Consider the following 57,671-nt stretch of genomic DNA (forward strand, 5'->3'; position numbering starts at 1 on the left):
GTGGCGTGCTCTGGGTTGATGGCTGGTAATCGTGACATCGGGTAATCCTTTCTGTTGATCTTTAAAACCAATTTTCATTCCACTGTTTCGTGGTATTACAATGAACATGCCAAACAACGAAAAATCGTAAGCTGTTGTTTTTGTACTAAATTTAATATTTAATTCATTCCTACTTACCACGAATTTTCGTGTCTAACGAAAAATCATTGCGTATACACGAAATTTCGTTTACCGTTTCGCCTATGGACTCAACGATTACGACCACACCCGAGTGCCACGAACCCACAACCCTGGATTCTCTCAAATGCCTGTTGCTGGACATTGCCCAGCAACGTTCATTGAATGACCTCTTGTGGCTGATTGTGCGACGGCTGGCGGATCGACCCACAGTGGTCCTGGCCCGAATCTGGCTGATCCGGCCAGGCGATATCTGCTCCACCTGCCGGTTGAGGGAGGAATGCCCGGATCAGACAAGGTGCCTCCATCTGGTGGCCAGTGCGGGTCGTTCAGGCGTGGGGGATAAAATGGAATGGATGAACACTGACGGCTACTTTGCCCGATTTCCGCTTGGCGTCTGTAAGGTAGGGCGGATCGGAAAGACCGGCGAGCAGCTCGTCATCAATGAAATGGACAATAATCTGGCCTGGATCGCGCGGCCCGACTGGGCCAGACAGGAAGGCATCCAGGGCTTTCACGGTCAGCCCATCATCTATAAGGGAGAGACTTTGGGCGTCCTGGCGGTGTTCGAACGAGAACCCGTCACCAATGAAGCCACGGTCTGGTTCCGCATGATTGCCGATCATGTAGCCGTGGCGATCGCCAATGCCCGGGCCTTTGAAGAAATCGAACGTCTCAAAGCCCAACTGGAACTGGAAAACACCTTCTTAAAAGAAGAAGTCCTGGAAGCGCAGAACTTTGGCGAAATTGTGGGTCGGAGTCCGGCCATCGCCAACCTGGTACAGCAGATCGAACTGGTCGCACCCACCGATGCCACGGCGCTCATTTCCGGAGAGTCGGGAACAGGAAAAGAACTGGTCGCCCGCGAAATACATCGCCGCAGTCAACGGAAAGACCATCCGCTCGTGCGCGTGAACTGTGCGTCCATTCCCAGAGAACTCTATGAAAGTGAATTTTTCGGGCACGCCAAAGGCGCCTTCACCGGTGCCTTAAAAGATCGGGCCGGGCGGTTTCAAGCGGCCGATGGCGGCACGTTGTTTCTGGATGAAGTGGGAGAAATCCCCTTGGAGATGCAAAGCAAATTGTTACGCGTCCTACAGGAAGGGGAATATGAACGGGTGGGAGAGGAAACCACGAGAAAGGTCAATGTCCGCATCATCGCGGCCACCAACCGGAAGCTCGCCCAGGAGGTTGAAGCTAAGCGGTTCCGGCAGGATCTCTATTACCGCCTGAATGTATTTCCCATCGAAGTGGCGCCCCTTCGCAACCGCAAAGAAGACATCCCGCTGCTGGCGGCCAGGTTCATGGCCCACGTCCGCAAAAAGCTGAACTGCACCGGAAGGGAATTGACCCAGGCGGAAGTGGTGAAATTGCAAAACTACCATTGGCCGGGCAACGTGCGGGAATTACAAAATATTATTGAACGGGCCGTGATTTCTTCTCGATGCGGATCGGTCAAATTCGACCTGCCGGTTCCACAAGCCAACGGGGCGACGCTCAAAACCCACATCAAGAAAAACGGAGATAACCCGGGCGAGATTCTGACCGAAGAGGACATGCGCCTCCGCGAAAAAGCCAATATCGAATCGGCCTTACAACAGACCGACTGGAAAATCTATGGTGCCGGCGGGGCCGCCGAACTCCTGGGCCTCAAACCGACCACCCTCCTCTCCCGCATCAAAAAAATAGGGATTAAGAAGACCCATTAGAGAGGTAACCGTTTGCGGTATTTGCCTTGAAGGGAAGCAAGAAAATCATTTTGCGCAGAACAATCACTATGGCAGGGAATGCCACAAACTCACTACCACCTCTCCGAAGCCGATTTTCGTGCTTGGGAGCCAGGCAATCTCTACCTTTTAAAAGAAGATGAACGAATACCATGAATGATTTTATTCCCGGCCAACGCTGGGTGAGTGACAACGATGCCGCACTCGGATTGGGCATCGTCCAATCTGTCGCCTTTCGCACGGTTCAAATGGAATTTCCTGCCGTCGCCGAAACACGCACATATGCGAAAAAAACTGCCCTGCTGACGCGTGTTGAATTTGATGTCGGTGATTCAATTAAAAGTATCGATGGTTGGTACCTGTCGATCACCAAAATAGAACAGGTCAGCGGCACAGTGCGCTACCACGGCATTCGAGACAGTGGCGAAACTACCACCATGCACGAATGTGAACTGTCTGCTGAAATCAACTTCAATTTACCCCAAGACAAACTGTTTGCGGGGAAAATTGACGGAAACAAATGGTTTGAACTGCGCGCGGCAACGCTCCGACACCTTTCCACACAACAAACATCAGCAAGCTTTGGCTTACACGGACCACGCGTCAGCCTGATTCCTCATCAAATGTATATTGCCAATGAAGTCTCAAAGAGATCAAACCCGCGTGTTCTGCTCGCCGATGAAGTGGGCCTCGGCAAAACCATTGAAGCGGGTTTAATTCTGCACCGCCTCATACTGACTGGGAAAATACACCGTGCATTAATTATCGTACCCGAACCACTACTGCATCAGTGGCTGGTGGAATTGCTCAGGCGCTTTAATTTACGTTTCACCTTAATCGATGAGCAGTATTTTTCAATTACCGACGGGGCAGTCGATGATCCTGAAGAGTCGGTACCTCTTGAAAACTATTTTGATCAATTTCCCCTCGTGTTATGCGGATTGCAGTTTGCCTGCCGCGATGATATCGCCCCGTTAATTGCCATGTGCGATTGGGATATATTGGTCGTCGATGAGGCGCACCATCTTGAGTGGACACCGAGCGAGAGCAGCCGGGAGTATCGGCAAATCGAAACGTTAGCGAATCAGTCAGCTTCAGTCTTGTTATTAACAGCCACACCGGAGCAATTTGGCACGGCCGGGCATTTTGCCCGCTTGCGACTGCTCGACCCGGCGCGGTTCCACTCGCTCGACAGCTATTTAGCCGAGGAGAAACAACATGCCGCGACTGCCGGGCTGGTGAATCTCCTACTCGATCATCAGACCATGACTGAAGATGATCTAGCGCATGTACGTTCGCTCATCGATGATAGCGATGCCATCGACATCACAGACATCAATGCCACTCATGACGATGCCCGCACACTTCGACGACACCTCATCGATCGTTTGATTGATCAACATGGCACTGGCCGCATGTTGTTCAGGAACACGCGTGAGACGATCAGCGGGTTTCCCCGGCGTCGTTTCATTCCTGCTGTACTCGACGACGACAGAAACGAAACCCGTATCAACTGGCTTTCCGATAAACTAAGAGAATTATCGCCGCACAAAGTCCTACTGATTTGCGCGACCGCCGAGACCGCGGTTTCAATATCAACAATACTGCTGCAAAAGCATGGCCTGCAAGCCGGCATTTTTCACGAACACATGAGTCTCCTGGAACGAGACCGCGCTGCCGCCTGGTTTGCCGAGGCAGAAAACGGTGCGCAAATATTGATTTGTTCGGAGATTGGCGGCGAAGGTCGAAATTTTCAATTTCTCCACAATATCGTTTTGTTCGACTTACCCGATAACCCCGATTTACTGGAACAGCGTATTGGCCGCCTGGATAGAATCGGGCAGCAGCACGATATCAATATTCACGTGCCTGTCGCGGCAGGTTCAAGAGACGCACGGCTGAGCCGCTGGTACCATGATGCACTCAATTCGTTTGAGCAGAGTTGCGTAACCGGCCAACACATCAAGACCGAGGTGGAAGAACAATTTGCCGCTTACGTTGTCGGCGAACACCTCGATGAAGACAGGTTTGTCAGCGAGTGCAGGCAACTGCACGAACAAAAGACGCGGCAACTCAATCTCGGTCGAAACCGGTTGCTCGAACTCAGTGGGTGTCGTCAGGAAATTGCTTCGCCCTTGATTAAAGAAATCATACACAATGAGCAGGAGAACATCTTAATACGTTACCTTGAACATGCATTTGATTGTTTTGGTGTTGAAATTGAAGATCATTCGCTGAACAGTTGGATCGTACGACCGGGTGCTCATTTACAGGTGGAGCAATTTCCTGAGTTACCCGAAGACGGCATTACCGTGACGACCAATCGCGAGACCGCCCTTGCGCGAGAAGACATGCATTTTCTAAGTTGGGAGCACCCGTTAGTGCGTGCGACCATCGACCTGATTTTGAACGGAGAAAAAGGCAGGGCCAGCATCTGCGCCTTACACATGCCACAACTTCCACCTCGCAGTATTTTAATCGAAGCCATATTCGAATCGAACTGCCCTGCACCCGACGGGTTAGACATTGGCCGCTATCTTCCTTGCCACGCATTGCGCTTGCTGGTCAACCAGGAGGGGGAAAATTATGCCCAACAACTTCCACCTGACAGCTACGAAACTCTAATGGAAAAGATCGACCAAGAAGTCGCACGGCAAATGATCGAGAAGACACGTGCGACATTAAAAAAACAAATGCAACACATTGAGGAAATGGCCGCGCAACAGCTTCCCGTGCTTCGCAATGCTGCCATCGCCTCGATGCATGAAGAATTAGATAACGAGTTACAGCGTCTGCTTACCCTGCAAAAGCGCAACCCGACAATTCGCGATGAAGAAGTGCAATTACTGCGCAGGAAAATTTCGGATGTAGAAAAGCGTTTGGAAACCAGTACTCTCAAGCTATCCGCCCTGCGTGTCATGTATACGGTTTAAGCCCTCGAATACAAACCCTCGAGGATATATTCCCCGTTGCGTGTGGTGTAAATCACTCAAGGGAGCAAGTACAATCATGAGGGGAGTATGTGAAACAAAGAATTATGGGTCACGTCTGTAGTTGCATTTCAGTTAGGTAGGTATTCCTTATGGCGCACCGCAGTCCTTGGTTTGCAGGAAGTCTAAACTAGATAACAACAGATATGATCCGTATTTACTTCCAACGCCAAACTACAAAATGGAAATTATTGACATGCATGAGAGCCGCCGGGTCTCGGCCCGGCAGCCGAGGTCCTTTTGTTTCGGCAAAAGGACCCAAAACCAGTGACGCCCCGTCCGGCCTCATTAAAAGGGGATGGACGCCAACTTTAGGAAGGTGGCCCAACTCGCCGGGCTCAAACAAGGTCCACTAGATAATAAGAGCGCCCACCCATGGGTCCGGGCGGCAGGCGTCTTTCTGCGATGGGGAAACTGTTTAGACAGAACGATTTTGAAATTATTTTGAATGACATTAATAGGCCCATCAAGAAAAATAGAGATATCTCCAGCGAAATCCCCAACGAAAACGACATGCGCCGGCGCAACAGGCCGAATATCGAATCGGCCTTACACACACCGACTGGAAAATCTACGGGACCGACGAAGCCGCCGAAATCCTCGGCATCAAACTCACCCCCCCCCACTCCTGTTTGCCCCAAATGAATATTGGAAGAATGGACTATAACGGTTAATTTAAAACAAACTAGGACTCAGATAAAAAATGGAACAAATCGCTTTTCCAAATCAGTGTCAGAATCAAATTGAATGTTATAGGTCCACTCTTGCTCTCTATAAGAGGGTAGAATCTTCACTCCCTGATAAAATTATCTTTGATTGTGGAAATGTAGGATTTTTTCGACCAATGGGATTGAATTTATTAGCGTGCTTTATCTCTGAAATCTTATCTAAAAAGGATCATCCTGCAATTTACTTCACCCCGCCTAAAAACCATAGCGTCTTTGAATACATAAAAACCCAGGGATTTTTTGATTGCTTTCAATTTGAGTCCGAAAAACTCCTGGAAAGAATTGAGTCGCGGATACAACATGAAACTTTCCATTCAACGGAGTCCTTTTAAAAAAATTAGAGGCCCTTAACTATTCATATATTGCTAGGGTTGCGGGGTGGTTAAGCGATAATTGCTCCATGGACTCAGATACTGCTTTTTCAATTTTTAATGCAACTTTGGTTGAGGTAATTAATAATGTAGTACAGCATAGCCACTCTCCTATCGGATGTTTTGTCTGTGCCCAGGGGTATCCCAAAGAGGATCGATTAATTCTGTCCATTATGGACTTTGGTAAAGGTTTTCTGGCAAGTCTTTCTCAAAGTTACCCACAACTTCGCTCAAATTCAGAAGCAGTGGAGTTAGCCATTCAAGAGGGTATAACTAGTAAGGGAATGAAAAATGCTGGCAGAGGGCTTTGGATTTTAAGTGATTTCCTTAAAGAATGCTCCGGAACAATGAATATTGTGTCTGGAAACGGCTTTCTTTCCCAAAATGTTAAAGGGAAGATCACAACTAAGAATCTTGACTTTGACTTATGTGGTTCATGTATTAATATTAACAATCTTAGTGGATTGGCTAGTAGGTTTTGAGAATGCAAATTTTAGTTAAAGAAATCACAGGCCCTTATTGCGGAGAGTATTCTGATGGTGAAAAGGTCTATGAAGTAGTCTCTGACCATTTAAAGAAAGGGGATTTTTTAACGCTAGATTTTTCTGGAATTGATATCCTATCTTCTTCATTTTTTAATGGGTCAATTGCAAAGTTATTCCTTGATTTTCCATCAGATTTTCTTCTTAAACATCTTTCGATTGTTGGGATGAAACGAATTGATCGGTATGTTTTAAACCGAGCAGTTAGCGACGCAAAAAACATAAAAGAAAACTTTGTGGCCTTTTAAATCTTTGCTTAATTATCCTTTTCTTCTTCAAACGCACCTTTTTAAGACTGTGGATTCTCGAGCCCGGGTTGCAATAAGATCTATTTCATTTCGGTGTCGTTTACACCAGCAGGCATATCCTGCATCTCTGGACTGTTAGGCCGTTTCACATCATGCCTTCCCTGCCCCTACTGCGATTAGGCTTTGCATGTGAATTTTCTCAATGATTTCTTTGAGTGTGCCACCAGCCACTTCATTGGCGACCTGACAGGTTCCCGCATTCCGATGCCCGCCACCGCCATACGACAAACATAACTCGCCGATATTGACCGTTGAACTCCGATTGACGATCGAACTGCCAATTGCGAACACCGTGTTTTGCTGTTTCAACCCCCACATGACATGGATGGACAGATTGCAGTCAGGATACAGGGCATAAATCATAAACCGGTTGACGGCATAGATGGTCTCCTCGCCCCGAAGATCCAGCACCACCAAATTTTCATGGACGGTCGAGCACCGCTTGATCTGTTCTTTTGCCAAATCGGCGTGTTGCTGGAAGAGCTGCACCCGCTCTTGCACGTCCGGCAGGGCGATGATTTCATCGATACTGAGACTGATACATTTTTCGATGAGTTCCATCATCAACTGGTAATTGGAGATACGGAATTCCTTAAAGCGCCCAAGTCCGGTACGGGCATCCATAATGAAATTCATCAAGGCCCATCCTTTAGGATTAAGAATTTCGTCGATCCCGTATTGAGCTGAATCGCCTTTATCGACGGCGTCCATCATCTCATTCCATGCGGCAGGAAATGTCCTTTCACCACCATAATACCGATAGACCACCCGCGCAGCAGAAGGAGCCGTCGGATCGATGATATGATCACTTCGCTCGCCCTTATTACGAATGGTCTCACTTAGATGATGGTCAAACGCGAGATGAACCCCCTCAACATACGGAAGATTGGTGGTGATATCCTTGGCCGAGATGGCCACTTTGCCGTCCTGCATATCTTTTGGATGGACAAATTTGATGTCCTCAATAATCCCCATTTTTTTCAGCAGAACCGCACAGACCAGTCCGTCAAAATCACTGCGGGTCACCAATCGAAATTTTTCAGTAGCCATAAGATTTGGTCCTCAAATGCGAGCGAGGTTGATAAGAATATGCCGCGAGCTTGCTCATGATTGACGAGGTTTGTAGCGTCATGTCCGTAGCCCGGACGGTCAGAACTTTCTCATATTTTCGGCCATGAGGTTCAGATCTTAAGTATAGAAGACTTTCGCGTTTTACCTCTTAATCAGAAAAAGGAAGCCCGTAACTCTTTTTCACGCTTTTAGAGGAGTCGATGCCCTTGCCTCAAATCCAATTCATGTCCCAGGGTAAAACAGGTTCGCGAGCACCATTTATCCTGATATCCTGGCGATAAAAAACGCGGAAACCGGCATCCTCCCCGATCTCATTCATTTCCTTGAAGAATGCCTGAATGAACCTACCTGGACGTTGTCCATTGTTCTCAGGGTCCAATCAAGGTCCATTTTTTACCCACAAAATTCAGTACAAAAGAGTTCTGGATGACACCGGTCCCATGGGACTTTATCCTGATACGGTCCGGCTGCTATAGGTGAAGAGCACCACTATCGTCAGACACTTATATCCACCGGACACGACAAACCAGCAGATGCGAGGTCCTCTCAATCCGGTCATCCGAGAGATGGGTGTAACATCAAAAAGCTTGACCGATCGGAAGCAGCGGAAGACGGAGAACGATTAGACCATGATATCGATTGCCTGGTGGCTGCTCAGAATCACGTTGGTGGTCTGCTCAATAAGGCCCACTCCTGCCCTTGCAGGGGAACCGGTGAGACTGGCCCAGAACGAGGAACCTTCACAGGATCTATCGGCCCAGACACAGAAACCCCAGTCGCCTCAATGGCATTACGGCGGATTTGTGGATCTTGGCTACTCACAGGACTTTAATTACCCTGACAATCACCTCTTTCGCAATCGGGGCACCACACCCAGAGTCAACGAACTCGAACTCAACATGGGCGGTGCCTATATTATGAAGAGTGCGACCGAACAGTCCCGATGGGGTGCAGAGCTATTGGGGCAGGGCGGACAGGATTCCAAAGAATTCGGTTTCGGTACCAATCTCCCTCATGTTCCTGGATCCGATGTCTGGCGTCACTTCGGTCGCGCGAATCTCTCCTACCTGGCTCCGGTCGGCAACGGCTTGACGATTCAGGCCGGACTCTTTAACAGCTTCATTGGGTATGAATCCCTCTACGCCAAGGATAATTTCAACTATACGCGGTCCTGGGTGGCCGACTACTCACCGTACCTCATGTTCGGAGCGAATGCGGTCTATCCGGTCAACGACCGTTGGACCGGTGCCGTCTTTATCATCAATGAATATTTCCATCTTCAAGACGCCAATAGTCTGCCGAGTTATGGGGCACAGACCATCTACAAACCGGGTGAGCCCTGGACGATAAAGGAAACCGTCTATTACGGACCTGATCAGTCGAACACCTCACTGGAATTCTGGCGATTCTTTTCCGACACCATCGTTGAATGGAAGAGCAAAGAGGTCACGATTGCCGGCCAGTATCAGGTAGGAACTCAGAAGAATGCCACGGTGCCCGGCAACCCCAGATTAATGTATATGGGAGCGGCCCTTCATATGCGCTGGCACCTTAAAAAATCCTGGTTTCTCGCACTCCGACCGGAATTGTATTCCGACCCGAATGGTCTCATTACCGGCTCTGAGCAATTCGTCTGGGCGGTTACCGCCACTGCGGAATACAGGCTTCCATACGAGTGGACTAATTCCATCTTCCGGCTGGAATACCGCCATGACAACTCAACGGGTCCCGGTGGCGGGTTCTTTAAAGGCGCGGAAAATCGTTTAACCCCCTCGCAGAACTTACTGATTTTTTCCGTCATTTGGACATTCGACTCACAATGCTCGAACACACCGTGCTGAGATCACTGAGAGAAGAGGCGCATTAACTTGGGAAGAAGCCTGCTCACAAAATTCGAGAAAGCTGTTGTGAAAAAATTTCTGTATCCACCCAGCGGAAAATTATTCATACGTTCCGCGGATCGGATAGTCATTCTCCTGAATCCACCTCAGCGTATCGACTAATTCATCGGGATCGGATCGGTTGAACGGGGTGTTGGAAATATCGATCAACTGGACTTTGCCTTCCGGATTCACCGCAAACATTCCAGGTTCGGGGAACGGTTGGTCCGTTTCCTTCGGAGAGCGTGGATGAGAGATATACAGCCCGAGTTCCTTCATCTGTTCAATGGAGAGCCCGTAGGCCACCGGGAACGTCACACCTGCCGTTTCCGCCATCTCCCTGGCTTTGCTTTCGGAATCTCCTGAGACTGCCACGATTTCCGTCTTCGTGGCCGGAAACTTATCTTTCAAGGATTCAAGCTTCGTCAGGTATTTTTTGCATATCGGGCAATGCAGACCTCGATAGATAAACACGACTTGCCAGTTCCCCTTCTTTTCCGGCTGACCCAATGTGACCTCCCCGCCACCCACCAGCGGGAGGGTGAATGCAGGCAGTCGGCTGCCTGACGAAAGTTTTGTTGTGCTCATCCATCTCTCCTTCTCTGAGGATTCATTTTCCTCAGGAATTTTCCTTTAAATCGATAACTGGAACGCCTCATTTGGCGACCCTGAAAAGATTCCGTTGATTTCACATTAACAAGCCCGACCTATCGGGGAATCTCTTCTGTTTGGATAAAAGTTCATTTTTTGATGGAACTTTGTCTAACAACATGGGAATATTCGTGATTCAATCCTGAATGAAAAGCATCCCGAATTGGCCTGTTGATAAAACGTGTACTAAAGAAGACATCCAGACATTGCTCGACCCATCCCCATATTCCCGTTTTTCTCCCAAGCGTCTGACCGTTTCATTCTGGGTCAAAGTGGCAGCGTTGATGACCTTGTCGGTGGCGATCTACGTGGTCATGCAGACCATCAACATCGGTGAGGTATTCAATCCCGACCGGATCACCCAATGGCTTTCAGAGGCTGGTCCTTTGGCCCCTTTCCTGTTCATGGGATTGATGGCTCTCGCCGTGATCATCAGCCCGATTCCAAGCTTGCCCTTAGACATTGCCGCGGGTGCGGTGTTCGGGCCATTACTTGGTGCCATGTATGCCGTCATCGGAGCTGAAGTCGGTGCAATCACGAGTTTTTACATTGGGCGAGCCGTGGGCCGGGAAGTGCTGACCCGACTGCTCCATATCAATATCGCCTTTTGTGAGAAATGCTCGGACCGTCATCTGGCAATTTTTGTTTTTCTATCCCGTCTGATCCCGATCTTTTCGTTCGATCTGATCAGCTACGGTGCCGGGCTGACTAACATGTCGATTCGTGTCTTTGCTCTCGTGACGTTCCTGGGAATGATCCCTCCGACCCTTGCTCTCACTTACGCCGGGAGCTATGTGGGCTCAGGAACTTGGCTCACCGTCGTTTTGGGACTTGCGATGGTAGCATTACTCCTTCTCATTCCCTCAATCGTCCTTCGATACCCCACCTCCCGATTCGTGAAACTTTTGCGAGGGGAGACCTCAGGATCAACTCCAGCCCCTGGCCCACTCCAACAACCCATTGCGACCTTCGACCAATCTCAACCACGCTGCGACTCATGTCACGGAAAGATGGAATGAGACCCTCGATTTTTGTGGGATACGTCCCCTCTAGCTCACGAGGGAGGTCGGGTCAAAGCGGCAGGGACTGAAAATTCCACCGTCGTTGAAGGAGTTCATCCAGGGCTTTTTTCATGTCGCGATGAGGAAGGTGGATACGTTCGCCATGCCCGGGCAGGACCCACTCAAAGGAAAGGGGGAGCAATTTCTCGACCGATCGTTCCAAATACGCGTCATCCCATACCAGCCGTTCCGGAGTCCCGAGTTGTTGGAGTTTTGGATTCCACCACAGATGATCGCCTGAGAACAAAAAACGATTCTTATATAGCAAAGCCATGCTTCCTGGGGTATGGCCGGGAACAGGAATGCAGACAAACTCCGGAGCAACGTGTACGGAATTCTCACCATCAATAACGTGCTCTGCGCCGGGCATGGCAGAAGCGTCCGCACGATGAATGATCCGGATGGCATCAAAATGCTTTGCATAACGAGCCGCCTCCGCCACATCATCCTCGTGACTGAGGAAGATGTACCGAATCCCGCCTTTCTCTTCAAATGCCTGAACCAGATGTTTGAGGAAACGGGGAGAATCGACTAACCAGTTTCCTTGGGAATGGTGGATGAAATAGCTATTGGCTCCAAACGATTTTTCCGAGTTGAATCCCACGTAGTCCACTCCGCCTTCTATATGTAGTGGAAATGAAGCTTGAGCCTCCAAGAATACCTTGCGATCCTTCTTCTCCGTGCCGATTGATCCCACCGGACAGGCGATCAGGGCTTGGTACGCAGCAAATTCCTCCTTTGCCGTTTCCGGTTGACGGAAGACGGTTGAATAATCACCGTCTTCAATAAACGTGAGTGGAGCTAATTGCCGACAGGTATCACAATCGATACAGGTGGAGTCCACAAAAAAGTTTCCCTCGATATTTGTCTGTAATCGCTTGGAGAGGTTTGCCATAATTCGATGCTCTTACTGGTTCAGTATACCGGGCAGAAAAACGTCCATGCCATATTAAGAAAAGAGGTTGTATGGCCCTGTGTTCCAAGATACGCTAACATTCAGATTAATATGAATGACCAAAACCGACCCTTACAGGACATAGAAAACCAAACGTTACTGTACCAATCATAAACGACGGAGGGATTTATGCAAAAGATCGCAGCCATGGTACTGACAGCGGCCTTATTCACCGGATTCAGCGGATGCAGTTATGTATTCTATCCGCGTGCGGATGACTATGCGGCGAAAGCGAAGGGGAGCACCAGCGTCGAAACCGTGCTGAATCTCACCACCATGATGGAAGCGAGTGCCGAAGCGGCAAAAGGCGGAACAGGGAACGATCAATCAATGGACGACCTGCACAATCAATTTCATGCCTTCGACAATTCATTGTGTTGTGTGGACGAGGCCAAACGGGAGACGCCAACCTACGCTCTCGCGGTGACCCATAACAAGGAGTTGTGGGCCATCTTTAAACGACTATGGAAGTTCAAAGATACGCAACCCCAACGAGATGAACACCTCGAGTTATTTAAGAGGGAGATCCAGGAACTCCGCGCGACACTTGAGGCATTGAAATAAAATGGCGACGCCAATCCACCCGACTGGCCTTGATCGAATGTGTGCGAGATGGGTGCCCAAGGAAGGGGAAATTTGCGTCACGGTATTTTTAAGGTTATCACCTAGGTATAGCGGGTATAACTCGTCGTCTGTCGGGGCCGTGACTTGAGTATTACTCCGATTAACAGACCGATGAGTACCAAACCGCCTCCATAGAGGAGCCATTTGAGTTGTAAGTTTTCTTCCAGCTGCCTGGCTTTTGACGATAACTCTTCAACTTGGCCTGCTAAGCGGGTATTCTGCTGCGTCAGCTCGATGTTCCGGGCATGCTCATTGATTGAATCGGCCGATATACGTTTCAATTCTGTCAGTTCTTTGGACAGGGATTGCACCTGCGAATTCAGTGTCCGGTTGTTTGCGTCGGTTTCTTTGTGCTCAGCCTGAATGCTCGCACGCGCTTCGCGTTCTTTATCGATTTCAGCTTTTAGGCTTTGAAGGCGTTTCTCGGTTGCGGCCAGCTTGACACGAGCGATGGGTTCTCCGACGAGGTACTGAGACGTTATCCAGCCCTCCATCCCATCGGTGGTACGAACCTGGGTGAAACCGGCTTCCTCGTCTACCGCAAGAATGGTCAGTTGCGTCCCGCTGGGGAGACCACGGTGTAGGATGCGATGAGCAGTAGTGGGCCCACTGCGTAGCGGCACAGTTACCACGTCAGAAATATAATTCACCTCTCCGACTGCGGCCAATGGCTGTGTGGTCAACCCAAAACAGGAGAACGATAAAAAAACGAGATAGATTAAATACTTCAAAGCGTTTCGTCTCCTTGTTGTGTCGCACATCTCGAAAAAGGAGTTCTTCGGGAGAAAGGTAGAACGCCATACTCACAGGGAATGGGAAATATAGATGCCCTGGGAGACAAGCCGATAAGTAGCAAAGGAGCCGCGAGGTGTCAATGACGCCAGAAATTCGTCTCGTGAAAGTGGAGGCTCAAAAAGGTTTATTCCTTTATTGACTATCCATTTATCCCCATTTTTATCCACGAATAGAGAAGACCTGGAAACGGTCAGGCCAATAGGCATAGAGTAGGTGGGTGGGCGAGGTAGGAGAAATGAAAGTCTTCACCACAATAATTTTCTGACTCCGGTGATCATATGACCCACCACCTGAAAATGGGCTGGTCGAGCTTACGCTCAAGTCAAGGAGCGGACCATTTTTGAGCCCGGCGAATTGGTCCGCCCCTCCACAGTATGCGTCGGGAAGATGCAATGTGTCGACTTGGGTGACCATATTTTAGGGTCATTTTCCGCCAAAAAGAGTCTGGCGAATAAACCTCTTTATGGAAAATTGCCGTTGAAATGCATATTCCTATTTAAGATTCTCTCTCATTTCCTTTTGAAGCACAGGGTAACCTAAGGAATAAATCCATTTATCCGCATCCACCGCCTTATGCGGCGCCAACTCTCTGGCCGGGGTATGACAAGGAAGACATTCTATTTTGTAATCTTTTGACACCGTGCGTTGAGAATCATCTGAGTTAAAGAGAGACCATCCCCAGCCATCACCCCACAGACTGGATTCTTTAAACCGCCCGTTCGTATCCCTGACCAACACAAACCAGCCTTTGACGGTGGTCGCATGACCAACTGCCGGCCCGGTGGTCATCGGCATGGTGGCGGCGTTTAGAAGTTCCTTCACCAACACGGCTCCGTCGGGGAACCGGTTGTTCTCGTTGTAATATTTAATTGTGTCCGGCTGGGTATACACGACGTGGTATTCCTGCAAACCTGGGGCACCTTCCACCTTCGCGTGAGCCCACGTACCAAGTGTGGGCCATTCCCGGTAATTTTCCGGAACACTGATGGCCCCGGTTTTGGGGTGAACGTTGGGGGCAAAAGACTTCGCTTCATTCGTCATCGCCCACCCTGCCAAACTCCCCAACCCCAGGATGAGGACGATTCCCATGGGTACAAACTGTTTCATGCACTTCTCCTTCATAGTTGGCATCTATAAAACGGCTGAGGTCCGTCACATAGACCATGACGGACCTCGGCTTTGTTCCTTTATAAATCTGACGGCGCCTTATCTTTGATGTCTTTCCAATTGGCCTCGGACTTTTTTAAATAGCCCGGAATATCCTTTGCCCATTTGCTTTGGATATCCCGATCCAGGTTCAAATACAGTTTGCCCTGAACGATCTTCCAAGCTTCAGGGTCGGACACGAATTTTTTCCCGACCGCCACACCATAGGCACAATATCCGCCGTAGGCTGGCAAATACTTCCCGGGGCTAGCCTCGAACATTTCTTTATGATCTTTAGTGGCAAAGGCATAGGTTACCCCCTTGTACTCGGCCACGTGGTAACCGGAGCCCCTCATCGGCTTGCCCTCGGTGAAATAGGCGACCGGATCATACCCGCTGATTCCTGGAGTGCTATTGGTGACATCCCCGGCGAAGGCGGGTGTGGCCACGATGACCAGGAACATGGCGAACAGAGAACCTAATACGGTCTGCATCATTTTCATGATGGATCTCCCTTTCAAAGGTAGAATGGTTGGTAAAATTAAGTATACAGATCTGTATCCTTTATGGTGCCTAGTCAGACGAGTTCTTGTTTCGTTACACTTCTTTTTTCAGTCGATTTAACCTGTCATACTCAATTTAAACCATTGGTATACATAGATAAAAATGATAGATGTTTGTCAGGAATATCTTGTAATCCACATAATATTTAGAAAATATATTGGTAGACGAAAAGGTCTAGTAGAGTGAAGCGAAAAAGCAGCCCGCCCTCCAAACGGGAGCAACTCATCCAGACAGCTGTGGCCTTATTTGCGCAAAACGGGATTCATGCCACGGGAATCGACACCATAGTGGAACAGTCGGGGGTGACCAAAAAAACCTTGTATGCGCATTTCCGCTCAAAAGAGGAATTGGTACTTGCGGCGTTGCGACACTATGACGGGCAGTTTAGGAATTCATTCATGCGGCAAGTGGAAACCAAGGCGTGCACTCCCAGAACTCGCTTGCTGGCTATTTTCGATGTGGCGGAAACCTGGTTTTCGCAACAGAGCTTTTACGGATGTATGTTCATTAATGCCGTTGGTGAGCATTCCACCCCCGACACCTCACTCCGTTACGTCTGCAGCGATTTCAAGCGGATGATGACGGAGTTTATCCTCGGGCTATGCATCAAGATGAGAGCGCGGAATCCCCAGCAGTTAGCCGAAGAACTCGCGCTCCTATTGGAAGGCGCAATCGTGACAGCCCAAGTGTCTCAAAAACCTGACGCAGCCAAAATTGCCAAACGCGCAGCAGCCGTGCTGATCGAAAAACAGAGTTCACATGAAACACCCCAGACATAGGATCAAATAGCGAGGGGAATTATCAGGTAATCCTCATTGCTTTGATGATCATCACTCGTCAAATATTGCTTCTACCATGTGTTGGTCGTTGGGTCTCCATCGTCACCCTTTAGCCTTTGCCAAGACCTGTCATACCTGATGGGGGTATGAGCCGCACCATTTATAGCCTTGCTCTTTATCCTATTCTACCCTGTGAACAACTCAATAAAATCAGACATGACCGTGCTGATTTCTGTTGATGTAGGAGATTCCCTTGGGGTCCTAACGTTTAGAAAAAGAATGTTCGATAAACAAGCCCATTCCACTATCAGAAGCCATCGGGGTTGAAATCGTGGAGGGCAGGAAGGACTACATGTCATAAGCCCCATCTTGAATAGTGTTCCGTGGAGCACCGTATTTGGCGGGAAGGCTTCAGGTGAGGCCAACAATCCTATGGGCTTCCTGGATTTACTTACAACGAAAGCACAGGGATTGTCCTCTTATGATCCAGCGAAATACCAGACAGATACGATGAAAGACCCATTTTGAGTGCATTTTTTTGCCTCATCCACAATCCAGGACCTACTGGCACGGGAGAAGTTCTCAGTCACACTCAAGCGGTGATTATAAATACTTCAGAGTTTCCATAGTTGCCCCATGCTAATGTCCTGGAAAACAAATTAGTAAATCTGTAGGTGTTTTTGTTATACTATGCCCATACATCGGACTCAGTAGGGGGGTTCACAAGAGCGGGTGCATCTTTCGTGAGCTTGCCCTGCACCTTCCAAAATAAATATTCATACATTCCTCGAAACTGAATAGTCATTTCTTGAATTTATTCCACTGTTTCGAGCAGCTTACCAAGATTGGACCCATTGAACGGAGCGTTCGATATATCAACCAGGCCCAGTTATCCGTCCGCATCCATGACAACAGACCAAACCCGGAACACCATAACTTTCCGCGCCCAATAAGTAGAAAATTCATGGGAGGAAATGAGTCTTGAAAAAAGTTTTGGCGTGCCTATGATCAATCTTCAAATTCTTCAGTGTCACCACGATGGGTACTTTGGGCAGCCTTTTTCAACCGATTCTTATCGACTATCCAGCCTCCCATCAAATACTAACGGCCATACACACTGTGAAATTGTATTTGCCAGAAGCTCTCCTTCTGGTTTACTTTGTAGAGTTTGAACATTTCCCTTTATCTTAAGAAAGTTGTGGATCCCTGTTTTACACAATGGCTTCAATGAAGTTCACTGAGTCGTAATCTGTAAATATCTCGGGATTCCCTACACATGAGAGAGGAGCGTTAAGGATGCCAGAAATCCAGCGGATCATGTCGGGCACATGGAAGCTGTTAAAGTCCTTGTTTGACAGCCAAGAAGCAACAGCACTGGCTTCCCATAAAAACGGTCGCGACATCGATCTGGCACGCACGGTCCCGTTTCTGGCTTTGCATATTGCGGTCCTCGCAGTCTTTTGGGTGGGTTGGAGTCCTATAGCGGTCGGGGTTGCCGTGTCGTTGTATATCATAAGAATGTTCGCTATTACGGGTATTTATCACCGATATTTCTCCCACCGTACGTTTCGCACCTCACGAGGGATGCAGTTCGTATTTGCCTGCCTTGGGGCCAGCGCGGCCCAACGAGGTCCCTTATGGTGGGCCGCCAATCATCGCCACCACCATGCCTATTCCGACAAGCCTGAAGATGTGCACTCTCCCGTCCTCCGCGGACTGTGGTGGAGCCATGTCGGCTGGTTTTTAACTCATGACCAACTTGCGACGAAAATGAACCGTATCAAAGATTTTGCGCGATTCCCGGAATTACGGTTTCTAAATCGGTTCGATACACTTGTGCCGATTGGGTTGGCAGTGATCCTGTTTCTTTTGGGGAAATGGCTCGGTAGTGCCTACCCAAATCTAGGAACAAGTGGGTGGCAAATGCTGGTGTGGGGCTTCGTGATTTCGACTGTTGTCCTGTGGCATGGCACTTTCACCATCAACTCGCTCTCTCATGTTTTCGGCACCCGGCGTTTTGCTACATCCGACCATAGCCGGAACAACTTCCTCCTGGCCATCATCACATTAGGTGAAGGGTGGCACAACAATCATCATAAATATTGCAGTTCCACCCGTCAGGGATTTGTATGGTGGGAAATCGATGTGACATATTATGTGCTGCGATGCCTGCAATTCTTCGGAGTCATCTGGGATATTCGTCCAGTGCCGGCATGGGTCCTGAATCAAACAGACCTTGAAGAAATTGGCCGGGACGCTGAGTCCGAAAAGATGGCGATGTAAGACCCGCCAATACCCCCCTGGATGGTCTTTGAAGGCGTTCGACCACATTTATACGCCATCCCTTTTATATATTTGGATCTCCAGGCCGTCCCTTTCTCACTCTCCCACATCTCACAATCCAAAAAATCGTCTTTATCATGAGAGATGCACCCACTTGGAAGGGTGATGTATGATTAGACTGTCAGCTCCTTATTTCTTGTGAGGTACGATCATGTTTCGCACTTGTATCCCCCTCATGACGATAGTTTCTGTAACCGCTCTTACCTTTTTGCTTGGAAATCAAACAGCGTGGGCCTTCTCCATAATTGAGCCGAAAGAATTCACGGTTCACCAGTCGGGAGAACATATCCCGGTTGCCCTGGATTTAGAGGGTCTCCCAGGAGTCACCACGGTGAACTACTATTGGTATGGGGAATTTGACGATATGCTGCGGGAATTGGTCGAGGAAAAATTAGCCCTTGTCGCCACGGCAAAAAGTAGCCCTCCCTTTGGCGGAAAGATCCTAATACCCAAAGAAAGGATGGGCACCTATCGACTTCTGGCTGTAGCCGAACAAGGTGGAAGACAATCCCAGCATGAATCCTTGGCCATCTTCGATGAAATTATGATTCAGATCGAGCCAAACGCCGAACTCTTGGAAATAGACTTTCAAACGGACAAACCTCTCCGATTAGGACGAGCCAGTGGGACTCGTGTCTATGACCAAGTGGACTTTCTCGGAAAAACCTTTGAATTGCCAGTGATTGGGCGATTCTCAGACGGAATTGCCCGCTCCCTTCGGGCTCAAACCACAGGAACCACCTACCAGTCCGCCAATGACAAAATTATTTCCGTCAACCCAAATGGAGTGCTCCGACTGGTGGGGAATGGGGAAACCGTACTCACCGTCAAAAACCGCAATCAAGAGGCCACCCTCGACATCATGGTTGAGGTCAACGATGAACCCAATCATCCACCGGTTTCGGATCCCGGCCAAACGCAAACGGTCCTTTCGGGAACACGAGTCACCCTGAATGGCTTAACGAGTTATGATCCCGACGGCGGTTCTCTTCAGTACCACTGGGAACAAGTACGCGGAAGTAAAGTCCCATTGCTGGACCCGTATTCGGCTCAAGCCAAATTTTTGGCCCCATTTGTAGTAGAAGAACGGCTCTTCCGTTTCACGCTCAAAGTTACGGACATTCAGGGCGCCGATAGTCTACCTGCCTTTGTCGACGTCATCATTACGCCATAGCGAAATGGACCTGGACATACAGTTCGAGATAGAAACCACAAGATGGCTGATACAATCAGCTTCTTTCCCTCCTTGACTCTCCGATCTCCAGAGCAACCGTAAGCCTGGCAGGGAAAGCATCCCTATTCTGTTCGCTATATTTTGCCATTCACCAGAAAGGGTTTGAGAACATCATCCCCTATATGGGACACGAGGATGGGGACCTAGAATCCACGAAAGAGAAGACGGGAATGAAAACGATACCCTTTCTAAGCTAGCGGAAATGTCAGGTAAAATATCTTTGCGGCCAGAAATGGTTTTATTTGACTCCTATCCAAGTAGGGCCTGATCCAATTCCTCAAATCAAAAATCTAAAAGTACCCTGCCCACTCTATGCCATGAAATCAAAATACGACAGATGCCATGTGAATTGAGGTTACAGAGAAATTGTCAGATGACCGGGAGTCAGATCGTTAATTTGGAGAGTGTGATGCTGCGGGAAAGGGAGGGGGAATAAGACGATTTAACATGCACCTGAATTTACGATTCATGAGGGTCCACATGTAGAAATTGAACGTCCACCCTGATCCTTCAATTGTTTTTCGTTTTCATCTCAGGGAAAAATGCATTTTTTAAGAATGCAGAAATTTCTTCCCCATTGAAATCCAAAAGTATGGGTCCCCGACCTCACACGGCTACTAGATTATGTTAATGGATAGCACTGATCCTAAAATGGGAGAGGCAAATCACAAAAACAAGGGAATGCAAGGTTGCCCTTCGAATTTCAATGAATGCGTGAAAGATTACCGGTGCCTATGTTGAAATCAAGTTGGTGGGAGGATAGCTGGTTTGTGTGGCCTCTGATGGCCTTCACCATTCTGACCGCATGCCTGGGAAAGTTTGAAACGAAACCCACATTGACCGACCCGTGTCGCCTCGATTGGCAAAAGCAAACAGGCATAGCGAAAGCGGATCTTCCTGATTCAACTGTGAACCGTGGGCTCCCGGTCTTGGTATTTAATATTCATGACCGCCTTCTTTCCGATTCGTTCTTCTCGAGCGAGGCCCACACTGAAGGGGAGGTCGCATGCATTGGGGATCTAGCCTCCATGTTCGATCTTGTGCTCTTTCAAGAAGCATTTGTCCGTCCGGCGCAACTCGCCCACTACACCAAACATGCTTGGGCAAATCACCCATTGTTCACTGAAGGCGGTGGTGGTGACTGGTGGCCCTTGCGAGCCATGTGCAACATATGTTTGAGTCCCGGACTCCTGATGCTCGCCCGTGAACAGCCTGAGTCTATCTATTCAGAACCCTATGAGGACTTTGCAGGCTGGAATACTGACCTGAACAAAGCCGATGATTTCTTTTCGAAGGGCTTTCAGCTTGTCAAATTCAAAAAATTTTGGGTGCTGAATAGTCATATGGACGCGGGTCGCGGAGAGGCCAGCATTGAGGCCAGAGCCCTTCAGTTTAGACAGATTAGTGCGGGCATTAGGCGTTTGGTTTCTCCTGATGCACCCCTGCTCGTCGGAATGGACGCGAATCTTCGCCCGGACAAAGGGGAACGCGACGCAGAGATTTTGGAAGAATTTCTAAATGCCAATGGGCTAACCCTGGTGCAACAAAGCGGGCCGGATTTGATTGCCGTCAGAGGAATCCGCACCGACCGCCCCAAATCCCTACCATTAAAAGGCATCCTTAGCGATCACAACGCCCTGTCCGTCATTATGTACCCGCCATCCAGGCAAGAGTCACAGAACCAATGAGGTTCTCATCAATGTTCCGGCAACTTTCCGTTTCTTTTTCAGATGGGTCAAGTCGTGGGACCTTTAGCTTGTGGATCGGTTTTGAGGAGAACTCTATTTTTTAAAGGACTGTGAATGGACATATCAAAGATATCAGCCCTTCTAGTGATGCCTCAACACACCTGCCACCTCTACGAGACATCTACAGCGATTTCAAACACATGAGGAGGGGCCTATACGGAAGGTCGGAGATAAAACCCCTCAAAGAATAGAGAGGAACTCGCGCTCTTATTGAAAGGCCCGATCATACCTCCCCAAGTTGCTCAATATCCTGAATCGGGTAAAATTGCCAAACGGGCCAAAGAAGATCAACTAGTCAATCGACAAATTTATATTTTTGTGTTGATGTACACGTTTACTCTAGTATCGAAATCCTTCCCCAGAGAATCGAACATTTTTTCATCCAGGCCGATGAAACTTGCATCGTTCCGAAGATTTTCATCCGCTAAAGTCCCTCGGTCAACGATAATGATTTTGGCAAGAGACGATTCTACCTCTTCGATAGTTTGAGACCTTTCCGACCTTCCATGCCAGGGCACTTGCATCAGGAAGGCGGTATAGGCATCAATATTTTCAAATCGGCTTGTCGAGGCAATTGGACCACTAATATTGAGGGTACTCAATTTTTCTTGTAGAACTTTGGCCGCCTGGTAACTGGGCCTTTGAGGGAAAAATGAACTGTTGGCGAGGGGAAAGAGAAAAGATAATGATATGATGGCCAGTGCCATGATATGAAGAATTTTTGCCTGGCTGGTCCGACTCTTGGCCAGATGCCCCACATAGCCCAAACTCCCGCCAAGAAGAAACGGGTAAACGGAGTAATAATATCGTTTTTCTCCTGCATAACCCGGCAAAAATATCACCACAAGACCCCCGATGAATATCGCCGCCCAACGCCAGCGATCTGACCGGATATTCTGTCTCCATGGAGCATGAAACAAGAAGCCAAATACGACCGAGACCAGACCGATGCCAAGCCAGTCAAAGTCCTTCAGCAGATGTATAGTTTTCATCACATTTTTATGAACAATTTTCAATTGGTGACGGAGATTCTCTGTGCTCTCAAGCGGGGACCAGTGGGAATACTTTTTTGAGATTGGATCCTCCCAGGATGAAACTCGACCCTGTTCAGGAATAACAAAGTCAGAAAAAGTGGGATGTCCCCGCCCAACACCAGGCGGCCCCATTACGGCATGACTAATTCCTGCACTTGTCGAAAACACAGGCTTTCCATATTTGAGGGACAATATGAGAATCCAAGGCCCGGCGATAAGCATTAATCCGATGATGGTGATCGCGACGCTACGTAGAGCACGAGTCAGACTAGTCTCTTGAGAAACAGTCCATAACAACCCTGCCGCCATAATCAGAATAAATGCAAATGGCAACCCAGGCGCTTTCGCTAAATAGGCAGCCCCGAATAATAGCCCGGCAGAAAATTGAACGGATGCCTTGTCGCACCAATCCGGCTGCAGAGTTCGGCTAATGGCCATACAAAGTATTCCACTCATTAGGAGATCCGGAGTGATACCTTGAACCGCCCAGTGGACACTCATAAGCGCAACGATCCCGAGAGCCACAAGGATCGCGGACGACCCGATCCCCAAAACCCGGAAGATCGCCATACAGCCCATGAGATACACAATCGCGGATATTCCCATGGCCATCTGCGCAGCGGATAACGGTTCTTCCATCAAGCCAAGCAACGGAATAATGATCCAGCTCAACATGGGCCCCCAATAACCGGAAACCGCTAAATCGAACTGTCCCGACGCATAATATTGCGCAATTCGAATATAGGAAATCCCATCAGTACTGATCCAATCCTGATTGACCCAACCGGCCCAAATCAGCAACCCAATCTGAAGAACAAAGCAGCCGATCATGGCTCTGGGGATGCCTTGTCGATTCATCTCATCCATTGGAGATACCCCTTCACAGAAAGTTCCCTTGAGAAATAAGCCGTTTCACTAGGCAAACTTCAACCTATTTTTTTTCTAATTCATGTACCTACTATTCCACTTTACTATCTCACCACTTTCATTTCCGCCTCACACATATTCACAATCAGGACTCCGGATGCCTCCGAACCCTGGGAAGGCGCTGTGTCACAAAAGGCATACATGTTCGAGGCCGGGAACTTCCTCGAATTTGGATCCCTTTCATAAAAGATCCTACACAATTTCAACTGGCATTTTGGCAGAGTCGTCCTCGCGGTCGGAAGAATTCCAGGATTGTGAAGGGATCATCCCGTGCATGCCAGTATATTTTCTCCGGAAGGCATTGCACGCTCAAACGGCTTTAAATTTCCTCAGCTCATGATATGGTCACGCGGGCCATACAATTTCGATATTTCCTCAGAATGGCTAGGTAAGCCCGAAGGGGACTTTGGTGGTTGCCTTACACCATCGCCTAACGAAAATAGACCCACATTCCTCAGCCTCGGGTGTTCTGTATTCATTTGGCCAGTCAGGTGACGGCACTTACTATTCACCAACAGTCCAAAGAGGTGGAATGATGGCCGGGTTAACATTAAACAACTCATACAAAAACGGGATTTCAGAAAACATAAGGAGGAGAAAGAGCAATGTGCTCAATCCTACATACACGACAAATCCGCCTTCCTTGTATAATTTTTCTGGATTTTGAACAGGGCTATCCTTAAGCATGCCAATCTTAAGATAATACGTCAAAAATCCCGCCCCAATAGGAACAAAAAGTATCAACTCCATATGATATCGGACAAGAAATATTCCGGATACAAAGGAACAAGCCATCGCATAGAAAAACATACTGAGCAATAGACGGTTTTCTGTGTAATATCCGAATGACTTCCGATACGCCTTTGCACGTATCGGATCATCAATACGCCGATATTCGGCAAATCGCTTGGTTGCCATGAAAAATGCGCCAACCATCCAGTACGCCAACACAAGCGAAAGGGGAGGGATGCTATGGGTTACAAGCGCAAACCACCCGAGTAACAACCGAATCGGATTATTCAGTGATTCAGTAAGCACATCTAAAAAAGGGAGATCTTTGGTCCGTATGGGGGGAATATTGTAAATGAGGCCGCTCACCAAAAATACCAGGGCTGTCGTCCCAAAATACCCATTTAGGGAAAAAGCAAGAACCATCCCTGAAACCCCCAATAAGAACCATTCTATCCAGGCCCAACTGGTTTTGACCTTCCCGGAAGGAACAGGCCGGTCCTTTTTTACCGGATGAAGACGGTCATAGGGCGCATCAAGAACTTCGTTCACCACATAATTGCTTGAGGCAATCAAACAGGTAGCTGCGATAGCCAGGAGCAAAGGAAAAACACTTTCCCAGGCGAAGAGTTCCAGCTCATAAAACAAGGCCAGCACGATGCCCAGAATCATAAAGACATTCTTAAACCAGTGATCGATCCGGGCAATCTGAACATAAGGCCATAGTATCCGAAAAAATTTAGATGGCTGAGTGGATAACATCGCAAAGACCTCTAAAATTAGTAATCGAACGAAGTTCGGTTGTTGCACTCGCGTTAAACCCGCGAGACGCTCTGCGAGAAAATATGACGTATGGCATTCCGGCAGCTTTGGCACCACAGGCATCGACGTCATGTCGATCACCCACATACAACACTTCCCCTGGATCAAGATTCCAGAGATGACAGGCATAAAGAAACCCCTTGGGGTTTGGTTTAAACGCATTAACCTCCGGATCCGTTCCGCATAATTCCACTGTTAACGGAACAGGAATCCCTAGCTCCTGCAATTTTTCTCTTACAGGATAATCAGAAAAGACTCCCGTACGAAGACCCATTTCGTCCGCCAACTGAAAAAATTCTACCATTCCACGGCGCCGGCAGATCTTGAGGTATTTCAAAGGACGACGATACATCCATTCCCTTACAATTAATTCCACCTCTCTAGAGGTCACACAGAATCGTTCGGCAACAAGGGAATATTGTAAGCTCGCCAAGGGGATACTGGGATCTTTCATAGCCCGCAACGCTTCACGCCCTTCTCGAAAACATTTCAAAATCCTCCAGACACCCAGAGCCTCTGGAATAGAACCTAACGAAAATGGAGCAGTAGCCAGCTCAAAGGCCATCAGGCCACGAAGGGCCTTTTGGTGATACAGTGTCCCATCAATATCGAGCAAAACGGCACGAATCTGCTGAACCGGTTTCACAACCCAGGCTACTCCTCAAAATCAGAAAAATGGCTATTCAAAAATAGACTCTAAAAAAGCTCACGAGCACTAAATGCATGGTGCATGGTACAAATTACTTAAATCCATCAAGATATTGAATGCTTGTACAAAAATCCGCTTTTAGGTTCTCTTAAGAACTTCCTGGTCCATACAAGCAAGAATTGGTCCGTAATGAATCTATATCGGTAGCCAGAATTACTGGCTGTACAAAAATTTTGAAAAACGGACCAGTTTCAGGCTGTATCCGATAGTAGCCGTCCAGCTTACGCGCAGGTATCAAGAAGCCAAGATTGAGAACTCTAAGCGCGGTCTACTGTCCTCAGTTGACTCTTCCTATGATACATGCTGTTTTCTGACGACAGTGAAGGTGATAGTTGGGACTATTTTCATGGCCATCATCCCCTATTAGGGGAAGACCGTTTCTGAACAACTACCGGCGGGGGAAGACGATTAATCTCCCAAGTAGTTATCAGTCTTTTTTGCCTTTTTTATCTCCTCCTAAATGAAGCCAAATGTCTAATGGAAAAACCATAGTCTTTGGCCTTTTTAGGGGATTGGCGAGGACTATCTGGATAATAATACATGATTTAATCCACGCTGCAAGCAATCATTCCCATTAGGAAGGGGAGGCGAGATTATGGTCCAATACTCAAGGACTGGCTGGGCAACGCGGTTGGGTGTCATGAGGCAATATCATCGGATCGATTATAGGCAGGATGAATTTGCCAAGGACACCACTCATATCCATGGACTGGGAAGGAGTTTCGTCAATATTCGCCTGGCTAAATATAAAATAACGCATTGCCATCATCCCCATTTTTTTGCGCTTGTATCTTGAGAAATAAAACAAATAGCGCAACAAGCATGGCTGCCAAAACCTATACAAACTTTTAAGCAAGGTGTTTATTTAAGATCTTCTAAGCATGTCCTAGATTTTTTGCCCACACGGGAAGCCAAGATCACTTTAAAATACTGGGAATTCCATTGGTCTCTTGAGAAAGAAAAGCCTAAATGGTCGAATGGCTCCATGGGTTACCAACAACCAATGATTTTTGAGACGGCGAATTCCCGGACAATACAGGCTCTGCTCCCTTTCAGGGAAATACCCGCAGATGCAAATGATACAATGATATCTGTATAACCCGTTCTATCCTAGGGTGCAAGTATGATTGCAGCCATCTTTTGGGAAGCCCCTATCGCCTCCCCCCTTATGGAGCAGTTAACCCGTGACCACCCTCTACCATATACCGCCCCTTAAACAAAGGCGCGAGGTTTTTGAGCTCGTCCCCTTCTCGATAGAGCCGTCTACGCACTCCTTGCACTGGGTACTCCTTGTCTACCTTGGATGACACACTACTACGACGACTGGAGTGGACGGGAGGGAAATCGATATGGCGACTCCCGGTACGGCATGGGTCAAAGCTGTAAAGAAAATACACATTTCTCAGCAAGCTGAGGAGAGGATCCTGCACGGGACCCCTGAAGAACGGTCTTGTCTGCTTCGCTTGGGTATGACGGCACTGCCGGGAACATGCCCTGTACAGGCTTGAGACGAGGCCATGCGGACCATCGTCGAGTGCCCGGGGGACCAACCGCCGATGTGCGAGATCCTGACCCACATGGTCCTGTTGCTGATCCCGTCCGACCACGAAGTCTTCGTGACACATTGCCAAACGGCCTCCCGTCAGGAATAATTCCATTCCCGTGGAGTGAGTGGCGGGTAGAGTCAAGACCGGCGCCGCCTGTATAAACAGGCGCGCGCCCCAACAAAGTAACTGGAGGAAGCCCCATGCGTGAGAAGGAGCAGCCGGAGCCCGGCCCCACTGCCAGGCCGGTGGTAAGCGTGCTGATTGTGGCGGACCATGACACCGAGCGCCACGCCGAACTGGCGGATCTGCGCAGTTGTCTGCACGCCCTCGCCGCCCAGGAGGTGGATGCCCCCGTGGAATTTCTGCTCGTCGAGACACAAGAGCGGGCCCGAAGCCTGCCGGCGGAGGTGCTCGCCCTGTTACCGGGGTTACGGGTGATCGGCGTGCCTCATAATGCGACCTACGAACAAAAGAATGCGGGCGCACAGGCGGCGCAGGGGGACATCATCGCGCTCTTGGATGTTGACTGCATTCCCGTGGCCGGCTGGCTGCAGGCCCTGATCACCACGTTCCGGGCCCATCCCGACTACGTGGCGGTGAGCGGCCGCACCAGGTATGAGGGCAAAACCACCAGCGAGCGCTGTCTTTCGGTCCTCTCCCGCGGCTTTCTCGATCCCGGCAAAGAAGGCCCGACCCGCTTCATTTCCAATAACAACTCCGGGTTTCGCCGGGAGGTGTACGCACGGTTTCCCCTGCCGGAGGGAGAAGGCCCCTACGCCGCGCAGCTCCAATCGGCGGCCATGAGGCGGGACGGCGGCCGTTTTCTCTTTCAGCCCACCATGACCGTGATCCACGACTTCGAGGGCTGGACCATGGAGCGGGATATTCGGTGCCATATCGGCTGGGCCACGATCCGAATCCGGCAGATTGATCCCGGGTTGCGATTCAGCTGGCTGCTCCGGCTCGGGCCGGCGTCCATTCCGTTGTTTTACATAGGGCGGGTGGTGGAGAGCGTGGGGACGTGTCTCCGGGTGGGCCATCAATACGGGCTGCGGCTGACGGACTATCCCGTCGCCCTGGGACTGACCCTGTGGGTTCATTTTCTCGAAATCACCGGCATGCGGCTGGCCTTCCGGCACCAGCGCGTCGACCACACGAAATATCGCTGACTGCTTATGGCCAAGCCATTTTCACCTTTTTCTAGTGTGTCCGTAAAATCGAGGGATAAACACAAAGCGACCAAGGCCGCACGACAGGTCTTCTCTCTTAATATTTCAATTCCCTTATTTGTAGGCCATCTCTTTGCCTCCTACTGAGGCTATTCCAGCTAAAACCAACAATACGGCTGGAGTTCGAAAAGCAACACGTGTCGTGCTCTGCGACTGAACTCACTTAATTCTCCTACAAAGGATTTTGTCCACTATCCCTCAATTACCCTTGAAATTCGAACTCACATTTCCTTCTGTTGTTCTATAGTTTCGGCTTTTGATCCTATAAACGAACGAGCCAGTGCAATTTCGTCGTGACTGAATTCCCGCGAGACGAAATATGCCAGAATAATCACCACTCCGATACACCCAATTTTCATCATGAGCAAAAGGCCAGAGGTTGGCCATATCACGGCCAACATATAGGCCAATACGCTAATGATAGCGCTACGTAAAAACGTTCCAATTGGTGGGAATATCCCCCAGAGGCGGTGGATCGCAAACAGGGAAGCTAATGCACCAATTCCCTGACACAGAGCTGTCACCATGGCCGCGCCAAAAGCACCGAATCTGGGAATCATCACCAAGTTTCCGATCAACACCAGCACAACCAGCGGAATGCTTAAATATAAGGTGAATAGAGGAGCACCTGAAGCCGTCGCAATGACCACGGCTACTGAGACCATCACAAATGCGATGGCCCCCATAATCAACACCCCCAGGATTGGACCAGCAAGCTCGAAAGACTGGCCAAACACCAATGTGACAATCTCAGGAGCAGCACCCGCAACGAGAGCTCCAAAGGGGAATAAACCCACAACCATTCTCATTGCACCAAATCCCATACTTTTTGCCTGATCAATTCTCCCCTCAAAAAGCAGACGGCTCACTGTCGAGAGCAATAATGGAGAAAACGACATCCCGAACAGACCAGGAATGATCGACAAATTCTGAGCCGCACCATAAATTCCTGCGGCCTCCAGTGTTCCGCCAAGAATTTTCAGCATAACCAAGCCCATGCTAGAAAAAATAAGGAACAATATGGATGAAACACACAGGAGAATACCGAAGTCATAAAATGGGCGAGTGAGAATGGCAACCTTGCCAAAGAGGGGAGGCCTGACATATCGACGGCTGACAGCAAGTTCGACAAGGGACGCCCCAAGACTTCCAATTATAGCGCCAGGAACAGACAGGCCCATTTCAACCAGGACCAGAATCAACAGCAACCTGGCAATCCAACGGCAAGCATTGGTCACGGCTTTTTGCCGAAAATTACCAATTCCCACGAGAATACTCTGGTGCGCTTGAGTCAGGCTACTGATTGGAATATGGAGGGCAAAGAGGGCGAGATACGGAGCGAGCAGCGGTTCGTCGAGCAGCCAGGCAAGAGGAAACGCCAGCAGTCCTAGTAACACGCCTCCGACAACCCCTGCAACGAATTGCAACCGGATGAGGGTGCTACCAACTGGCAGCCAGTTTTTCGCTTCCCCAATAAACTTAATCGCTGGACGCGCAAAAAATGAGTTAATCCCGAGCTCCACCCATCCAAACAACGTTGCGGAGAGCACCAATAAGCCATAGCCATCCGTTCCAAGTCGTCGGGTAAGGAACCCTGCGGTAATGAGTCCAGTAAGCGGAAACAGGAGCCCGGCGAGAAAGACTCGGACTGTCCCATCCACAAGGTGACGGCCTGGTTGGGACGACAAGGGACTCACTGGGGGAACTCTGGTTGGTGTTCCACATACAGCGCTAATTCTTCCCCGATTCGACGATGAACCGCAGGGGAAGGATGCCGGTCAAACCGGCTTGCCATATACTTGTTCATAGTAAATTCTTTACGTAAGTATGACAAATCAAGATGCTTGATCGTGTCTTGTGTCAGTCTGTCAGAAAGAATACCCCAGGCATTTTCCTCCATTCTGGGAAGGAGCACGATCAGGTAGGGAAGTCCGTATTGATCCGCTGTCTCCTTGAATTGCTGAATGTACCGATAAGAGTCGGGAATCTTCCCATGTGAAAGCAGTGGGTCAATGTATTGAGGTGGGGAAATCCAGCGTGAGCCGATATCCCTTAGGACATACAAAAGGCGAATTCCTCTCAAAACCTCTCCGACCCGAGAATCCAGAAGCATAGCGACATTCTGTCCAACCAGATACCCAGCTGCATCAATAATGGGGGTCCGCTTGAGATCCAAATCTGGTGGAATGATTGCCATGATAACCAGATTCGGCTGAATGGCCAGCATCCGGTGTTGAAGCAGGGCGGCCATCTCTCTCACGCTATAGGCCGACACCCCGAAATTAAACACTTTCACGGTCTGGATATTTTGTTGCTGATTAATAATATGTTCCAGAACTTCTGGGAATGTTCCATCAGTATTGGGGATGCCCTCACCAAACGTGACGGAATCCCCGGCAATGGCAATGCGATATTCCTGTGGTTGTTTGAGGCCATAGACCGCCCCGGCGGCTTTTGAACGCAATCCCAGGCTATCCGTGTTGATGACAGCAAGCCCTCGGGCTCGGGCTTGCAGAAGATTGGGCTTATGGATGTAGGGAATGTCCTCGCTCGATTCAAATGACGTATAGATCGGATCATGAATATGATGCTCCGAATACCCCCAGATCCTGACCCCAATTTCCAAAAGGGGTAAGGTCACGATGAGCAGATAACCTGCATACAATAGAATCCTTTTCAATCTTTTTGGCATTGATGATTCTTTCTTAACTAAGCCAACCGTGGCGGCTTCGACTGCCCCGTTTTCAATTCGTAAAATGATTCAGTATCGATAAAACAGGACCTTCCTAGAAGGAATCAATCCTAACACGGCATCAAAAATCCGGCATTGGAATTAAAATGACTCGACAAGCATAAATTTCTCTGGCGGCATCTTTTCTTGGTCCGCCCATGCCGGCAGGGCTCGATAAAGGTTTCCCACAATTCCTCCTCCCATGCTGCGTAGCCCGAAACCACAATGACCGATAGGCCAGCTTCTTTGCTATTTGTTGCCTGTCATTGCTTGATCATGGCGATTAATAGCCAACCCACCCCACTGGAATTGTCAGAATCAAGGAATGAAGCGGAGTCTTGCCCTGATCCATATTTCCTGCATGAACTTGTTGATCCTCCACTTTGCCTTTTTTTTCGTAAACCATTTCAAGGGATGCCACGCCCATTCGCTCCGGGCCCGAGTGATCTCTTTCATTTTTTTCTCCACAAGTCATATCAATAATGGGGGTGTTAAAAAATTCTGCCTGGCCGGACACGCACAAGGAATCGGTAAATATCACAGACCACCGACGAAGAACCATATACACCTGGGACACCGTCTCATTCACCACCATTCATGCCCATCTCTTTGCTAATTGCGATTGCGCCAGGACCGCCAAAAGAGACCCCGGTACCCAACCCCTAGTATAGAGTTCTACCCGAGCGGCAACGAGCTTATTGCGTAGAGATGGGGGGCAGCGCTTCGCTGAATCTCCCCAAAGCGTTGTCGTGCGAACTGTTCGGCAATCTCGCGCGATGATACCTGCCGGTGCATCGCCTCCCTTACTAGGCACGCAACGCGATCGCCGAAATGAAGCTCCATAACCGACATGATCTGCTATCTGCTCATCGACGCAAAGCCATCGTACTCCCGAGCATCCCGCCACAGTTAGTCACGAAACCGGGAAGGTCCATGAGTCCCAGTTCAAACAGAATTTTCTCGGCTTCCGCCGTTACTGGTTCATTGGCTCCTGGACAGATAAGACGCGCGGGCACACGAGAAGCATCGTGAGCATGAAGACTGGGATGGGTCGCACAAGGACACAGCAGATCGACGGTCGACTCAAACAAGTCAGCGCAACAAATTCCCTCGGCATCTGTATAAAAATCCATCAAATGGCTACCATACTGAGCAGCGAGTTGGTTGAGCTGTCTCACATTCAGACCATGCGGATTTGTAATTGCTCCCCTCTCTGTAGAGATTGCCACCACTTTGGCATTCGCTTCGTCCAACAGGGTGACCAACGCGCTCCCCACCTTACTGAATCCTTCAATGGCTACCATACAACGAGAAAGCGTCAAATCGAAATGCTGGATTACCCATTAGGCACTGATGAACACAATCGCCGCCGTATAATGCCCCTATTGCGTATCGCGTAACTTCGTCAACTTAAGCTTCACACCAACCGCATTGAGCATCGCGCGGATGTCTGTGTCATTTGTACCCATAGGAGAGCCAAGAATAAAGATGCGGTTAATTTGAAGCGGAACAATCGCCCAAACGCTTCCAAATGCTGCCGGCGTTCTGCGAGCTGGGCCTCAGGGTTGAAACGCACGCCTGCCTTCGCGCCACCTTGTAGTTGTCTTAAGAAGCCGCCCTTGAGGGTCATCGTAAGGGCTAGACCACGCACTTCTGCTTCGGTCACATTGGGTGACATGCGAAGCCCCTCTCTCGAGATGCCACATACGGTGGAATCAACGACGACCTACCCCATAACTTCGGAGCTTCGAGCGACCGTGCAGACAAGTTGGTTGTCATCCCTCATCTCTCGATGCACATCGACGCAGTCACTTCCCTTGAGGAAAGATGCCATCGAGAATCCCATTCAAAACTTCAATACTCGAACAACCATGAAGTGGCCGGCGAGATGGCATGCGGGATATCTTGATAGGTGCTGAATCCTTGCTCACGCAAAAACCGTTTGGGCGTTTCTTGCCAGCGGCTTATAGGATAAATTCCAAACTTCATGTTCAAATGAATCATCAAAGATCAGACTTTGGTTTAAAGGATCTTTTCATTCGTTCGCAGCATCCACTAACCGAGCTATTGCCTGTTTACCAGGTACCTCATATCGCTGGACACGATTGCTGTCTAGGGTTTTTTTGCATTGAGGAATAACAGCTCCCAATTCATGCGACACGCAGTGCTGTCGAGATCATAGCCCAAATGCTTTCGGATACCCTCTAGGATCTGGGCAGAGTCTGCTTTATCGATCCCGAACAACAGTTGAGAAAATCGTCCCATGGCCTGGGGAGAATCAAATTCCCAGTGAAAAGGGATCAACGAAGACTCCCTCACAGTAAATCCCCATCCTTCGATCTCATCTTGAGTTTCGGGGGAGATATATGTCCCTTTGTGTCCCATTGTATTGTGTTCGTTGACAAAACCGTCCAAAAATTCGGAAACGGCCGACCCCACTTGCACGTCAGCGATGGTAAGCGTCCCTCCCTTTCTTAGCATTCGATAGGCCTCTGAGAAGAACCGGTTCTTTTCATCGACATGGTGCAATGCCGCGAGGCTGATAATTTTATCCACCGCCCCGGTCTGGATAGGAATATCCTCCAGAGTTGAAAGCAACACTTGGGGCACGCCATTCGCTCTGCAGAGAGCAGCAAACACCTCTGAGGTTTCGATATGGCAAAGAGTCGTAGTCCGATCCACGAAGTTACTTAAGTACCCTCCGCCGGAAGGAATATCACAAACGATATCTCCGTCTTTCATGTCGGCCATACGTACGATATGAAAGAATTCTTCTGCACGAGCGCTCGGATACAGGGTCATTGCTTGATGATATAGATGGCCTCGTTTTTTGAAAATTGCGCGATATTCCGAAAACATCAATCACCTCGTATTCTTTTTGCCCGCCTCTCAATTCCAATGCGATTGTGACGATGTCAGCTGATTCACGCCTAACATCGGAAGAATCCGTTCAAAATTGCAGAATTCCATCCCACCAACATGAGGTATCCCGCCCTTCTCCTGTCCAGAAAGCGCACCCACCTCCTGTGAACCATATCCGGTTGGCATCGCCACAAAGAGTCGTTGCGGGCCTGCCATCCACAACGAGCGATGCCTCATGGACGCTTGGTCTGCGTGGGCTACGTCATTGAGTCTGATGGCGGACGTCCCCGCCAGGTGACCGTGGTTTCTGAAAATCAACGGCGCATCAGCAAGGAAGTCGAGGACCTGCTCATTCGGTCGCTCCCACCGGACCAGGTAGTCATAGGGAGTCCGGTATTCATCCATGAGCTGGACTCCCCACTTCCTCTTGAAGCGAAGAAGTCCGTCATTGAGAATCGGCGGGGTGCCACCGAAGTCAATGCTTGCACATCTACCCTCTTGGGCGCACTTGATTTCGAAAATGTAGAGTGCCGCAAGGGCACCCTGCTTCATCAGCGAGAGGTCCCCCCCATCTGTGCCCAAAGCCACTCCACGGAAAACGTCACCCTCCCGCTCAAACAGCGCCCCGGCAATGCGATGGTCACCCCGCCGCAGCCAGGCGAACTCTCCGTGCCGCTTCTGGACGAAGGAAAATACATCGAGGAGTAAAACGCCTCCCAGTCTGCCTCCCTATGTGAGACCCCCATCGTGAAACCCTCACGCCGGAGCGTACCCAAATCTTCCTTTACGCTGAGGCTGGCCTGTGCAAGCTTTTCAAAATCGACCGGCAGCAAAAGTCGGCAGCCGATGCTTTCGGGAACCACAAGGTAACCGTCTTCAAAAAAGAGGCGGCAGAGACACGATCGACGCGCGCGACAATAAGGTCCGCATCAACAGCCAAACGTTTTAGGAACGAAGGAAGGGCCCACACAGGCACGGCTCCAACGACCTCTCGACGAGGCGCACATGCAAAGAAGCGACGCGGCAGGTAATCGGCCCAGGGGTGAAGCCCAGCCACTACGATAATTCCCAATCGCTTGGAATGTCTGGTTGGCCCTCGCAGAATAGCGACAGGTACGCGAAGCGCAACCCATGGCAAGACCCATGGGGCACATCTCTTGGCTACATCGTCCAAGCCGGCGGGAGCATGCTCATAGAGCCACCACGCCCAGTCGTTGAAGCGGGGAAACCTTTGGTTAGCCATGCCCATTTCCAACTCCCGGAGACTCATTACTCAGATGACCAACCTCGAGGAAACAAAGGCGGCCTCACCGGCGAATAGTTCGTTCCTGTTCTATAAACCGAAAATGATGGCCGGTGCATTTGTTTGGATTTTCAACCATAATACGTGGAGGGCATCTCGGTTATTGGTGACCGATGGACGAACGGAGCATCCCATTTCCTCCGCAATCGTTAAGGTGTCTCCGCTTCCTGACGCTCAATACGGCTCCAAAATGAACCGTTCGTTCTCATCGATATGTTGCAACACAGCAAGACTGAAACGTTCACAAAGATCAGCAAACACCTCGGACGTTTCGATATGAATGAGAGTCGCCGCTCGATCGAAAAAGATCCTCACGTAATCATCACCCGATGAGGCCTCGCAGACAACCCCTCTGTCCTTCATGTCGGTTTATGCGGGCATCATGACCAGGCTCTTCAATACGTTGCCTGTGGAGACATCATCATCCCTTGATGATTGAGATATCCGCGTTTCTTGAAATTTTCATGATAGGGTGCAAGCAAAAGTCACCTTGTGCTCCTTATCCACCGCACTATCGGCATAAGAATTAGGAGTCGTCATGGACTCCAGGAGGAACTATTTTTTGATCCGCCCACGCAAATGCGTCATAAGCCGATCGAATATGGGAACGATATACTCGAAATTTCCCGCTTGCCTCCCTCGGGATTGTGTCCACCAACACTACCTGGAACTGCACGTCGGATCCCAGCAACGCAATCACCGGTTGAACCAACGCTGCCATCTCCTCGGCGGAGGGTGTATGAAACGGGACGACTTTCATCACGATGAATTCCATGCGTTCCTGGGTCACCTGAAACTCTCGAATCCAGGGGACCTTTCTGACCCCCAACTCATAGGGATGGACAACCCTGTCGCCGGGAAGCACGAAGTAATCGATCATACGTCCCTGGATCGATCGAATCGTCGAAAACGGTTGTCCACATCGACAGGTTTGGCTTCCCTTTGTGACGACATCGCCAAGCTGGTATCGGATCAGCGGCATCGCAAACGAATGCAAGTCGGTTCCAACAAGCTCTCCCCTCTCTCCTTCATTCGCCGGAGTCCCATCCCGCAGCACTTCGATAATTAAGCCATCGTCACATGAGTGATATTCCCCAGTTGTTGGGCATTCCCAGGCCAGAAGGTAAAATTCGATACTTCCATACGTTTCATAGACTGGCGCGGAAAAACCGTCCTGAATCTGTTGGCGCATGAGTGGCGTCAGGACTTCTCCACCGGGATTTACAAAGTGGAGCCGAAGGGACCGTAGTACGTCGCAATTCACAGTCTGCGCGATCCTGGCCAACACGCCGGGATACCCCCCCACGACCGTAGGTTTGAACTTCTGCAGAGCCTGGACAATGTCCTCCGGTGGCTGCAGGGCATCAATGACCTTTCGCCGGGCCATCCCGAGGGTGTCCAGGATACGCTTGGCAAGCTGGTTCTGTCGTTGGATATTCCAGTTCCCCATCACATAACACATCTTGTCGCTCGCACGGAGGCCCAACGCCTGGAGCGCACGCCACCGAAAGGCACCATGAAGGCGTTCCTCCAGCCAAGTGCGACGCACAATAAATGGTCGCCCGGAGGACCCGCTGGAGGCGCGGGTGATCAGAGACCTCGGGTCCACATTCCGAGCGATGATTTCATCGACCGGCAAGCCTTGCAAATCACTTCTGGAGGTGATGGGCACGGCCCCCAAATCCTCGACCGTTCGGATATCCTGGGGTTTCAGTCCATGTCGATCAAAGAGCCCACGGTAATAGGGCACATGGCGATAGGCATGTGCGACCAACCGGCAAACTCGCTCGTTTTGAAAGGCCACAAGCTGCTCTCGTCCGACATGCGGATGGCGAAGCATGGAATAGAGCGTGGACACAGGATTGGAGGCCAACACACTCGTGCATCTCACGACGGACGGCACCCTTGGACAAATAGGTCATCCCATAATTGAATATTGAGGACCCCGATTAATTCTCTTCCAAAATTCGCCTTGCCGTTTTGATGTTGCTGAAGCATGTGTCGAACAGAATGAGGATTGAAATACCCTTTGGTGTGGAGCCTGCTTTCGGACAGAGCGTCTGCGACAAATTCCGGCAAAAGACCCTGCCATGGCCAGAATGGGGCGGAAAGCCCCCTCTTCCTTCTTTTCAGAATTTCCGCGGGCAAGACACCTTCCAGGGCCCGTCGAAGAATATGCTTTTCCTGAAGCCCTCGCATTTTCAAGTCGGATGGAATCTGGCTGCATAATTCGACAAATTCATGATCGAGGAATGGCACGCGTGCCTCCAGGCCATAAGCCATGGAGGCAGCATCCAGGGTTCTTGTAATGAAGTCCGAAAGGCGCACATTAATATCCAAATACTGTAATTGAGCAAAACGATTCCTTCCTTCAAAATCCTTCGGAAGAAAGAAATGCGGTTCTGAATCGTTGAAAGAACTATGGATGTTGCTAAGGTGATCGGAAAAAAGATCATCGTAACTTCGGTGGGAGGCATTATCGATTATTTGGGTGTATCGAGACAGGTCCATCGTGGCGTGGGCGGCGAATGCCCGACTTGATCGAGAATATTTTTTCCTCAGGAACGGGATGTTTGCGATGAGTTGACGCACACTGAGTGGAAGATTGAGGAATGGTTCATCCGAGCCCTCACCGGTCAAGACGACTTTCACCTGCTGAGCCGCCATTCTGGCGAGCAACATATGGGGGATGCCCTCAGATGAGATATTGGGATCTTCGCGATGCCAAATCATTTCCGGCAACAGATCAAAATCGGCGGTTCTGCAGGTTGTGATGTGATGGCGAAGATTGTAGCCCGAGAAATCTGTGAAAATCCTTTTCGGACCTATCTCATTAAACAACGGATCTTCAAACGCCGCAGAAAAAGTGTGGATAGGATCCGAGATTTCTCGGCTCATCAATCCCGCCATAGCACTTGAATCGATTCCACTGCTCAAATAACAACCTAGTGGCACATCGCTTCGGAGGTGGAGGCGGACGGACTCTTCAAGTTTATCTCGTACCGTCTCGGCCCATTCCTGAGCGCTTCGTTGAAAGCCTTCCTCACCCCTTGATGGAAAGGAGTGATCCCAATAACGCTGGATCGTGATCTTCTCGTTTTCATGGAGAAGATAATGCGCGGGTGGGAGCCGCCGTATTGAACACAAGAGGGTCTTCGGCGCTTGAACAAATCCGACCGCAAACAACTCCTTCATAGCACCGGCATCAACCTGACGGTCAATACACCCGCTTGCAAGGATGGACTTCAACTCCGATCCAAAAAACAGAGCACCGGGTTTGATGGCATAGCTGAGGGGTTTGATACCGAACCGATCTCGGGCCAACATGAGACGACGATGACGGGAATCCCAGATAGCGAAGCCGAACATACCTCTCAGAAAATCCACACAACGCACCCCATAATCCTCGTATAAATGGACAAGGACTTCGGCATCCGAATGTGTCCTGAAACGATGATCTGCAGCCTCTAGATCTTGACGCAATTCCTTGTAGTTGTAGATTTCTCCATTACATACACCGGTGACAGAGTTATCCTCGTTGGAAATGGGCTGATCGCCGGTTTCCAAGTCTATGATGCTCAGTCGACGGAAGCCGAGACCGATACCCGGGTCAACAAAGTACCCAGCCCCATCCGGTCCACGATGGGACATCATGTTTGTCATATGATGAAGCATATCCCGATCGACCGGCCTCTTAGGATCGGAATACACCACGCCGCACAATCCGCACATAGGCACTCCCACTCTTGGGTGTCGCGTACCTCTTAGCCAAACCTCGGCGAAGGGCGTTTGGTCGTGGTCCTAGTTGATGACTTTCAAATCAACGACTGAATACAGCGCATTCCTATAGTTAGAAACTATCGTCTAGCCAAAGGCTAGGTTTTCGAACCTCGCATCTCGCCACAACAGGTGTCCTTACTGATCATCGGCGCAAAGAGCGGGAATGTTGATAAGGCCCTCGATGCCTCCCCAAGCATCATGAAAGGGTCGATGAGAATCGGGTGTGGCTCCGGCTACGCTTAACGAGAACTTCCTCATCTATCATCGGTTGGCGACCGGACTCAGTCAGGAGGTAGAGTCGATGTAGCCCTTCAATCCAGAGAGATCGGCGACTCTGTGATTCGTCCGCATGGATTGCAGACAAGCGTTCTCCGTCCCGAAAGATAAGGCCCGTGTGAGAGAAGAAGTCCTTCACTATGCCGTTTACGCTATTCCAACGGATCAACAGATCATAATAGGAATTAGGATTGTCAAATAGGGCATTTCCCCATTTGCGTTTATAGCGAAGCAATCCGTCATGCAGGGAAGACCGAGCGGCTCTAAAATTCACCTCAGCAAACCCCAACTGGCGGGCATACTGTATGCTGTAATAGTAGAGCGCGGCCATAATTCCTCTTTTTTTCAGAGGGATTTCACCCGAAGCCATGCCTATGGCCAAAAGGTTAAATGTGTCCTGTTTTCGTTCATAGAGAACACCGGCAAGTGGCTGATTATCTCCCATAACCCAGAGGATTCCCCCTTTTCGGATAAACCGACGTAGTTCCTGCCGGCCTTTGATAATGGCCATGGCTCCATGACGGTCTCTCGAGAAAGGGACGTACATGGAGTCATAAAACTCGTCAAATCGCTCCTCCCCTTCGGTGACCAATGGCTGCAACTTATGTTTGCGGACCAGACGCATATCCTCCCGGATACTTCGGTTACTACGCACCAACTCATCGAGATCCCCAGGAAGGGCGAGACGCATGTCAATCCATTCAGGAACCGCAAGATAATCCTTCCCGAAGAATTTTTCCGCTGACAATCGGTCTGCACGAACAATAGTCAGATCGGCTGCATCACGCAGGCGATCTAGCAGAGCCGGCAGGTCCCGTAGCGACACATTTCCTACCAGCTCACGTTTGGGTTCCCCAATGAAAAACCTGTTCGGCAAATAGGCAACCCAGGGATCATGGCCCGCCACCAATAGTGTCCCGATATGCCCGGATTGAAGGGTGGGCCCCCTCAGCAACACAACTGGGACCCCTCGTAATCCCAGACACGCCCACGCGTAAAAACCATATCGCGGAACCAAGGTTTGTGCCTTGCCGGAAAGGCGGGAGATGACCCACTCTACCATCATGTTTTTTAAATGGTTCATCCTATTCGTGCCCACTGTTTTTGTTCCGACTGGCCGCAACCACATTCGCAAGGTTCAACTACCCTCTGTCCTGGTTTCCACGAAACCATGGGAATGTCGCGTCTCAAGATGCCGCTCCCGTGGTGTCTCTGAGAGAGCCCTCGTTGAGATTGCCCACTCTGAAGATTGCATGGGTCTTGCCCGTGCCATCTGCCGGCCACGGCTTAACGATCCTGATTGATAGATCGACCTCACCAAGGAGCTTTCGGAGATGACCCAGAACGGTTAGATGGACATGCGAATCGGTGTCTTCGTTCTCGATCCCTGGATGGCCGACGAGGGCGTGGCAGGTGAGCTCCAGCCGAAACTTCTTTAGGCTTTCCTGGTAAAGGCGGAATTCTCCGAGGCGAAGTGTTCCCGCGAGGTGATCAAGTATCTTTCTGGTCGTAAGGAGACGCCCGTCTCCGAGTAAAATTGAGGCTCGTTCGCGCCCTTCGATTGAACCCATCAAAGGCAGTTGTCGACCGCAGGAACATTCACCTGATGCAGCTATGGCCAGATCAGCCGTATTGTACCGTATGAGTGGCATCGTCCGGGCACGCAAATCTGTCACCACGATTGTCCCTAAGTCGCCCGGATGAGCCGGTATCCCATCCCGCAATACTTCGACAAAATGTGTATCCGCATTCACATGGAACGACCCACGCTGCTCGCATTGCCAGGCGATGTATCCGACCTCGGTCTGGCCATACAACCCGACCGGTTCGCGGTTGAAGACTCGCGTGACTAATTGACGGGTTTCGGCATCCACCAATTCTCCTGCGCAAAACACCACCCGTGGCTGTTTGAGTATGACCTGGGCCGCTTCGCTCGCTCGCGCAATGCGGCGAAGTGCCGTTGCCGTGCCCACCACCACATCAGGCTTGGCCTCCAACAATTGAGCCAACTGGTCCTCGATGGACTGCTCCGTCGAGATCCATGTCTTCCGAGAAATTCCGAAGCGCTGCAGCATGTGCGATGGACCCGGCTTTATCTGAAACTGGGCGGTGTGATGGCGCCAATGAAATCCGTGTTCGAACCAAATCCGCAGTCCCACGGCTCTTCGCACACGTTCTTCGAGCGGCCGCTTCCAGACCCGTAATGCCACACCTGATGAGCCACTTGTATCAAGATAGGTACAGGATGATGGGTCCACTCCTCGCGCCAGCAACTCGCCAAGTTTTGCAGCTTCTCGCACCATGGGAGCGGTAATGATTGGAATACTCTCCAGATCCTGAATGCCTCGAATGGCTTGGACATCTACCCGCGCTTCGTCCCAAACACGCCGGTAAAACTGGACGTTTCTGTAGGCATGGATCGCAGCGGCACGGAACAAATGATCTTGCAACGATCTGAGATGTGCGGGAGAACGTGTTACGTTCGACCTCAGATCCATTAGGCACTTCCATGTTCGCAGTATTTCCATCTAGAGCCCTTGCCTTCCGGAGGCAGGCTGCTCCTCAATTGCAGTCCCGACTTTCGAGATGATCATCCTGGTCTTCTCTCCAGGGCTTAACAGGATCCTCTCCACTCGCTCAACCTGCAGATTGATTTCACCAGGCAGGACAGCTTGAAGATCCGATTCTATTCTCGAAAGAAGATCTTGAGCGTTATTTGTCACAACGATTTGGAGCTGGACTTCGTTCAACCTATCTTGCAAAATCCTCCACTGGTGTAACTCGTCATAGCGCCCCAGGACCTCGTGAAAAAAAGGCCAGAAGATGCGCCTGCCGTCCTGCAAAGCCACTGAATCCACCCTGCGTCCATAGATTCGCCTCAGAAGGGGAAGAGTGCGCCCACACGGACATGATGTGGTCTCAACCTCGGCCAGATCTCCTGTTTCATAGCGAATCATCGGCATGGTCCACATGCCTAATGCTGTGGTGATGATTGGACCAGGTTCCCCTGAAGCCGCAGCCACCTCCACAATGTGGCTATCAGCGCTTACGTGAAATCCGGAATGACGCTCGCACTCCCACGCGAAATTCGAAAGTTCAACCAACCCGTACACATCCACAGGATCCCTTCCCAACGCACAGCGAACCAATTGACGCGTGGCCGGTGAGAGGGTTTCACTATCGGAGATGATAAGTCGGGGCGCGGGCAGCTTGAACCCCATTGTTTGGACAGTTTCCGCCAATGCATGCAAGGTACCCGCCCCTGCAACAATCACGTCCGGCCTCGTCTTAACCATGCGTTGGGCCCAGAACTCTGGCGGGTCCAGAATCGAACACCAATCTTTTGGAGCGATACCAAGCCGTTGGACGAAAAACTGCCGACCAAAAGTCATGCGAATTTCAAGCGTGCGGTCAGTCCAGCGGAAACCATGTTCGAATAGAATGCGCCAGGCAACCACCCGCTGCCACTGCTGATCTATGGATCCAAGAAAGATCCGCAAGGGAGTTCCTGTCGAACCGCTCGTTTCAACGATTCTACATCGGCTTGGATCAATCCCCTGAGCAACAACTTCCTCCGGACTTGCTTGCTTGAGACGATCTTTTTGAAGAATAGGGATTTCCCCTATATCATCCAAAGAACGAAATTCCTCAGGGTGATAACCCGCCTCCTTATAAAGGCTTCGATAGAGTGGAACGTTGTAGTAGGCATGATTGAGGAGTACCCGAATCCGCTCCTCCTGTACCTGACGTAAATCCACCAGGCTCCACCGACTGGAAGACAGAGCTTGTCGAATTAACCGAAAAGTTTTCCATCCGTCTAACAACATCATTCGTTTTGGTGCGGCGTCTCTTCTCTTACATCTGTTTTGATTCAACAACACGAGTGAGCAATAAAAATGCCTCGTTGACCTACCAAGTTCGCGCATACGACGCAACTCACAAACATTCTATAGAAAAATCATTTATTCCCTGTAGACCCCGCTCGGTTGCTTTATTTTTTTTCTGCTCTGACAGCAATAAAGTTCCCTGTTACATACCGCGTGGGCCAGCGCGACAGATGTTCAAATGCCTCCAGCCAAAGCAAAAATCGTTGTTGCACGGAACCCTTCGCGCAGGAGCACAAGAGCTTGGCGACGAATACGGCGAAAATACGCGGGCAATGGAGCACTGCCGTGGCCTCCCTTACCTCGAATCCGATCTCCCGCAGCAACTTCTGTAAGCGCCATGGACCGCAGGTGGCACCAACATAGTAGGGAAGGATACCTAACCGGTTCAATAATTTGAATGGAAGAATGTTACGCGCGGCAATAATGGGATTAGCAGGATTATCCAATGTCAGGATTAGCTGCCCGTTTTTGCGAAGCACCCGGTGCAATTCCCGCAAACTCACGATGATCTCATCTAGGGTTAGGAAATGGTCCAGGGTGGAATTGGACACCACCACATCAAACGACTCCTCTCCGAAAGGAAGATGACGCACATCTGCGCATGCTCCACGAATGCTCATATCCCCAGGACAGGCCAATTCCACATTCTGGAATGAGAGATCCATTCCAACGACCTTGTGAGCACGTGTCTTCAGGAATTGAATAAGCCCCCCTCCCACCGCTTCGTCAAACGTATCAGTCTTTAGCAACCGAGGAGATGGCTGTTCGGGAAGCCAACGGAGAAGTAGGGATTGATTAACCGTATCACTATGTTTTCTCCAGAGCTGATCCGGGCGTGTCTTTTTCCATTCGTCTGCTATGGAGTCCCAGTAGCTCGCACCTTCGTTTATCACGCCGTCGATTCCCTGATTGGTAAATGGGAGTGAAGAGCCCTTAGATCTGAGCCAAGATACTTCTTCTCTCGCTAGATCAGCCCACGACAATGTCGCCCAGATAGTATCGGACTTTCCGAACAGTGAGTTGACATTTTAATAGGTAGGTTCTCAAGCCTTACACTGACAAATCCGCCTGAGGATGAAGCAACCCTCCATTTACCCGAATGAGAATGTTGGGTTGTCATCATGTGCATAGAGGAAAGGCCTGATTTGGCGGCACGCGAATTGGTTGGGCACTTACATGTCTGGTTCTCTCACCATTCAGGCCATCACCTCTTTTCCAGATGGTGGATTTCCCCTGAATGTCTGAGCACTTGAATAGGAGGACTGGTTATATCCGTGAATAGTCCATTTAACGGCGAGCGAATTCGCAATATTTACTTTGCAATCCACTTAAGGTTTTTCAAGAACAGAGGTAAATTTGGTCGATCACATAAAGCGTCATCCTACCTGGTCCGTTTTCAGCAAACCCTTAACCTGATGATTTCCACAAAACCGGCTTCCTTCATAATCAGGGTTTTCATGGTTCATTATTTTTTGTGTTCTGAATTTTTCCCTACACGATAGTCTCTAACGATTTTCCCTTTACAGATTGGCAAACCATGAAATCGTTCACCATCCGTATTCAATCAAGAAAAACTCAGAGGAATGGCGTTTACCGCCCTCGGATTCCCACTACTCTGTTATAAATGAACCCGATGGTCCAACCCAGAATCCCACCGGTCAGTGCTCCATAAAAAAGCCCCACCAGGCTCCCTTTCCACGTGACTGAATACCCGATAAAATAGTTGGAAAGTAATTGAAGATGAGAGCCAACCTGTGGCCCTCCTTCGAGAAGAAGCCAGGCTGTCATGATAAAAAGGCCTAATCCACCCATCAGCCCACAAACTACTGCCAACACCCCTGCCTGAATTTTGGCCACAACCCGGCTAAGCTCTTCATTACGTTTGAAATCTGTTCCCATATCTTCCCTCCTGGCCCCTGGTAGCTAATCTAGAAGATTGCGACGACGAGTTACTTCCTCTCGCCACAGCATGAATTTCGCAAAGGCCTTCATGCTCCAGTTTCGGAGTGAGGCTCCTGAGTAACCTATCGCAAACCCCCCGATTCCTCCCTCCAGGAAACCTACAATAGAACCACCCCATGTCACTTGAAATCCAAATAGAAAATTCCCAAGCAGAGACAGGTTGGGCCCCACTACCGGCCCACCTTTGAGAACAAGAATTGCGGTCCCGATCAAGATGAGGAGGCCACTCACGGTACCGACAGCCACACCCAGCGCGACAGGGTCCAGTTTGGAAAATACAATCTCGATTAATTCTTCTTCGTTTTCCATGGGAAGTTCATCGACGTTTTCCTGAACCCGCATTGGTACCAATCGATCGCCGGCATTGACCGAAGCCGCACGGCCCTCCTCATGGTATTCCTTTTCCGTATTGACCGCCCATACATCATGATGCGATTCACCCATGATATTTCTCGCGGCATACACTCCTGTTACCATGGAATGATCCTGATTGTTGTAGCGATGCAGACCATTTCGTCCAATGGTCTGAAGATTTGAAAATGTTTCCAGATACTCTCGAATCGTCCGGACATGATCCTGATAGTGATGATCGTAAACCGGATAGGCCTTTTCCATACGAACCACGGTTCCGTCTTCAACATCGCGGGGATTAATGAGCCCCAGTTGCGCACATTCCCGTGTCCCGAATTCGATTAACCGGTCGTTCGACCATGTCCACTCATCGTCTTTGTCCCAGAGAAAATATTCAAGGCCCAGCGAAGTCCGTGAAGGATCCGGCACCATATACGGGCTCCAATTTTTATAATTCTGTATTCGTCCCATTTTGACTTCAGGTGAATGAATATAGATCCAGTTATCAGGGAATACGTCTTCGCAGTTAACCACCAGGACCACGGTTAAATAATCCCGATATCGTAAACCAAGGGCAGCTTCCAAGACCTTCGCGGGAGGTTGAGGGTCCATGGCCTCGATTAACTCGCGGAGAGGCATCGTCGACACAAAATCGCTGCCCTCGAATTCTACATGTTCCCCTGATGATGCTCGCCCGGAAACACAATCTACCCGCCCATGGCGATGTCTGATACGCTCGACCTTTATGCCTTTTAATGTCTGAGAGCCAAAACCAGCCACCAATTCCTCGCACCGTTCCCACATCATCCCCGGACCTAGGCGAGGATAATGAAACTGCTCAATGAGCGAGGTCACGATTTCACCCTTCTTCCCACCCCTTTGACCAAGTAGGGCATTGCGAACCGCTTCTTTCAGAGACAGGTTTTTGATTCGTTGCGCAGCCCAATCGGCGGATATCTCGGTACAGGAAATTCCCCAGACTTTTTCCGTGTAGGTTTTGAAAAATATCTGATACAGGCGATATCCAAAACGATTGATGACCCATTGTTCAAAATTATCCTCTTGGGCACCTGGAAATACCTTGGTTTTGGCATAACTGAAACAGACCAGGAGAGCTTCAACGACCCCCAGTCCGGCCAACGCATTGGTGGCCTTAAGGGGATAGTCAAAAAAATGCTGGTTGTAATGGATTCGGCTTATACGAGGTCGAAGGAGAAAGTTGTCACCGAGGATTTCATTCCATAACTCAGTCACCATCGGCACTTTTGAGAAAAATCGGTGACCACCGATATCAAAACGGAAATCTCGATAGTTGACGGTTTGCGATATACCACCGACCTGTTTCCCAGCCTCAAGAATGAGGGAGGAAGAACTGTTTTTTCCCAGCTCATAGGCCGCCGTAAGACCAGCGGGACCGGCACCAATCACCACGACAGGATGGGATGCCACTATTGTCCCCCTGACTTTTTTATGGCGTCAAAGGAGTCAGATTCAAGGGCCGGCTTTGTTGACTCTTTCCTGTTGTCCCCACAAAAAGCATGTCGTGCCAGGCCTATGGCAAACGCCAAGCCACTATACAGATAGTAGAGCCAATGCCAGGGAACACTCTGCAAGGCAAACCGAAGCCCACGTTTTTTTTGAAAGAAACGATAAAGTGGCGCATTGATGATCACAAGGGAAACCATGATCAACCCCGCCACGGGCAGCAATGAAATCCACCAGATCGCTCCCAGCAAGGCCCCCACAAGCCCATACGTCAATACCACGCACAGGCGCTCGGAATGCCGGATGTTTAAGTCATTGGTAAACCTGCGATCCCGAAGGATTAACTCTGTCCAAGGGATGGCGCGGTAAAAAAAATCTGCTTTGAGCATTGAACGGACACCCCATCGTTTCAAATGTTTGACATGGATATCTTTACACAACTGAATCTGGTGACCAGCCTTTTTCACTCGATATCCTAACTCAATGTCTTCAATTGAAGGACGACGATATTTTTCGTCAAACCCACCTATTTCCAGGAAAATATCACGGCGGATGGCTCCGCAAGCCCCCCAAAAAGTGGAAGCCTCCTTTTGAGCATGTTGATGGACATAATGGTGAAAGAGATTTTTGTATTGGGATAAAAAGTTTTTTTCGGCAGGGGTGTCGTCGTACGATCCGATCAATGCAGTGAGGTCCGGATTACAATGAAACGTTTCTGCCACCTGTCGCAAAGTATCCGGATGCACACACACATCGGCATCGACAAAGAAAAGATATTCGCCTCTGGCCTGAAGTGCCCCAATGTTTCTGGGCTGTGCCGGTCCCCCAGAAGTGGTCGGAAGTCGAATGACTTGAGCACCAAACTGTTCCGCCACTTGCCAGGATCCATCGGATTCACCATCGGCAACAACGATTATTTCCAGGGGAGGAGGTTGTAAAGCAACCAGGCTCATCAGGCATTGACGAAAGGCCTCACCCCCGTTGTACACAGGAACAACAATAGAAATGGTTATTCCCTGTATGGATGATAACGTACCACTGTCCTTCTGGACTTTGTCATCTTGAGAAATTTTGTTCATAACCAAATTATATTTGACTGACGAACACATTCGGCTCAAGACAGTCCTTCACAGGCACTTAAGTAGGAAACTAGTGGGAAATTCCCTAAAATTTTTGGTATAGCCAGATCCACCGAACAGAAAGAAATCCAGCCTTAATGGACAATTCCTGTCCATGCGTGGGTTGGTGTCAAAAAGTGAGGCAAACCATTTCAAAATCAATTGGGGGCTAAAAATTCCACAAGTCCTCGAGTAAGCTGTTTTCACCCCCACCAGAAATTTATCGGTTCCCAGAACGAAAACCCAAGAGAAATCAACCCTTAAAAGGGTCCCATATCAAGAGAGATTACGACTCCCAGGCTCAGGGGAAATACATTCTTGAGTTTCAAAGCAGGAAAATCGCAGGAAAGCATGGTGGAAACCCGTGAGTTCTTTGATGGGATACCGAGGTGGTTGCGGGGGAGGGATTTGAACCCTCGACCTTTGGGTTATGAGCCCAACGAGCTACCAGGCTGCTCCACCCCGCGAGTCGATAGTAGAGGAGGTATGGTCGAGAAGTCAATGCAAAAACAGGAGTTTAGCAGAAGAAGACACTATGGTATCTTCTCCTTCCCATGATGTTTGCCGGAATCATTGCCATCCTGCTGTTTCTATGCCTAATCATTGGTGACTGGTTTCAATTCACCACACTGAAAAGTTGGGCCTGCCGGTATGGATGTCCCTTGGCCCACAGGCAGAAAGCTCTGGATTCTCATCCAGCGCACCCCATTTCCCATGCTTTTCACAAGTCCGACGCACTGCCCTTGCCTCATGGGATTGCCCGCTGGGTGGAAGACAGACAGGTCATTGTGATCCGTCCCTATTACCAACTCTTTTCCCTGAGTTTTCGCACAGCATGGCCATTGAAGGGGACAATTGATGTAAGTTCAGCCGGCAACCAACTCCTGCTTCATTTGTCCAAGCGTATTCCCTGGTCGTCAGCTATTCTCACCCTGATATGGCTACTTTTTGTGATTGGGGGCACCCTCACGTTTGTGGTGCTATTTATTCTTGATGGAGGGATGAGCACAATTGGGGGAGTTTTTTGGGTGGTCGGGATAACCGCCTTAGGCTGTTTAGTGCTGGCAGGAGGCTTGATCCTGATATCCTTTGCCTACCGGCTTGAGGATTCCCGCCTGATGCAGGTCCATCAGGAATTACTGGACGCGTTGACCGCTCCTCCCTTAAAGGGTTCGGATAAGCCCGAGAACGCCTGAAGCTGTCTCAAACGTAGAGATACAATCTTTCATCACCTCCTATATCCTGAATGGTCTAGTTTAGGGAATTGTGGCAAGAAGATCCTTCTTGGCTTTTGAAAAGTTCTCGACCCGGAACGTTGGCAACTGATACGCCCACCCCTGTACACGCTGATTGAACGCTTCAACTTCTCCCTGAACCTCTTCCGGTTTTTTTAATATTGATTCTTCTTCGGAGTAACGCTTCCCCTGCTCTTCATCTGGTTGCTTCCCTTCAGGCGATCCAAGGACCATTTCGTCTTGAGCAGAATCCTGGGCTTGGACCGTTTCCCCTTTTTCTGAGAGAGGCGTGTCCTCCACAGGTTGAACCAGTTTCTGATCAAATTCCGCAGAGAATTTTCCGAAAATTTTGTCTTCCTGTTTGGTCGTTTGGACATGAAGCCTGAGACCGTCAAAGGTTTCCAACACGACGGCTACTCCTGTGTGATTCTGAAAATTCACCTCTTCTTCTTTTTTCACATCTTCTAGGGGGAGTTGCACAAGAGTCCCCACCACATTATTCACATTAAACTGAGATGCCACCTTGGAACCTGCAGGGACCGAATCCAATTGAAAATCAAGATCATCCGGCTTCTCTTTTAAAACGAGAAGAGTTTCCCCGTCGGGATGCGTGACCGTCACTCGATGCACCCGTTTGGTCGTCAGTGCCGTTATTTCCGTGTCCAGCCATTCTCCGGACACTTTTTCCAACGGCAAATTTCCTATTGTCAGCCAGGTTTGGGGATCTTCTGGTTTCCGCACATAGATTTCACTCATCCGTGGATTCCCCTTGGCAGGACGTTGATTCCCCAAAATCACCACTGCCGCCTCAGGATTATTCGCAGTTTTCAAAGTCACGGTTGTCGAAAGCGAGTCTTCTTGCTCCTTGTCTTGTAAACCCAATCGATCGTATAACTCTGGATTTTTCGTTTTGGGTTCCAGTATCCGCAACTCCGCCAACCCGATGAGAGTCTGCTTTACCTTCTCCACATCAGCGCGATACCCTGCCTTCTCTTTGACCCGCCAAGTCTTCTCCTCACGCACCAGCGTCACGGTCTGATCCTTCGTCTCCACCACCACTTCGCCCACATTATTCACCACCGACAATAGTGACGGAAACAAGAGTTCACCACTACCTGGCAACTGAGAAGCCGGCTCTTGATTCACGAAAACGGCAACAACAATCCCCACAATGGTTATGGCGGCTAAAATTCCTAGTGTTTTGGCTTTCATTCGCTTCCCTTAATATTCTTGAATAATCTGATGCGGTCTTCTGATGATCAATAACTGAGCATCTTAAGCTTTTGGCCGCTTTTTCCTGATCCCGGAGGAACTGATCCACACACCCGCTATACCAATTAACAATGGCACAAGCCCGATATTGATAAATTTCACCCAACTCTCCACACGCTCAATATTTTTGCCAAGCTCATGTTGCACAGCTCTTAATTCCTTGCGAACCTGAAGCAACTCCTTGCGAAATTGTCCCATGGCCTCCTGCTGTTCCACACTCAGGATCATGGAATTTCCTTCAGGCTTTTGGCTCTGCAGTTCTTGAATTTTTCGTTCCGTGGCCTTGAGTTGTTCCTGGAGTACTTGCTCCTTTTGCCGGAACTGTTGCTCGGCTTCTTGTTGCAACACTCGCAGAAGTGTAAATGGCCGGGAATATCCGGCGCGACTTCTGACGCTGATGAGATCATTGCTTCCCGTCAAATTATCCAAGGCGTTCGTGACAAACGTGCCATTGCCGGAGTTGGGAATACCAATCCGTTGCCCGAAGAAATTTTGAACTTGAACCCAAAACCGGTCCTGTAAAATATCCGTATCTGCCACCACAATGACGTTGATAGGCTCCTTCGATTCGTTAAGGTGGTCTTTGGTCTGGCTTTCGGTTTCTGGAGCCGTATCCGGATTCTCATCCTTGGTTGGCACCTCTTTTGGTTTTCCCTCAGGAAAAGCCGTTTTCACGGTTCCGGTTAACCTGGCGGCCACGATAAATTTCTCGCCTTCGGGACGATAACTATTGAGTAATCCACCGACATCCGGCATGGCTGACAAGCGGGATGCCTCAATCTGCATCGCGGCTTCATCTGATTGGATGAGCGCCTCGACTGTGGTCCCGGTCTCCCCTTTCTTTCGAATGATTCCTGCTGATGCCACCGTGATCGATGGCACTTGAGCCGTCACGATATCCTTGTCACTGAAATGCTCCTGCCGGAAATCAATCCAGACTGGGTAATCCACCACCTGTAGCCGGCTTTGCTGTTGCACTTGCACCTTTTTGGCCAATGGTAAATCTCCCAACACCTGCCCTTTCACCAATTCAACACCCCAGGCTTCAAACAATTTAGGCATATTTGAATCCCGGGGACCTCCTCCTCCCATCGGGTTCATGGGATTTCCGCCTCCACTATCCGATTCGGCAAGGGGATCCACAAAAATCATGGCATGCCCACCTCCCAACACATACTGATCGATCGCATAAAGGGTCGCCTCACTCAGCGATTTAGGATGCACAATCATTAAGACACTAATCTCTTCGGGAATGGCGACCGCTGTTGGTTCGATCTTTTTCACTTCAAACATTTGTTCGATGTGAGAAAGTATGAGCCAGGGTTGGCTGCCTCCTTGTGGTGGCATAAACGGCATGCCCCCACTTCCATCAATGGGTAGTGTACTCAATAGACCAAGAACCTTTTTCTTGGGATTTGCCAGCGTGTGAATCATCTTCGTCAGATCATATTCCAAAAACTCTTCTCGCTCCGGTTGAAAAAATGGAACCACTTCCAACTCATCGGTGGAGCTGGTCCCGGCCAATCCAAAATAAAACTGCGTACTGCCATTATCCAACGGAATACCTTGCAAACCGTATGCTACCGCTCGATCCTCTTCCTCTGAAAACGGCTCCGGGTCCATCACCTGCAGGTACAATTGATCTCCAGCAACTTGTGCGTATTCCTCTAACATTTCCCGGACTCGCGTCGCGTAACTTTTAATTCCTGGCAAACCGGTTGCCAGCTTTTGAGAGAGATAAAACCGCAGTGTGATAGGTTCCTCCAAATTCTTAAGAACATTTCTGGTGCCATCGGACAATGTATACAGGTCATGTTCTGTCAGATCGAACCGTGCGGAACTGAACGCCGCGTTACTCATCATATTGAAGACACCGAACAGGACGGCGGCCATGAGAAGACCGCTTCCCGTGAGTATTTTTCTATTCATCATCACTCCCCATTAACAAAAGTTCACACCCGATCCCTTGCATTCCTTTATGATTCGGCCTTTTTCATATCAATAACCGTAGCCGTCGCAAATAGCCAGAATGCAATCAGCGACAGAAAAAAGAGAATATCCCGTAAATCCAGGACACCTTTGCTGATCGATTGAAAATGCGTCAAAAAGCTGAATGAGCTAATGGCATTAAGCAGAAATTGTGGCGCCCACCCACTGAATAGTTCTAGAACGAGAGGGAACCCACTCAAGATGAATCCCAAAGAAATGACGACGCTGACCACAAAGGCAATCACTTGGTTTTTGGTCAGAGCGGAGATGCAGGAGCCGATGGCTAAAAACCCCCCGGCCATCAACAGACTGCCAAGGTAGCTGGCAAGGATAACGCCATTATCCGGGTCGCCCAACAGATTCACCGTGAGCCACATGGGAAAGGTCAGGGCCAAGGCAATACCGGTGAAACACCATGCGGCTAAAAACTTCCCTGCCACGGCCTCCCACATGGTGACCGGCAGGGTCAGCAACAGCTCAATCGTTCCGGAACGACGCTCTTCCGCCCATAGGCGCATCGCCAATGCAGGGATCAACACAAGATAGAGCCAGGGATGAAAATCAAAAAACGGCACCAGATCGGCCTGACCCCGCGCAAAGTAATTCCCCAGATAAAATGTGAAGGCTCCACTGAGTAACAAAAATATGACGATGAATACTGCCGCGATCGGTGTGGCAAAATACCCGGCCAATTCACGTTGAAAAATCACTCCAATTCGTCCCACAATTCCTCCTTCACTTACGAATACTTCTTTCAGTCCCTTTAATTTTTCGCCACTGGTCTCTCAGAAGCGCATGGAGATTTGCTCCTGGTGATTTGAGGGTGCACACCGGCTACGTCCCTCACCTGCTCGGAGTACCCCGCCTTCCAGAACAATCGCGTATTAGGAGATTGTTTGCTTGGGAGTCGTCAACAAACGAAACACCTCATCTAACTGCCCCCGGTCGGGATACAGTTCCCTCACTTCCCACCCCTGTTCCCGGACACAATGTCCAATATCCGGAAGAATCCACTGCCCGTCATCGGGGTAAATACGAAATTTCACCAAGTCACCGTCACGATCCAACTCCTCAATCTTTTTGACCCCTTTCACCGTCATCAAGTGATGATGTAGGACCAAAGGATCCACACCGGCAATCGTGCCCAGGACCGTATTGTGAGCCGGAGACTTTCCTTCCAATTCTGCTGGAGTGCCATCAAACACCACTTTCCCCTTCGCAATGATCATGGCGCGGGAACAGAGTGCATGCACTTCCTCCAAGATATGCGTAGAGAGAATAATGGCCTTCTCCTGGGCCATAGCCCGAATCAGTGTTCGAACTTCATGCTTTTGATTGGGATCCAAACCATCGGTGGGTTCATCTAAAATTAAAATGTCCGGGTCATGAAGGATCGCCTGAGCCAATCCCACTCGACGCTTAAACCCTTTAGATAGGGTTTCGATCGATTGGTTCATCACCGATTGCAAATTCACCTTCTCGACCGTTTCCGAAACGGTTCGCTTAAGCGTTGCTCCACGATATCCCCGCATCTCTCCGATAAATGTGAGAAACGAGGCTGGAGTCATATCCTGATAAGCCGGAGCCCCCTCCGGCAGATAGCCTAAACGCATTTTAGCTTCGATGGGTTGATCTTCAATATTATGCCCACAAATATGCACCGTGCCGCTCGTCGGCGTAAGAAAACCAGTGATCATTTTCATGGTTGTGGATTTACCTGCTCCGTTCGGCCCTAGGAAACCCAGCACTTCCCCTTTTCCTACGGTAAATGACACACCATCCACCGCAACAATCGGCCCAAATGCTTTTCGCAAGTTTTTAATTTCAACCATGATTTCCATTCTACCCTCTTTATCTCAATAATTTTATGAAATGATCTGTCGCACAGTCGTGCTCTCGCTACCTGATTCGATCAGCTCCCTCTCCACTCAATGGAGATACAATGGGGGCAACTCTTTTGCGTGTTTGTGAGATTTTGGCGCCTTGGCTGTTATGGCCGGCTTGACTGTTTCCCAAAACTGCCGACCATCCCAAGTCTCTTGTTCTGTGGAGTTAGTATACAAAGTCCGATCAAGGTTCCAAATGGCCTCGGAAATCGCGTTCTGATCAGAAATAGGCTGACTCAATATACGCTCAACCAATCTCAGGCTCCGACAGGGGCGCCCTTCTTCCTTGAATGAAGCCCATTGCAGTAGCGCATCGCGCGTTTTTTTTGCTGACTGTTCAAAGCATGCGGTCTTGACGACTTGAATAGCTTTTTTTTCCGATTCAAATTTCTCATCATCTTTTTTCGCTGGCTCCTCACTCCGTCCATTCCGCTTTTGACGCTCTCGCCACCAGCCCGCCAGGGTCACCAACCACAACAGCAAGCATCCCCCTGTTATCCAGGTCCATGGTAATTGCTCGGCACGATCAGAGATGCCGATGTTAGCCGGCATTTGGGCATTCACTTGATGATCACCCTCTATTGAAGTAACAGACGGGGCCTGAACCGATGTGGGAACCTGTGCTGAGGATCCTGGTGGAGCCGTGCCGAGAACCGTCAGAACCTTAGCGGGGAGGTTGGCTTCTTCCCAGCGGGAAGTCTCAATGTTCCACCAGGGAACATGAATAGCGGGCAACGTCACTGTGCCAGGTTGAGTCGACACAAACACGAATTTTTCTTCCCTGGACCCTACTACCCATTTCCCATCAAAATCTGTTTGGGTTTTGGCCTTGTCCGGATAGATCTTTACGATGGGTTGTGAGGGCATTGTCACTTCAGGCAGTTGCTCCCCACGCTGACCTTTTGCACGCATCACGATGGTTCGAGTAAGGGAATCCCCTATTTGAAGTGTATCGGTATCACCCGACCATGTTTCGGTGAGGGTGAGTGCTTTCGCCGGCAGCCAAAAACGCCCATTCAAATCTGGCGGAAGATCTTTGACCGTGAGCTCAATCTTCGGACTTCGCCTATGAATCGATTGTGAGGTTTTGAAAGGATTTCCCCCCAAACTCCCGGACCGATTGCCAAATAACTCTTCAAAGAGCCTCCCACGGGTTCGTCCATCCTGCACCGTTCCAGAAAAGAGGACCTCGGGAATAACATGAGCCCCGCTTTGTTGCGGGGTTATCACATACCGACGCTCGGTGATATGATACCGCCGCCCGCTGCGAGTGGCTTCGTAGGAGGCATCCTTTCCGACGCGCTCCACTATGCCCCAATCAATTTCCGGTTCATCTAATCGGCCTTCCTGAACGGAAATCGCACTGACCAAACGAAGCGTCAGAAGAACCTGCCCTTGAAGATGGGGAAAATGTGAGTCCACATCCGCTTCGAGGAAAATATCTCGCTCCTCGTTCGCGCCGCTGGGGTGATTCGGCTCATTGACCATCAGTTGAATGGGGCCAGTCTGATGAGGACCCACGGCGATAGGAGGAATGGTCACTGCTCCTGTTCGCTTTGGCGCCAGCGTCGCAATCCATCGAACCAAAGAAGTGGTTTGCATATTGATGATTGAAGTTTGTTGACTCTGGGTGGTGCCCAATACATCGAAGTCCGCGTCTAAGCTATCCCACTCTGGCGATTCACCGGAAGCAGTCTGATCCGTCTCCACGATGAGCTGGAAGGTCTCATCTGCCATGACCGGATTCCGATCCACATAGGCCCTGACCGTTTGGGCCGAAACAGGAGTGCTAAGCCCCATCATTCCAAGGCAGACAACCATCACCAATAGGCATCTCAAAATTCTCACCAGCGTTTTCCTTGAGAAAAAGTGGACCCTCCAGCCTCTACACGGCGTTGATGCTCCAAAAGAAACTTTCGGCGTAACAATCCGCCGGGATCATCAGGGATACGGCGAAGCCATTGTTGGAGAACCTGTTCAAACTGCTGCCTTTCCCGTATTTGGGCCGCATCCACGGCAGAGGTCACTTCCGAATGCTCCGACTGATCTTCCGAATTTTCTTCCATTGTTGATGGAGGGGACAGCAGCTTTTTAGCTTGTTCCGCCTTTAAAGGATCTACCCCTTGCGCCTCTCTCTCAATATTTTCTTCAGAAGCCTGTTGATTACCATTCGACTGGTTAGAGGTCGTGGCAGGATCCGCCCCGGATCCGACCGTCTGGTCTGATTTCTCTTGTTTTCCGTTTTGAGAGTCAACTTTTTCCGAATCGGGTTGTTTGTGGGCTGAGTCTGAAGCCTCCTCTGGGTTTTCTCCTTCAACTCCGGTTTCATTCCTATTATTTTTCTGTTTTGCAGAGGAGTCATCCGATTTTTGAGATTGTTCTCCTCCCTGATCCGCAGATGATGGTTCATCCAGGAGCTGCTTGATGATTTCTAGATTATGTTTGGCATCTGCGTGATTTGGCTGCTGAGTGAGAGCTGTTTGATAGGAGGCCATTGCTTCTTCATAACGACCGAGACGAGCCAAGGCATTGCCTCGATTGTAATGCCCCTCCGGCGTATCAACTATGGAAAAGGCTTCTTCTGCTTCCTGATATTTCCCGGCCCGATAATGGGCTATGCCCTTCCAACCGGGGTCTTGAAATAAGGCTGCCGCTTGTTCCGGGGCCTCACGCTCTAATGCCTTAATCCCCTGTTGATCGGGACGAACCCAGAGATTTTCCCAGGAAAAAGCCTCGCTGATCTGAGGAATAAGCAGGAATGCCAGCAGCATTCCTAACCATCCCGGTCGAAATGCGGGCAATGCCAATACCAGGAGCAGGAGGACCAGCCAGGGTCCCTCCTC

49 protein-coding genes, 1 tRNA gene and 1 pseudogene (2 of these 51 cut by a window edge) are annotated in these 57,671 nt (G+C 49.7%); 14 read left to right on the forward strand and 37 right to left on the reverse strand.

The genetic code is table 11. The annotated features are described in order from the left end of the window. Window positions 1-38: the 5' portion of a carboxymuconolactone decarboxylase family protein gene (locus tag ACWHYD_RS20335; RefSeq protein ID WP_447963821.1), read on the reverse strand. The gene continues 511 nt to the left of window position 1, outside the view; the window shows 38 of its 549 coding nt (coding positions 1-38); it begins with the start codon at window positions 36-38; its stop codon lies off the left edge, out of view. Window positions 39-242: 204 nt separating this feature from the next. On the opposite strand from ACWHYD_RS20335, the gene ACWHYD_RS20340 reads away from it, so the two are divergent. The 4 genes from ACWHYD_RS20340 to ACWHYD_RS20355 all read left to right on the forward strand — a co-directional run bounded on the left by ACWHYD_RS20340 (window position 243) and on the right by ACWHYD_RS20355 (window position 6,783). Then, entirely contained in the window at window positions 243-1,886 is a 1,644-nt protein-coding gene (locus tag ACWHYD_RS20340; protein ID WP_447965905.1) for a sigma 54-interacting transcriptional regulator, read from the forward strand. Window positions 1,887-2,056: 170 nt separating this feature from the next. Then, window positions 2,057-4,837: a helicase-related protein gene (locus ACWHYD_RS20345; RefSeq protein ID WP_447963822.1), complete on the forward strand. Its 2,781-nt coding sequence runs from the start codon at window positions 2,057-2,059 to the stop codon at window positions 4,835-4,837. 1,185 nt (window positions 4,838-6,022) lie between these two features. Then, complete coding sequence (locus tag ACWHYD_RS20350; RefSeq protein ID WP_447963823.1) at window positions 6,023-6,475, forward strand: hypothetical protein; 453 nt, start codon at window positions 6,023-6,025, stop codon at window positions 6,473-6,475. 2 nt (window positions 6,476-6,477) lie between these two features. Then, entirely contained in the window at window positions 6,478-6,783 is a 306-nt protein-coding gene (locus tag ACWHYD_RS20355) for an STAS-like domain-containing protein (protein ID WP_447963824.1), read from the forward strand. Between the two features lie 150 nt (window positions 6,784-6,933). Here ACWHYD_RS20355 and ACWHYD_RS20360 read toward each other — a convergent pair whose 3' ends face one another. Further along, window positions 6,934-7,893, reverse strand: a complete 960-nt coding sequence (locus tag ACWHYD_RS20360; protein ID WP_447963825.1) for an exopolyphosphatase — start codon at window positions 7,891-7,893, stop codon at window positions 6,934-6,936. A gap of 650 nt (window positions 7,894-8,543) precedes the next feature. Here ACWHYD_RS20360 and ACWHYD_RS20365 point away from each other — a divergent pair. Further along, on the forward strand, window positions 8,544-9,755 hold the full coding sequence (locus tag ACWHYD_RS20365; protein ID WP_447963826.1) for an outer membrane beta-barrel protein: 1,212 nt from the start codon (window positions 8,544-8,546) through the stop codon (window positions 9,753-9,755). 99 nt (window positions 9,756-9,854) lie between these two features. Here ACWHYD_RS20365 and ACWHYD_RS20370 read toward each other — a convergent pair whose 3' ends face one another. Beyond that, the gene (locus ACWHYD_RS20370) at window positions 9,855-10,382 is read right to left on the reverse strand and encodes a peroxiredoxin-like family protein (protein ID WP_447963827.1); all 528 of its coding nucleotides are present in this window, start codon (window positions 10,380-10,382) and stop codon (window positions 9,855-9,857) included. A 209-nt stretch (window positions 10,383-10,591) separates the two neighbouring features. On the opposite strand from ACWHYD_RS20370, the gene ACWHYD_RS20375 reads away from it, so the two are divergent. Further along, complete coding sequence (locus tag ACWHYD_RS20375; RefSeq protein WP_447963828.1) at window positions 10,592-11,464, forward strand: TVP38/TMEM64 family protein; 873 nt, start codon at window positions 10,592-10,594, stop codon at window positions 11,462-11,464. A 52-nt stretch (window positions 11,465-11,516) separates the two neighbouring features. Here ACWHYD_RS20375 and ACWHYD_RS20380 read toward each other — a convergent pair whose 3' ends face one another. Next, window positions 11,517-12,401, reverse strand: coding sequence for an MBL fold metallo-hydrolase (locus ACWHYD_RS20380; RefSeq protein ID WP_447963829.1), 885 nt, complete (start codon window positions 12,399-12,401; stop codon window positions 11,517-11,519). Between the two features lie 189 nt (window positions 12,402-12,590). Between ACWHYD_RS20380 and ACWHYD_RS20385 the strand changes: the two genes are divergently transcribed. Then, window positions 12,591-13,025, forward strand: coding sequence for a hypothetical protein (locus ACWHYD_RS20385; RefSeq protein WP_447963830.1), 435 nt, complete (start codon window positions 12,591-12,593; stop codon window positions 13,023-13,025). A gap of 101 nt (window positions 13,026-13,126) precedes the next feature. Here ACWHYD_RS20385 and ACWHYD_RS20390 read toward each other — a convergent pair whose 3' ends face one another. The 4 genes from ACWHYD_RS20390 to ACWHYD_RS20405 form a co-directional block, all read right to left on the reverse strand. Beyond that, window positions 13,127-13,816, reverse strand: a complete 690-nt coding sequence (locus ACWHYD_RS20390; protein WP_447963831.1) for a TIGR04211 family SH3 domain-containing protein — start codon at window positions 13,814-13,816, stop codon at window positions 13,127-13,129. A 223-nt stretch (window positions 13,817-14,039) separates the two neighbouring features. Beyond that, window positions 14,040-14,294, reverse strand: coding sequence for a hypothetical protein (locus ACWHYD_RS20395; RefSeq protein WP_447963832.1), 255 nt, complete (start codon window positions 14,292-14,294; stop codon window positions 14,040-14,042). Window positions 14,295-14,372: 78 nt separating this feature from the next. Next, window positions 14,373-14,987 carry a cytochrome P460 family protein gene (locus ACWHYD_RS20400; protein WP_447963833.1) on the reverse strand — a complete coding sequence of 205 codons (615 nt, stop codon included), beginning with the start codon at window positions 14,985-14,987 and terminating at the stop codon, window positions 14,373-14,375. Window positions 14,988-15,067: 80 nt separating this feature from the next. Then, window positions 15,068-15,529 carry a YHS domain-containing (seleno)protein gene (locus ACWHYD_RS20405; RefSeq protein ID WP_447963834.1) on the reverse strand — a complete coding sequence of 154 codons (462 nt, stop codon included), beginning with the start codon at window positions 15,527-15,529 and terminating at the stop codon, window positions 15,068-15,070. A gap of 243 nt (window positions 15,530-15,772) precedes the next feature. Between ACWHYD_RS20405 and ACWHYD_RS20410 the strand changes: the two genes are divergently transcribed. From ACWHYD_RS20410 to ACWHYD_RS20425, 4 genes are all read left to right on the forward strand, one after another. Further along, complete coding sequence (locus ACWHYD_RS20410) at window positions 15,773-16,369, forward strand: TetR/AcrR family transcriptional regulator (RefSeq protein WP_447963835.1); 597 nt, start codon at window positions 15,773-15,775, stop codon at window positions 16,367-16,369. 1,296 nt (window positions 16,370-17,665) lie between these two features. Beyond that, window positions 17,666-18,652 (forward strand): acyl-CoA desaturase, encoded by a 987-nt coding sequence (locus ACWHYD_RS20415; RefSeq protein WP_447963836.1) that lies wholly within the window; start codon window positions 17,666-17,668, stop codon window positions 18,650-18,652. Between the two features lie 211 nt (window positions 18,653-18,863). After that, window positions 18,864-19,886: a PKD domain-containing protein gene (locus ACWHYD_RS20420; protein WP_447963837.1), complete on the forward strand. Its 1,023-nt coding sequence runs from the start codon at window positions 18,864-18,866 to the stop codon at window positions 19,884-19,886. Window positions 19,887-20,680: 794 nt separating this feature from the next. Next, a complete protein-coding gene (locus ACWHYD_RS20425; RefSeq protein ID WP_447963838.1) occupies window positions 20,681-21,634 on the forward strand; it encodes a hypothetical protein in 954 nt (317 codons plus the stop codon). A 368-nt stretch (window positions 21,635-22,002) separates the two neighbouring features. Here the strand turns inward: ACWHYD_RS20425 and ACWHYD_RS20430 are convergent, their stop codons facing one another. From ACWHYD_RS20430 to ACWHYD_RS20445, 4 genes are all read right to left on the reverse strand, one after another. Continuing rightward, window positions 22,003-23,595: a hypothetical protein gene (locus ACWHYD_RS20430; protein WP_447963839.1), complete on the reverse strand. Its 1,593-nt coding sequence runs from the start codon at window positions 23,593-23,595 to the stop codon at window positions 22,003-22,005. 564 nt (window positions 23,596-24,159) lie between these two features. Continuing rightward, entirely contained in the window at window positions 24,160-25,146 is a 987-nt protein-coding gene (locus tag ACWHYD_RS20435) for a UbiA prenyltransferase family protein (protein ID WP_447963840.1), read from the reverse strand. Then, window positions 25,124-25,852, reverse strand: coding sequence for an HAD family hydrolase (locus ACWHYD_RS20440; RefSeq protein ID WP_447963841.1), 729 nt, complete (start codon window positions 25,850-25,852; stop codon window positions 25,124-25,126). Before ACWHYD_RS20440 ends, ACWHYD_RS20435 begins: the two co-directional genes overlap by 23 nt. Window positions 25,853-27,081: 1,229 nt before the next feature. After that, a complete protein-coding gene (locus tag ACWHYD_RS20445) occupies window positions 27,082-27,603 on the reverse strand; it encodes a hypothetical protein (RefSeq protein WP_447963842.1) in 522 nt (173 codons plus the stop codon). Between the two features lie 59 nt (window positions 27,604-27,662). Here ACWHYD_RS20445 and ACWHYD_RS20450 point away from each other — a divergent pair, with 59 nt between their 5' ends. Beyond that, complete coding sequence (locus tag ACWHYD_RS20450; RefSeq protein WP_447963843.1) at window positions 27,663-28,631, forward strand: glycosyltransferase family 2 protein; 969 nt, start codon at window positions 27,663-27,665, stop codon at window positions 28,629-28,631. A 281-nt stretch (window positions 28,632-28,912) separates the two neighbouring features. Here ACWHYD_RS20450 and ACWHYD_RS20455 read toward each other — a convergent pair whose 3' ends face one another. From ACWHYD_RS20455 to ACWHYD_RS20485, 7 genes and pseudogenes are all read right to left on the reverse strand, one after another. Next, on the reverse strand, window positions 28,913-30,388 hold the full coding sequence (locus ACWHYD_RS20455) for a lipopolysaccharide biosynthesis protein (protein ID WP_447963844.1): 1,476 nt from the start codon (window positions 30,386-30,388) through the stop codon (window positions 28,913-28,915). Next, window positions 30,385-31,383, reverse strand: a complete 999-nt coding sequence (locus tag ACWHYD_RS20460) for an SGNH/GDSL hydrolase family protein (protein WP_447963845.1) — start codon at window positions 31,381-31,383, stop codon at window positions 30,385-30,387. Before ACWHYD_RS20460 ends, ACWHYD_RS20455 begins: the two co-directional genes overlap by 4 nt. A gap of 322 nt (window positions 31,384-31,705) precedes the next feature. Beyond that, on the reverse strand, window positions 31,706-32,017 hold the full coding sequence (locus ACWHYD_RS20465) for a hypothetical protein (RefSeq protein WP_447963846.1): 312 nt from the start codon (window positions 32,015-32,017) through the stop codon (window positions 31,706-31,708). 271 nt (window positions 32,018-32,288) lie between these two features. Next, entirely contained in the window at window positions 32,289-32,744 is a 456-nt protein-coding gene (locus tag ACWHYD_RS20470; protein ID WP_447963847.1) for a hypothetical protein, read from the reverse strand. Between the two features lie 95 nt (window positions 32,745-32,839). Continuing rightward, window positions 32,840-33,124 (reverse strand): annotated as a pseudogene (locus ACWHYD_RS20475) (Glu/Leu/Phe/Val dehydrogenase dimerization domain-containing protein); the annotation flags it as partial. A 152-nt stretch (window positions 33,125-33,276) separates the two neighbouring features. Continuing rightward, the gene (locus tag ACWHYD_RS20480; RefSeq protein WP_447963848.1) at window positions 33,277-33,411 is read right to left on the reverse strand and encodes a hypothetical protein; all 135 of its coding nucleotides are present in this window, start codon (window positions 33,409-33,411) and stop codon (window positions 33,277-33,279) included. Between the two features lie 123 nt (window positions 33,412-33,534). After that, window positions 33,535-34,281: a class I SAM-dependent methyltransferase gene (locus ACWHYD_RS20485; protein WP_447963849.1), complete on the reverse strand. Its 747-nt coding sequence runs from the start codon at window positions 34,279-34,281 to the stop codon at window positions 33,535-33,537. Window positions 34,282-34,512: 231 nt separating this feature from the next. Between ACWHYD_RS20485 and ACWHYD_RS20490 the strand changes: the two genes are divergently transcribed. Then, on the forward strand, window positions 34,513-34,992 hold the full coding sequence (locus tag ACWHYD_RS20490; protein WP_447963850.1) for a hypothetical protein: 480 nt from the start codon (window positions 34,513-34,515) through the stop codon (window positions 34,990-34,992). 76 nt (window positions 34,993-35,068) lie between these two features. Here ACWHYD_RS20490 and ACWHYD_RS20495 read toward each other — a convergent pair whose 3' ends face one another. From ACWHYD_RS20495 to ACWHYD_RS20550, 12 genes are all read right to left on the reverse strand, one after another. Next, on the reverse strand, window positions 35,069-35,527 hold the full coding sequence (locus tag ACWHYD_RS20495) for a hypothetical protein (RefSeq protein ID WP_447963851.1): 459 nt from the start codon (window positions 35,525-35,527) through the stop codon (window positions 35,069-35,071). A 234-nt stretch (window positions 35,528-35,761) separates the two neighbouring features. Beyond that, window positions 35,762-35,950: a hypothetical protein gene (locus ACWHYD_RS20500; RefSeq protein ID WP_447963852.1), complete on the reverse strand. Its 189-nt coding sequence runs from the start codon at window positions 35,948-35,950 to the stop codon at window positions 35,762-35,764. Between the two features lie 163 nt (window positions 35,951-36,113). Beyond that, the gene (locus ACWHYD_RS20505; protein WP_447963853.1) at window positions 36,114-37,478 is read right to left on the reverse strand and encodes a phenylacetate--CoA ligase family protein; all 1,365 of its coding nucleotides are present in this window, start codon (window positions 37,476-37,478) and stop codon (window positions 36,114-36,116) included. Further along, entirely contained in the window at window positions 37,475-39,319 is a 1,845-nt protein-coding gene (gene asnB, locus ACWHYD_RS20510; RefSeq protein WP_447963854.1) for an asparagine synthase (glutamine-hydrolyzing), read from the reverse strand. Before asnB ends, ACWHYD_RS20505 begins: the two co-directional genes overlap by 4 nt. Window positions 39,320-39,563: 244 nt before the next feature. Next, window positions 39,564-40,709, reverse strand: coding sequence for a hypothetical protein (locus ACWHYD_RS20515; protein WP_447963855.1), 1,146 nt, complete (start codon window positions 40,707-40,709; stop codon window positions 39,564-39,566). Between the two features lie 121 nt (window positions 40,710-40,830). Beyond that, window positions 40,831-42,141, reverse strand: coding sequence for a phenylacetate--CoA ligase family protein (locus ACWHYD_RS20520; RefSeq protein WP_447963856.1), 1,311 nt, complete (start codon window positions 42,139-42,141; stop codon window positions 40,831-40,833). Window positions 42,142-42,171: 30 nt separating this feature from the next. Beyond that, a complete protein-coding gene (locus ACWHYD_RS20525; RefSeq protein WP_447963857.1) occupies window positions 42,172-43,473 on the reverse strand; it encodes a phenylacetate--CoA ligase family protein in 1,302 nt (433 codons plus the stop codon). A gap of 161 nt (window positions 43,474-43,634) precedes the next feature. Then, window positions 43,635-44,423, reverse strand: coding sequence for a methyltransferase domain-containing protein (locus tag ACWHYD_RS20530; protein ID WP_447963858.1), 789 nt, complete (start codon window positions 44,421-44,423; stop codon window positions 43,635-43,637). Between the two features lie 697 nt (window positions 44,424-45,120). Beyond that, the gene (locus ACWHYD_RS20535) at window positions 45,121-45,429 is read right to left on the reverse strand and encodes a hypothetical protein (RefSeq protein ID WP_447963859.1); all 309 of its coding nucleotides are present in this window, start codon (window positions 45,427-45,429) and stop codon (window positions 45,121-45,123) included. A 24-nt stretch (window positions 45,430-45,453) separates the two neighbouring features. Beyond that, window positions 45,454-47,292, reverse strand: coding sequence for an NAD(P)/FAD-dependent oxidoreductase (locus ACWHYD_RS20540; protein WP_447963860.1), 1,839 nt, complete (start codon window positions 47,290-47,292; stop codon window positions 45,454-45,456). Further along, complete coding sequence (locus ACWHYD_RS20545) at window positions 47,292-48,407, reverse strand: glycosyltransferase (protein ID WP_447963861.1); 1,116 nt, start codon at window positions 48,405-48,407, stop codon at window positions 47,292-47,294. The genes ACWHYD_RS20540 and ACWHYD_RS20545 overlap by 1 nt, the downstream gene beginning before the upstream one ends. A 429-nt stretch (window positions 48,408-48,836) precedes the next feature. Next, window positions 48,837-48,913 (reverse strand) — tRNA-Met (locus tag ACWHYD_RS20550). A gap of 87 nt (window positions 48,914-49,000) precedes the next feature. Here ACWHYD_RS20550 and ACWHYD_RS20555 point away from each other — a divergent pair. Continuing rightward, a complete protein-coding gene (locus ACWHYD_RS20555) occupies window positions 49,001-49,642 on the forward strand; it encodes a hypothetical protein (RefSeq protein ID WP_447963862.1) in 642 nt (213 codons plus the stop codon). Between the two features lie 60 nt (window positions 49,643-49,702). Here ACWHYD_RS20555 and ACWHYD_RS20560 read toward each other — a convergent pair whose 3' ends face one another. The 6 genes from ACWHYD_RS20560 to ACWHYD_RS20585 form a co-directional block, all read right to left on the reverse strand. After that, window positions 49,703-50,893 carry a DUF4340 domain-containing protein gene (locus tag ACWHYD_RS20560; RefSeq protein ID WP_447963863.1) on the reverse strand — a complete coding sequence of 397 codons (1,191 nt, stop codon included), beginning with the start codon at window positions 50,891-50,893 and terminating at the stop codon, window positions 49,703-49,705. Between the two features lie 63 nt (window positions 50,894-50,956). Next, window positions 50,957-52,885 (reverse strand): Gldg family protein, encoded by a 1,929-nt coding sequence (locus tag ACWHYD_RS20565; RefSeq protein ID WP_447963864.1) that lies wholly within the window; start codon window positions 52,883-52,885, stop codon window positions 50,957-50,959. 44 nt (window positions 52,886-52,929) lie between these two features. Then, a complete protein-coding gene (locus ACWHYD_RS20570; RefSeq protein WP_447963865.1) occupies window positions 52,930-53,667 on the reverse strand; it encodes an ABC transporter permease subunit in 738 nt (245 codons plus the stop codon). 159 nt (window positions 53,668-53,826) lie between these two features. Next, the gene (locus tag ACWHYD_RS20575) at window positions 53,827-54,774 is read right to left on the reverse strand and encodes an ABC transporter ATP-binding protein (protein ID WP_447965906.1); all 948 of its coding nucleotides are present in this window, start codon (window positions 54,772-54,774) and stop codon (window positions 53,827-53,829) included. Window positions 54,775-54,870: 96 nt separating this feature from the next. Beyond that, window positions 54,871-56,676, reverse strand: coding sequence for a BatD family protein (locus tag ACWHYD_RS20580; protein ID WP_447963866.1), 1,806 nt, complete (start codon window positions 56,674-56,676; stop codon window positions 54,871-54,873). Further along, window positions 56,673-57,671 carry the 3' portion of a vWA domain-containing protein gene (locus ACWHYD_RS20585; protein ID WP_447963867.1) on the reverse strand. The gene runs 915 nt beyond the window's last position, so 999 of the gene's 1,914 nt are visible here — the last part of the coding sequence; its start codon lies beyond the right edge, outside the window — the gene reads right to left on this strand; the stop codon is at window positions 56,673-56,675. Before ACWHYD_RS20585 ends, ACWHYD_RS20580 begins: the two co-directional genes overlap by 4 nt.

Source organism: Nitrospira sp. Ecomares 2.1 (assembly GCF_965152585.1).

What these genes read in the sequence shown, in the direction of transcription:
- ACWHYD_RS20340 (WP_447965905.1), top strand. Translation starts at nt 243, where the DNA reads ATGGACTCAACGATTACGACCACACCCGAGTGCCACGAACCCACAACC.
- ACWHYD_RS20345 (WP_447963822.1), top strand. Translation starts at nt 2,057, where the DNA reads ATGAATGATTTTATTCCCGGCCAACGCTGGGTGAGTGACAACGATGCC.
- ACWHYD_RS20350 (WP_447963823.1), top strand. Translation starts at nt 6,023, where the DNA reads ATGGACTCAGATACTGCTTTTTCAATTTTTAATGCAACTTTGGTTGAG.
- ACWHYD_RS20355 (WP_447963824.1), top strand. Translation starts at nt 6,478, where the DNA reads ATGCAAATTTTAGTTAAAGAAATCACAGGCCCTTATTGCGGAGAGTAT.
- ACWHYD_RS20360 (WP_447963825.1), bottom strand. Translation starts at nt 7,893, where the DNA reads ATGGCTACTGAAAAATTTCGATTGGTGACCCGCAGTGATTTTGACGGA.
- ACWHYD_RS20365 (WP_447963826.1), top strand. Translation starts at nt 8,544, where the DNA reads ATGATATCGATTGCCTGGTGGCTGCTCAGAATCACGTTGGTGGTCTGC.
- ACWHYD_RS20370 (WP_447963827.1), bottom strand. Translation starts at nt 10,382, where the DNA reads ATGAGCACAACAAAACTTTCGTCAGGCAGCCGACTGCCTGCATTCACC.
- ACWHYD_RS20375 (WP_447963828.1), top strand. Translation starts at nt 10,592, where the DNA reads ATGAAAAGCATCCCGAATTGGCCTGTTGATAAAACGTGTACTAAAGAA.
- ACWHYD_RS20380 (WP_447963829.1), bottom strand. Translation starts at nt 12,401, where the DNA reads ATGGCAAACCTCTCCAAGCGATTACAGACAAATATCGAGGGAAACTTT.
- ACWHYD_RS20385 (WP_447963830.1), top strand. Translation starts at nt 12,591, where the DNA reads ATGCAAAAGATCGCAGCCATGGTACTGACAGCGGCCTTATTCACCGGA.
- ACWHYD_RS20395 (WP_447963832.1), bottom strand. Translation starts at nt 14,294, where the DNA reads ATGGTCACCCAAGTCGACACATTGCATCTTCCCGACGCATACTGTGGA.
- ACWHYD_RS20400 (WP_447963833.1), bottom strand. Translation starts at nt 14,987, where the DNA reads ATGAAACAGTTTGTACCCATGGGAATCGTCCTCATCCTGGGGTTGGGG.
- ACWHYD_RS20405 (WP_447963834.1), bottom strand. Translation starts at nt 15,529, where the DNA reads ATGAAAATGATGCAGACCGTATTAGGTTCTCTGTTCGCCATGTTCCTG.
- ACWHYD_RS20415 (WP_447963836.1), top strand. Translation starts at nt 17,666, where the DNA reads ATGCCAGAAATCCAGCGGATCATGTCGGGCACATGGAAGCTGTTAAAG.
- ACWHYD_RS20420 (WP_447963837.1), top strand. Translation starts at nt 18,864, where the DNA reads ATGTTTCGCACTTGTATCCCCCTCATGACGATAGTTTCTGTAACCGCT.
- ACWHYD_RS20425 (WP_447963838.1), top strand. Translation starts at nt 20,681, where the DNA reads ATGTTGAAATCAAGTTGGTGGGAGGATAGCTGGTTTGTGTGGCCTCTG.
- ACWHYD_RS20430 (WP_447963839.1), bottom strand. Translation starts at nt 23,595, where the DNA reads ATGGATGAGATGAATCGACAAGGCATCCCCAGAGCCATGATCGGCTGC.
- ACWHYD_RS20435 (WP_447963840.1), bottom strand. Translation starts at nt 25,146, where the DNA reads ATGTTATCCACTCAGCCATCTAAATTTTTTCGGATACTATGGCCTTAT.
- ACWHYD_RS20450 (WP_447963843.1), top strand. Translation starts at nt 27,663, where the DNA reads ATGCGTGAGAAGGAGCAGCCGGAGCCCGGCCCCACTGCCAGGCCGGTG.
- ACWHYD_RS20460 (WP_447963845.1), bottom strand. Translation starts at nt 31,383, where the DNA reads ATGCCAAAAAGATTGAAAAGGATTCTATTGTATGCAGGTTATCTGCTC.
- ACWHYD_RS20465 (WP_447963846.1), bottom strand. Translation starts at nt 32,017, where the DNA reads ATGGTGGTGAATGAGACGGTGTCCCAGGTGTATATGGTTCTTCGTCGG.
- ACWHYD_RS20480 (WP_447963848.1), bottom strand. Translation starts at nt 33,411, where the DNA reads ATGAAGTTTGGAATTTATCCTATAAGCCGCTGGCAAGAAACGCCCAAA.
- ACWHYD_RS20485 (WP_447963849.1), bottom strand. Translation starts at nt 34,281, where the DNA reads ATGTTTTCGGAATATCGCGCAATTTTCAAAAAACGAGGCCATCTATAT.
- ACWHYD_RS20490 (WP_447963850.1), top strand. Translation starts at nt 34,513, where the DNA reads ATGCCTCATGGACGCTTGGTCTGCGTGGGCTACGTCATTGAGTCTGAT.
- ACWHYD_RS20495 (WP_447963851.1), bottom strand. Translation starts at nt 35,527, where the DNA reads ATGGCTAACCAAAGGTTTCCCCGCTTCAACGACTGGGCGTGGTGGCTC.
- ACWHYD_RS20500 (WP_447963852.1), bottom strand. Translation starts at nt 35,950, where the DNA reads ATGAAGGACAGAGGGGTTGTCTGCGAGGCCTCATCGGGTGATGATTAC.
- asnB (WP_447963854.1), bottom strand. Translation starts at nt 39,319, where the DNA reads ATGTGCGGATTGTGCGGCGTGGTGTATTCCGATCCTAAGAGGCCGGTC.
- ACWHYD_RS20515 (WP_447963855.1), bottom strand. Translation starts at nt 40,709, where the DNA reads ATGATGGTAGAGTGGGTCATCTCCCGCCTTTCCGGCAAGGCACAAACC.
- ACWHYD_RS20520 (WP_447963856.1), bottom strand. Translation starts at nt 42,141, where the DNA reads ATGGATCTGAGGTCGAACGTAACACGTTCTCCCGCACATCTCAGATCG.
- ACWHYD_RS20525 (WP_447963857.1), bottom strand. Translation starts at nt 43,473, where the DNA reads ATGATGTTGTTAGACGGATGGAAAACTTTTCGGTTAATTCGACAAGCT.
- ACWHYD_RS20535 (WP_447963859.1), bottom strand. Translation starts at nt 45,429, where the DNA reads ATGGGAACAGATTTCAAACGTAATGAAGAGCTTAGCCGGGTTGTGGCC.
- ACWHYD_RS20545 (WP_447963861.1), bottom strand. Translation starts at nt 48,407, where the DNA reads ATGAACAAAATTTCTCAAGATGACAAAGTCCAGAAGGACAGTGGTACG.
- ACWHYD_RS20555 (WP_447963862.1), top strand. Translation starts at nt 49,001, where the DNA reads ATGATGTTTGCCGGAATCATTGCCATCCTGCTGTTTCTATGCCTAATC.
- ACWHYD_RS20560 (WP_447963863.1), bottom strand. Translation starts at nt 50,893, where the DNA reads ATGAAAGCCAAAACACTAGGAATTTTAGCCGCCATAACCATTGTGGGG.
- ACWHYD_RS20565 (WP_447963864.1), bottom strand. Translation starts at nt 52,885, where the DNA reads ATGATGAATAGAAAAATACTCACGGGAAGCGGTCTTCTCATGGCCGCC.
- ACWHYD_RS20575 (WP_447965906.1), bottom strand. Translation starts at nt 54,774, where the DNA reads ATGGTTGAAATTAAAAACTTGCGAAAAGCATTTGGGCCGATTGTTGCG.